Below are 55,843 nucleotides of genomic sequence, written 5' to 3' on the forward strand. Positions count from 1 at the left end.
GAACAGGTCGGCAGATGGCGGCAGGAATTGCCGATGAAACCCGAAAGCGTGAGCTGGTAGAGCCGCACCAGCGCGGTGCCGAACAGCCGGCCCGGGGTTTTGCGCCAATGACCGGAAAAATTACGGCTGGTCATGGATCCCCCAAAACAGCAATCACCGATCTTCGCAACTCGGGTATGGCAGTGCATGCCGTCTTGTACAAAATGCCCAGATCGACCTGATCGTAGCCATGAACTAGCCTGTTGCGCATCGCATAGGCGTCAGCAAGCCTCATTTCTGGATTGTCGCGCACGAAATCCGGCCATTTACTGAGCAGCCGGCCCGCGAGTTCGCCCACCTGTTCGACAGCTTTGGAGACCGCAAGGTGCCGAATCTCATCTCTTTCAAATTCGTCGAACCCGCTGCCGGAAGCGATTGCCTCTGCTTTCCCGCACCACATTTCGAGGCTAGCAAGTAGCGCGTTGAGTTTCCTGTCGGCGCCTGAGATCATAAGGCAACAAGATCGTCGGCGAGAAGGCGCAGGTTCAGGTCCGAAAATTCTCCCTCGGTCCGGACATCCACCTTGACGCCCATCAGCGCGCTCAGGTCGCGTTCGAGCACTGCAAGATCGAAATAGGTGAGATCGCCGGTCCGTTTCACAAGAATGTCCAGGTCGCTTCGTTCCGTGTCGGCGTTGCGCGCGGCTGAGCCGAATATACGCGGATTTTCCAGCGGATAACGCGCTATGATTGCCTTTGCATCACTGCGATGCCTTTCAACAGCTTCAGATGGACGCATGGCAGTCCTCCTTCAGGCCGCCGCCTCGGCAGCCCGCCGCGCCTCGATCTGGTCAAGGCAATCAACGACCGCGTCAAAGGTCAGCAGCGTCGAGGCGTGCCGCGCCCGGTATTCGCGCACCGGTTCGAGGAATTTGAGATCGGCAAAGCGGCCTTCGGGGGCGGGACCGTTCTCCTTGAGCATCTTGCGCATGGTCTCGTGCACCTCGCGCAGTTCGGCAGCGGTTGCGCCGATGATGTTGCCGGCCATGATCGAGGACGATGCCTGACCCAGCGCGCAGGCCTTGACGTCATGGGCGAAGTCGGTGACCTGGTCGCCCTCCATCTTCAGCCAGACCTTGACCTTGGAGCCGCAGAGTTTCGAATGCGCCGAGGCTTCCGCATCCGCGTCCTCGAGCTTGCCGATGCGCGGAATGTTGCCGGCGAAATCCAGGATCCGGGCGTTGTAGACATCATCGATCATCAATTCGGACCTTTTCACATCATTCCGGTCCCGTGGTCCGGGTCCCGGCATCTGGGCCTTGGCAGTCATCCTGCGGCAAGAGGTGACGGTATCGCATCTCGACGCGCGCCTGAGAAACACTATATAGTGTGTTCAAGGCGTTCGGCAAAACCTGTTTGTCGCGCGCTGAGGGAAACCGTGCCGGAGGGGTTCTCCCCGAAAGCCCCGGAGCCCGCCGGACATGCAGGCACTGTCCTGCAATCGTGTCTGTCCGCGTGGTCCGATAAAATGCGAGCAACGTAAAGGGATGCAGATCCCCCGCGGAGACCACGTCAATGGATGCCATCGTGAACAAAATGTCCGACAAGGACAAGGACAACCGGCCCACCCAGGCCGAGGCCGAGGAAGCCGTGCGCACGCTGCTGCGCTGGACCGGCGACGACATCACCCGCGAGGGCCTGCTTGATACGCCCAAACGCGTGGTCAAGGCCTACAAGGAGCTGTTTTCGGGCTATGACCAGGATGCAGAGGAAGAGCTCGGCCGCACCTTCGAGGAAGTGGCCGGCTATGACGACATCGTCCTGATCAAGGACATTCCGTTCTTTTCCCATTGCGAACACCACATGGTGCCGATCATCGGCAAGGCGCATGTCGCCTATCTGCCTGACGGCAAGGTGCTTGGCCTGTCGAAGATTGCCCGGGTGGTGGAGATTTTCGGCCGCCGGCTGCAGACCCAGGAAACCATGACCGCCCAGGTCGCCCATTCCATTGATGAAACCCTGCAGCCACGCGGTGTTGCGGTGATGATCGAGGCCGAGCATATGTGCATGGCGATGCGCGGCATCCAGAAGCAAGGCTCGACAACCATAACCACGACCTTTACAGGCGCATTCAAACAGGACCCGCACGAACAGGTCCGATTTATCACTTTGATCCGGGGTTGAGGCTGAACTCCGTTGCAGGAGGTCCCCATGTCCGGAACGTCGAAAACCCCAACTGATGCGAAAACAGAGCTTGAGGAAGGCTCGGTGCTGGCGCCGCGCTTTGACGCCAACGGCCTGATCACTGCAGTGGTTGCCGACAGCCGCGACAATGCGGTGCTGATGCTGGCACATATGAATGACCAGGCCCTGAAGCTGACCATCGAAACCGGCATCGCTCATTACTGGAGCCGCTCGCGCCAAAACCTTTGGAAAAAGGGCGAGACCTCGGGCAATGTGCAGATGGTCGAGGAAATCCGCGTCGATTGCGACCAGGACGCGGTGCTGCTCAAGGTCCGTGTCGGCGGCGCCGACGCCACCTGCCACACCGGCCGCCGGTCGTGTTTTTACCGCAGAATCGTCACCGGCGATGGCGAGCCACAGCTTGAAACCGATTCCAGCCCGCTGTTTGATCCCTCGACCGTGTATAAGGATCAGTAGCAGGGGATCCCTGGAGGCCTCGGCGCCGGGACATGCTCAGGAAGGTTGAAGACACATGCCGATGGAGACCTATCTGATCTATCTCGCGGCTGTTGCGGTGTTCTTCGCCACGCCGCCCGACACGAGCCAGTTGCTGATCATCTCCAACAGCATTCGTCACGGATTGCGCAAGAGCGCCTATACGATTGCCGGTGACCTGACGGCAAACTGCCTGCAGATGAGCGGCGCTGCCTTTGGTCTTGCGGCCGTCATCGCAACCTCGGCAACCGCCTTTGTCTGGATCAAATGGCTCGGCGTCGCCTATCTCGTCTGGATCGGGGTCCAGCTTGTACTCGCGAAACCTCATGCCAGCGGGGTCGCGGCCAATGCGTCGGGCGAAAAATTCCGTCTGTTCCGGCAAGGTTTTGTCACCTCGATGGCCAATCCCTTCGCCGTTGTGTTCTTCGGCGCCCTGTTTCCGCAATTCATCGATCCGGCGTTTCCGGTGCTGCCGCAGCTGTTCATTCTGGGACTGACCTATATTGCGGTCGACGGCGCCATCCTGCTGCTGTGGGGATGGATGGGCCTGCGCGCAGCGACGGCACTGAAACGGCTTTCGTACGCAATGGTCAACAAGGTCTGCGGCGGCCTGATGATTGCCGCAGCAGCTCTGCTTGCCGGCAAGGATTTCCAGCCGCAGCGATAACGACATCGTCGTCACCAGGGCGGAGGTGTTCCAGTTCGGGGCAAATTTTGCTTTTCTTCACCAAATTGAAACCCAAAACTGATGTCATTCGTTTCAAACGCGGGGGAAATGTTCGGCCGAAAGGAAAGCAAGCATGCTGAACTGGAACATGAACAGACCCATCGAGCCACGCATGGCGGCTCCGCGCAGCACCATTGAGGTGACACCGCCCCTTATTCCAACGCTTGGCACTATGAAACACATCGGCCCTCAAAAACCTCGTATCGCCCTGGCCCTGGGGGGCGGCGCAGCCCGCGGATGGGCGCATATCGGCGTCCTGCGCGCGCTTGACGAGGCCGGCGTCGAGGTCTCGATGATCGCCGGAACCTCCATCGGCGCCCTGGTCGGCGGCTGCTATCTGGCCGGGCGGCTGGACGAGCTGGAAACCTTTGCCCGCAGCCTGACCATGCGCCGCATTGCCGGGCTTCTGGATTTCGCCATCGGCGGCGGCGGGCTGTTTGGCGGCATGCGGCTCAACGACCGGATGCAGGAGCACCTCGTCGGCATCAATATCGAGGATCTCGACCGCACCTTCGTCGCGGTCGCGGCCGAGCTCAACACCGGTCACGAGGTCTGGATCTCGAAGGGATCGCTGATCACCGGGATCCGCGCATCCTATGCGCTGCCGGGCATTTTCGAGCCGGTTCGCTGCAACAATCGCACCCTGCTTGACGGCGCTCTGGTCAATCCGGTGCCGGTCTCGGTCTGCCGCGCCCATGAACAGCCGCTGGTGGTCGCGGTCAACCTGCACTACGATCTCTATGGCCGTTCGGCCGTGGTCAAGCACACGGCCAGTGATCCGGTAAGCGAGGAGCCCGCCGGCAAACGGCAGAGAAAGCCGCGCGAAAGCCGGCTCGGCATGACCGCGGTAATGGTGCAGGCCTTCAACATCATTCAGGACCGGATCTCACGCGCCCGCCTGGCCGGAGATCCGCCGGACCTGTCGCTGCATCCCAGACTGGCCGACATCGGACTGTCCGAGTTTCACCGCGCCAGCGAAGCCATTGATCGCGGCTATCAGGAAACCGTCAACAAGCTCGGCGAAATCACCCGCATGCAGGCAACGCTGACGCCGCTCTGAGCAGCCAGACGCAAGTCGGCCTGGCTCAACCGGCGATATAGGCCTTGATGTCCTCGGCCTCGCGCTCGACATCCTCGATTCGCCGCCGGACGACGTCGCCGATCGAAATGATGCCGATCAGCTTGCCGTCTTCCTCGACCGGCATGTGCCGGAACCGGCCATTGGTCATCAATTCCATCACCTGGTTGATCGAATGGGATTCGCCGCAGGTCGTGACCTTTGCGGTCATGATCGCCGAAATCGGCGCACTGAGTGCACCGGCACCCTTGCTCGCAACCGCACGGACAATATCGCGTTCGGACAGGATCCCGGCGATCTTGCCGTCCGGATCGGTCACGACAACCGCGCCGATCTTGTTGTCGGACAGGAACCGGACCGCCTCTTCCGTTCCCATCGACGGATCGACGGAGACCACGTTGCGGCCCTTCTGGTCAAGTATCTGTTTAACAGTCATGCAGTCCTCCTCCGCAGGATTGTCCAGTGCGCGCGCCCCGCATCGGGCGGCACGAGCAGACTGCATGGTGCGCCGGAACCCCCCTGTTTGCAACCCTCTGGATCGCCCCTGAACCCGCCGCAATCCCGGACCGCGACCAATGTCCCGGTCCGGCACAGGAGTCAGCCGCGCTGCATCGGATCAAACAGCGCAAAGGTAAGAAATCCGAACAGAAAACCGCCCAGATGCGCTTCCCAGGCGATCGCCGCATCGGCCATGTCAAAGGAAAATCCGACCGCCGCCAGCAGGTTGATGCCGAACCACACCACCAGGAATCCGACAACCATGCGGTTGCTCAGCGACTGGGCGATGCTCAACCGCCGATTGAGATGGGCCTGGTCGCGCCGAAACCCGCCGCTGCCGCCAAAGGCGAAGCGCGATGCGGCCCCCATCAGTGCCGAGACCACGCCGGAGGCGCCGACCATGATGTTCTGATCACCCCAGTGAAACGCCAGGAACAAAGCTGCCGACGACAGCGCGGCCAGCACCCAGAACACCACAAACCGCACCCAGCCGATGCGGCGGGCAACCACCGAGCCGAAGGCCGCCAGCCAGAACGAATTGAGCGCAAGATGGGCGTAGCCGCCATGCAGCAGCGAATAGGTGACCGGCGACCAGAAATAGGCGCCGCCCTGCCCCGCCGGACTTTCGGCATAGCGCTGCGAAATGAAGGCGCCCTGCAGATAGATCTCGAGCACGGCCGCGCGCGGCAGCAGCGTTTCCATCGCCACCTGAAGCGCCACCATGATCAGCAACATGGCCAGCACCACATTGGGAATGTTGAAAATCGGCTCATGGCCGGGATGCCCGGGCTCGGTCATGTCAGGGTCGTGGGTCATGGCGCAGGCGCTTCCTCGTGGCAGTGATCCGTGATCACTGACGAGTAGAGCGCGCGCCGCGGGGTGGCAACCGCCGGGAAGGCAAAAAAACCGCCCGCCAGAAGCGGACGGCCGGTCGAGTCCCCTCGTCCTGAATTGTGCTGAAGGACATTCCCTTCATGAAGTGATGATCCAAATTGTCACGTCGCCCCTGCAACCGCAATCGAAACCGAAAATTAACCTTAACGCTGCCGCCGTGGCATGGTTCTCGCTTGGATAACGACAAACCCGGATCACCGCGTGTGGTTGTGCCAAAACGGTGCAGCCTGATGCGGAACCGGAGCAACGGCCAAGCGGATGAAGTTGAAATGAGACACAAGAACACACTGGAATTCTTCGATTATTGGGCGAGCAAGCGCGGCGACCGGCCGGCGCCCAACCGCACCGACATCGAACCTGCGGATATCCGCCGTTTGCTGCCGCATGTTTTCATCTGCGACCTGACCGCCGGCGACGGGCTCGACTTCCGGCTTGCCGGCACTGCCCTGTGCGCGCTCTTTGGCCAGGAGCTCAAGGGATCGAGCTTTGGGTCGCTCTGGCTCGAGGACGGCGTGCGCAATGCCGGCAGGACCGGCGCCTCTGTCGTTACGCGGGCCACCCCGGCGGTGCTGACGCTGGATTGCCTGAGCACCGGCGCGCGGGTGATCAAGGCCGAGATGCTGCTACTGCCGCTCACCGGCCCCAGCGGCCAGCAGGACCGGCTGATCGGGCTGTTGTCCGTGTTTGATCCGCCCTACTGGATCGGTCATGATCCGCTGGCCGGCTTCTCCACCACCGGTATCCGATTCATTGATCCTTCGCGGGATCCGGTCTTCCTGGCCAACCGGCCGGAAATCGAGCTGCCGGCTGCCGCGGACGGCTTTCATGCCCGCATGACGGCGGCCAAGCAACGCAAGGTCGCGCACCTGGTGGTGCTCGATGGCGGTCGTCAGGATTGAAGCACAAGCCTGCCTGTACAGATGCGCTGGCACAAAGCTGTGCCCAAATGCTTACCTATTGTTAACAGTGGGCGGAATAGGATGAGCCAACAACCATAACTCCGGAATCGGCAAGGCTCCCAAATTGACCGTCAACTCCGCATTGCTCCACAAAGATCCCGAGGCTGCCGAGAGGCAGTTCAGCCGTGTCACCATTTCGGTGCAGGGCCGGTTCATGCGTGCTGATCATTCCGAACATGACTGCATCGTCGATATCATGTCACCGTTCGACGCCGTGATTTCCTCCGGCAACCGCCCGGAAGCCGGCGAACGCATTGTCGCCTATCTCGATTATATCGGACGCGTCGAAGGCAAGGTCAGCGAGACCGGCTTCCGCTCCTTCACCATCTCGATCAACGCCACCGACAGAAAACGCGACAAGCTGTCGGCGCAGCTGACCTGGCTTGCCAACAAGCATGAGCTGGGCCTGCCGGAAGACCGCCGGCACGAGCGCGTCGCGCCAAGCAATCCGATCGGCGAAATCAAGATGGATGACGGCCGCCGCTATCCGTGCCGCATCATCGACTTGTCGGTCTCGGGTGCCGCCATCGAGATCGATGTCCGTCCGGCATTCGGCACCTTGATCATCCTGGGCAATATGCGCGGCCGCGTCGTGCGCCATTTCCAGGAAGGGATCGCCATCGAGTTCGTCACGATCCAGCCTGAAGAGGTGATCAATCAGTTGTCCTGATTGGGAACAGACAGGGCGCAAGACGGAAACCGGCTTTTGACAGCCGGTTTTTTTGTGTCCTGACGCAAGGCGGGCTGCCCATAGCGGCCCGCCTGCCGCTTCATCGAAACCGCTTACCGCCAGTCCTCGGCATGCCGCCGTGGCTCGAAACTGCGTGAGCCGCCACGCTCAACCGCTGCGCAGCGCAGTTCCCTGTCGCGACATGGTTGCCAAATCCTCACCGACATGCCCGGCATTTTATACTTGTTTTAGTCTGAATTGTCGCGTGTTTTAATAGTATTAATCTCAATTAAGCTTTGATTGTTACTAGTATTATTTGCGCGATTTCAAATACCGAATGTCATTGTTGCCTCATAACGGGGAAGCAGAACAATGAACAGATATATTCAGTCTATCGGAAGTATTACCGCAGCATGCGGTCTCGCCGTCGCGTTTTCGACCGCCGCCTTTGCAACACCCACCAATCTGGTGCCGACAGGCAAGACTAATCCGCCGATCGGTCACTATGAATTCTGCAAGAGCTATCCGTCCGAATGCCGCTCGCTTGGCACGGATCGCGGCGCGATGACGCTGACGCGTGAACGCTGGGCCCAGATGCTCAAGGTCAATGCCAGCGTCAACCAGGGGATCCGGCCCGACACCGATCTCAACATCTATGGCGTCGATGAATTGTGGTCCTATCCGCGCACCGTGGGCGACTGCGAAGATTATGTGCTGCTCAAGCGGCACATGCTGATCGAAAAGGGATTCTCGCCGAGCGATCTCCTGATCACCGTGGTGCTGCAGCCCAATGGCGACGGTCATGCGGTGCTGACGGTCCGCACCGATTACGGCGACTACATTCTCGACAATATGCGCGGTGACGTCCGTCTCTGGTCGGAAACCGGCTACACCTTCGTCAAGCGCCAGTCCTCCGAACACGCCGCACGCTGGACCAAGCTTGGACCCGGCTCGGCAAGCAGTGTGGGCGCTGTCAACTACTGATACCGCGCTTCCGGACCTCATGCCGCGAGGCCTGTCCGGAACCGCCTGAATGCCGCCCGGGCGCTGATATGGCGTTCGGATACGGTGGGGCCCAGGTCGAGTCCCCTTGCTTCCCCGCAGCGACCCGGGCCTTGAGCCGATCCCAAAGTCCCCTGGGGTCGGCTCTTTCGTTTCAATCGATCCGTTTCAGTCCGGCGGCAAAACGCCTGGCATTTTCGACATAGTGGCTGGCCGACAGCTTCAGTCCCGCTTCGGCGCCGGCATCCAGTGTCCGGATCACCCGGGCGGGCGAGCCGACAACCAGGGAATTGTCCGGGATCACCTTGCCTTCCGTCACCAGCGCGCCGGCGCCGATCAGGCAGTTCCGGCCGATTCTCGCGCCGTTGAGAACGGTGGCGCCCATGCCCACCAGCGAGTTGTCGCCGATGGTGCAGCCATGCAGGATGGCGCTGTGACCGATGGTGCAGCCCTTGCCGATGGTGAGCGGAAAGCCCATATCGGTGTGCAGCACGCAGTTTTCCTGGATATTCGAGCCCTCGCCGACAATGATCGCTTCATTGTCCCCGCGCAGCACCGCGCCGAACCAGATCCCGGCCCCCTCTTCCAGGATGACATCGCCAATGACCTGGGCGCTGTCGGCGACGAAGTAAAATCCGTCCGGTCGCACCGGCGCCTTGCCGTCAAGACTGTAAATCGCCATCTCCGTAGTCTCCCTTGTCGCCACAACAGCCCCTCGCCAATTGCAGGGTCTCCCCGGTTTTGTAATGCCCTCGACGCGCAAAGGAAACACTTCCCGGAAGCGGTCGGGGTGTTTCACGCCTGTTGCAGAATTTGCAGCGCGGGAGTTCAGGCGAGAAAATAGCCGCTGGCAAAGGCCAGTTGCAGCACCACGACACCTGAACACATCGACCAGCCGCCGGCCACCAGCGCCAGAACCGTGTAAAGCGGCATGGTGACAAGGCCGCGGCGCCAGCTGCGGAAGCCGTTGACGATCAGCAGCCTCGGCCCGATCAGGGCCGCCAGCGCCAGTTCCAGACCGATCTCGCAGCGGATGTCCGGGGGCCACGCTTTCAGAGGGTTCGCGCCATCCGGCAAAGCGGACGAGCTCCAGTGCGATCCACGAGGTGGCAAAACCTGTCGCCATGGCGAAGACTGCGGTGAGGATATCGACGCTGTACATCATTGGTTAACCATCCGGGGGTCAGTATCAAAACTCGTCAGAGACCCTGCAAGGGCCGTGCCACGGCCTTGCGTTCCATTTTGGCACAAACCTGAAACCGGCTGGCAATGTCCGAATCCACAGACACTCTCGAGCACACGCCGCTGCTGTCGCCCCGATTCATCTGGAAACTGACCACGGTCGTGGCGGTCATGTGCCTGGTCACGCTTGCAATCGCCGTGACCGGTCAGCTCGTCGGCCGGCAGATTTCCCATGCCGGCAATACCGCCGACCGGACCATGCATGAAATCGTGATCGGCGACGACAGGCTGCGCCTGCCCGCCAATGTGATCCGCTACGAGAACCAGAGGGTGTCGGGCGTGCAATCAGCGATCGATACGTATTTTTCCTGGCCCGGCATGAATGGCTACAGTGAAGCCAGGCGCAACATCTTCAACCAGACCGACTCCGCCGACGGGCTTGTCTTCGCCCGCATTGCGCAGGCCACCATGTCGCGCGACATGTCCGGACGCTACACGCCGATTTACCGCAGGCTGACGGAAGGTGCACCGGTGGCCGGGCCCAACGGACTTGATTCCTACCGGCTGCGATCCGGTGCCGGTTACGCCAATGAGCTGATGTATGTCGAGCACGGCGCCAGCGAGCATCCCTACACCATACGCTGCCTGGTCGAGGAGACGGCGCCGGATCTGGACTTCACCACCAGGACCGGCTGCCAGCGCGACATCTCGCTTGGACAGGATCTGTCCGTGACCTACCGTTATTCGATAGATCTGCTGCCGCACTGGCGCGAGATCGAGCGTGATGTCCGTCAGAAGCTCGAGGCGGCGCTGGTCAGGTAATGCGGCGCCGGTCGGTCAGAGATCGACGTCGAGAATGGCCATCGAGAAATTATAGGACAATTCGCCGTCCTCGTCGTCGCGGAACATGATGCCGAGGAACTCGTCGCCGAGATAGACTTCCGCCGAATCGTCCTTCTTGTGCCGGGCCTTGATGGCAATCTTGTCATTGAAAATGCGCTTCAAATAGGCATCAAGCTTGGCAATTTCTTCCGGTTTCACGGCGCTCTCCTGGGCAATTGGATGTGTCGGGCTTTTGACATGGACGGCCGGCTAAATCAAACCCGCGCGCCGGGTTTTACGCTGACATCACCGGGTTATCTGTGAATGGCCGTGTCAGGATGTCGAATTGAGCATCTGGTCCATGGCGCGCGACGGTTCCTCGCAGCCGGCGGTGCCGACCACGCGGGCGGGAACGCCGGCCACGGTCGAATTCGGCGGCACCGGCTTGAGCACCACGGAACCCGCGGCCACCCGGCTGCAATGGCCGATCTCGATATTGCCGAGCACCTTGGCGCCGGCACCGACCAGCACGCCGTCTCCGATCTTGGGATGGCGGTCGCCGGTTTCCTTGCCGGTCCCACCCAGGGTGACACCCTGCAGGATCGAGACATTGTCGCCGATCGTCGCGGTCATACCGACCACCAGGCCGGTGGCGTGATCGAGGAACATGCCCTTGCCGACTTTCGCGGCGGGGTGAATATCGGTCTGGAAGATCTCCGACGACCGGCTTTGCAGATAGAGCGCCAGGTCGATCCGGCCGCGGTTCCACAGCCAATGCGCCAGACGGTGGGTCTGGATCGAATGGAAGCCCTTGAAATAGAGTACCGGCTGGATGAAGCGGGTGCAGGCCGGATCGCGGTCATAGACGGCCTGGATGTCGACGCGCAGCACCGACCCCCATTCCCGCCAGTCTTCGGCCATCTCCAGAAAGGTCTGCCGCAGCAGATTGGCCTGCAGGTCCTGGTGATCGAGACGCTCGCAGATCCGGTGAATCACCGCCGCTTCCAGTGACGGCTGGTTGAGCACGGTCGAATAGAGGAACGCCGCCAGCAGCGGATCCTGGGCGATCGAACGATCGGCCTCGATCCGGATCGAATCCCAGATCGGATCAATGGTCTTGAGCGACTCGCCTGCCCGTACACCTGTATTCGTTGCCATTGCCGCCTCCGGGCCTGTTGTTTCGACTGCGCCATCGGGTCTGTCAAACGCGCTGACAACGCGCTACCAGTCTCAATCCGTGCACAAACATCGCCATCCGGACCATCTCATTTGAACGCGACGTGCACCCAAAGATAAGACACAACGGCAAAAAAACAAATGGGCAGTTGAAATGGACGTGAATAATTCCTTTGCCGGCGGCACCATCACCACGGCAATCGGCGCCGACGGCATTGGCCGGCTGACGATCAATCGCCCGGAAAAACGCAATGCGCTGACCGATGCGATGTGGCGCGCCCTGCCTGCCGCACTCGACCGGCTGGTGGCACAGGACCAGGCCCGCGTGGTGATCATCGCCGGTGCGGGCGGGACGGATTTTTCCGCCGGCGCCGATATTGGCGAGTTCGCGACCTTGCGCAAGGACGGCGATACCGCGCGACTCTACGAGGCCGGCAATTCGCAGGCATTCGCCGCGGTGCGGACATGCCCGGTGCCGGTGATTGCCGTCATTCGCGGGATCTGCTTTGGCGGCGGCTTCGGACTTGCCGCCGCCGCCGACATCCGGCTGGCCGACGAGACCGCCCGCTTCGCCATTCCCGCCGCCCGGCTGGGCCTGGCCTATCCGCTTGATGCAGTTCAGGATCTGCTGCGCGCGCTGGGCGACCAGAGAGCCCGCCATGCGCTGTATTCGGCTTGGGAGATGTCCGCCAGTGAGGCGCTTGGCTGCGGTTGCCTGCTGAGCCTCTATCGAAAGGACGAGCTGGAGGCGGAAGCATCGCGTCTGGCGTCCGACATCGCCGCGGCGGCACCGCTGTCGGTGCGCGCTTCCAAGGCAGCCATTCTGGCGCAGGGGTCGCGCTCTCAACAGGATCTGGAGACCGCCGCGGCCATCGCGACACTGACCTTTGACAGCCACGGCTACGCCGAGGGACATCGCGCCTTCATGGAAAAGCGCGCAGCGACATTCACCGGGAGATAAAACTCTCCACACGGCCTTCGAGCTGGTCGAGAAAGGCCATCACGGCATCGTTGAAGGCGTCATTGCGGTCGCCGGCCACCATGTGCCCTGCCCCCGAAACATCGACGTAACCGGCATGCGGAACCATCTTGCGAAACGCCACCACGGCCTCTTCGGTGACCAGTTCGGACTGCTGCCCGCGCACCAGCAGCACCGGGATCTTCAGTCCCTTCGCTGCCGCCACGAGGTGGTCCTGAACCGCCTCGCCACCGGCATTGATGGTACGCGGTCCGTCGATAAAGGCCGGGTCCCAATGCCAGCGATGCCGGCCGTCGCTGCCGATGCGCAGGTTCTTGGCGAGTCCCGCGAGCGACCGCGGCTGCGGACGGTGCGGCAGATAGGCGGCAATTGCGGCTGCGGCCTCTTCGAGCGTTGCAAAACCGTCGCGCATCCGCTCCGCCATAAAACCCTGGATGCGGCTGATGCCGTCGGGATCCATATGCGGGGTGACATCGACCAGAACCAGACCGGCAAGCAGGTCCGGATCGCCCTGCCCGGCAGCCAGCAGCCCGGACAACCCGCCAAGCGAGGCGCCGACCAGCACAGGCGGCTTGCCGGTCTGCGCGGTGATGGCACGGCAAAGCGCCACGGCATCAGCCGCGTAATCACTGACCGCATAGGCCTTGTCATCAAGCCAGGCGCTGTCGCCATGGCCGCGCTGATCCACGGTGAAGGCCGTGTGCCCGGCATCGGCAATGCGGCGGGCGGCACCGCCCCAGGCGTGCCGGGTCTGGCCGCCACCATGAAGCAGCAACACCGGATTGCCGTGGCCGGAGCCTTTCGGCTCGTGCCTGTCGGCGGCGAGCCTGTTGCCCGCGGCACCCTGAAATTCCACCAGCGTCTTGAGATTGCTCACTGAAATTCACCGGCCTCGACGTCGGCGAAGAAGGCAAGGGTTGCCGCCTTGAACACCTTGTCACCGACAGCGAGCATGTGATCGCGGTTGGGAATGTCGAGCGCGCGGGACCGGGGAATGAGCCGGGCAAGACCTTCGGCCGATCCGGCGATGTCGTCCCGGGTGCCGACCCCGACCAGTGCCGGCATCGGCAATTGCGCCAGATCATCGCCGCTGACCAGGGTCCGCGAGGTGCGGATGCAGGCTGCCAGCGCCAGCCGGTCGCTCTTGGTCTGATCGGCAAAGGCGCGGAACATCCTGCCGCGGGCATCGCTCACATCATCGATGGAGCCTGCCAGCAGTGCGTCGGCGATCGGGTCCCAGTCGCCGACCCCTTCGACCATACCCATGCCGAGACCGCCAAACACCACCGAACGGACCAGTTCGGGCCGGGCGATGGCCAGAAACGCCGAAATCCGCGCACCCATCGAATAGCCGATGACATGGGCCGACTCGATCTTCAGCGACTCAAGCAGGCCGGACGCATCAGCCGCCATGGTTTCGGGATGATAGGCTTCCGGCTCATGCGGCTTGTCCGATTCGCCATGGCCGCGATTGTCGAGCGCGATCACCCGGTAGCCGGCCTCGTCCAGCGTCTTGAACCAGCCGGGAAACACCCAGTTGACATGGGCGGTCGAGGCAAAGCCGTGAATCAGCAGCACCGGCGTTCCCTCGGGGTTGCCGGCCTCATACCATGTGATGTCGATGTCGCCGGAAGTGTAGCGGCCGGCTTGCAAGCGATCCAGATTCATATGATGCCCCTTTTCGCATCCTACCTAGCCCAATCGGTTGATCTTGCAAATATTGCCTGCCGATGATTTCCCGATGTTCGGGATCGAAGCGCCGGGGAGCCAAAAACCCGCTACACATTTGACAAGCCAACGTATATGGTCCGCCCAATTCAGTTTCGCCGCGACGGAGAGATGCATGGCAGACCACACAATTCCGCATTACCAGAATGATGCAGGCCACGTTGCGGTTGAAATCGGCGTGAAGGAATTCATGTGCGTGGGCGCAAACCCGCCTTTCGATCATCCGCATGTCTATCTCGACATGGGCGCCGACAGTGAAAAGGTCTGCCCCTATTGCTCCACCCTGTACCGCTACAATCCGGCACTGGCCGCGACCGAGACCGTGCCGGCGGGATGCGCGTGGGATCATCAACCTGCCTGAATTCGCCTTGACGCCAATCTGACCCGGAAGGTGCCATGACTGCCCAGAACATCATGATTGTCGGGGCGGGCATGGCCGGATTGACGACCGCCCCGGCATTCGCCCGCAAGGGGGTCGAGGTCGATATTGTCGAGCAGGCGCCGGAGTTGAGCGAAGTCGGCGCCGGTTTGCAGATTTCCCCCAATGCCAGCCGCATCCTGATTGCGCTGGGTCTGGGCGAGCGGCTGACCGAATTGATGACCTGTCCCAGCGACATCGTGCTGACATCGGGCAGTTCACTGCGCGAGATTGCCCATGTTCCCTGCGGGGACTTTGCCGCCAGCCGCTGGGGCGCGCCCTATGGCGTGATGCATCGCGCCGGCCTTCAGGCACTGCTTCTCGATGCCGTGCAGGCCGAGCCGCGCTGTCGCCTGCATCTGGGCCAGCGTGCCGATACCACTGCAGTGGGCACCTTGCATGACCGCATCGGTCAACCACGGCCCGGCCTGATCATCGGCGCCGACGGGGTCTGGTCGCAAATCCGCAGCCTGGTTCCCGGCGCCAAGCCCCCCGATTTTCCGGCCAGGTGGCCTGGCGCTTCACCATGCCGGCCGAGGCCACGCAGGCAATCCTCAATCCGAAAAACGTCACCGCCTTTCTCGGCCCGCAGACCCATCTGGTGACCTATCCGCTGGACCATGGCGCGGCGATCAACATGGTGGCCATCACCGGGGGCACGGATCCGGGACCCGACTGGGCCAGCCGCGAAACTTCGGCAGACCGCAGCGGATTGCTGCAGGCCTTTGCGCAATGGCATCCCGACATTGTGTCGATCCTGAAGACGGCGCCGCAAATGACCCGCTGGCCGCTGTTTGAAGTGCCCGACGGCAGCTGGAGCAATGGCGCGGAGACGGTGCTGATCGGCGACGCCGCCCACGCCATGACGCCCTTTGCAGCGCAGGGAGCAGCCATGGCGATGGAAGACGGTTTCGAACTGGCGGAAACCTGCGCGGGCCTGCCGCAAGCCGCCACAGCACGGGCGATCGCCGATTTTGAGACCCGGCGGCGGCTGCGCATCGGCCGGGCCCGGCAGCGCGCCGCGTTCAACAGGTTCGCCTACCACGCCAAGGGACCGGTCCGGCTGGCGCGCGACGCCGTGCTGGCGCTGAAAAAGCCCGAAAGCCTCGCCGCCGATCTCGACTGGCTCTACGGCTATCGCGCCATCGGCTCGTAATCCGCTGCGACGGCAATGAGCATTCTCGATTAGGAACGGCATGAAAAGGCCCCGGAACCGGAGTTCCGAGGCCTTGTCTGTCGCGTTAATCCGGCGTCCCGGCTTAAGAGCCGGACCACAAGACCGCTAGTGCAGGATCTGGCTGAGGAACAGCTTGGTCCGCTCGTGCTGCGGATTGTCGAAGAACTCGCCTGGCTCGTTCTGTTCGACGATCTGGCCCTGGTCCATGAAGATCACCCGGTTGGCGACCTGACGTGCAAAACCCATTTCGTGAGTGACGCACAGCATGGTCATGCCTTCCTCGGCGAGACCCACCATGGTGTCGAGCACTTCCTTGATCATTTCCGGGTCGAGCGCCGATGTCGGCTCGTCAAACAGCATGATGCGCGGGTTCATGCACAGCGAGCGGGCAATGGCCACGCGCTGCTGCTGACCGCCGGACAACTGACCGGGATATTTGTTGGCCTGTTCGGGGATCTTGACCCGCTCGAGGAAATGCATGGCGACTTCCTCGGCCTTTTTCTTCGGCATCTTGCGCACCCAGATCGGCGCCAGGGTGCAGTTTTCAAGAATGGTCAGATGCGGGAACAGGTTGAAGTGCTGGAACACCATTCCGACTTCGCGCCGGACTTCATCGATCTTCTTGAGATCGTTGGTCAGTTCGATGCCATCGACGATGATCTTGCCCTTCTGGTGTTCTTCCAGACGGTTGATGCAGCGGATCATCGTCGACTTGCCCGAGCCCGAAGGCCCGGCAATGACGATGCGCTCGCCGCGCATGACCTTCAGGTTGATGTCGCGCAGAACGTGAAAATCGCCGTACCACTTGTTCATGCCGATGAGCTCGATGGCGACATCGGTGTCCGACACCGTCATGTTCGACGGGCCGGTGCCCTCTTTGACCGCTGCATTGTTGTCAGCCATGGTTGTGTTCCTTTTTATCGTTTGTGGCCAGTGTCGAGACGCCGTTCCATATAGGCGGAATAGCGCGACATGCTGAAGCAGAAGATGAAGAAGACAAACCCGGCGAAGACAAAGCCTGTCGCCGGCGTCGCAGGTGAAATCCAGTTCTGGTCGTTCATGTTCTGCTGGACGATGCCCAGCAGGTCGAACAGGCCGATGATCAGCACCAGGCTGGTGTCCTTGAACAGCCCGATGAAGGTGTTGACGATGCCTGGAATGACCAGCGTCAGCGCCTGCGGCATGATCACCAGCCGGATGCCCTGCCAGAAGGTCAGGGCCATGGCATTGGCGGCCTCATACTGGCCCTTCGGAATGGCTTGCAGGCCACCGCGGATCACTTCCGCCATATAGGCCGACGAGAACAGCGCCACGCCGATCAGCGCCCTGAGCAGCTTGTCGAAGGACACGCCGTCGGGAAGGAACAGCGGCAGCATCACCGAAGACATGAACAGCACGGTGATCAACGGAACCCCGCGCCAGAACTCGATGAAGATGACGCTGAACATCTTGACGATCGGCATTTCCGACCGCCGCCCCAGCGCCAGCAGGATGCCCAGCGGGAACGACACCACGATGCCGACAATGGCAACCACCAGGGTGACCAGAAGGCCGCCCCAGAGCGCGGTCTCGACCGGTTCGAGGCCGAACTGGCCGGTGAGCAGGATGAAGGCCAGGATCGGAAACACCACCAGAAGGTAGAGCGCATTCTCGCGCTTGTAAGGCACCGAGGGAATGGCGATCGGCACCAGGCCCGCGATCAGCAGCAGCCCGGAAAGATTGACCCGCCAGCGCTCCTCGATCGGGTAACGGCCATAGATGAACTGGCCGAATTTTGCCTCGACAAAGGCCCAGCAGGCGCCGGTTCCCGGCGCGATGCAGGCTTCGCGGCTGTCTCCGGTCCACACCGCACTGATAAAGGCCCAGTCGATGATCGGTGGAATCAGCCACAGCAGGAACAGCAGGGTCAGGATCGACAGAACCGTGTCACGCGGCGTGGCGAACAGGTTTTCCTTGAGCCAGCCGACCACGCCGCCGGTGGCAACCGGTGGCGCCATTGTCGGGCTTTCCTGGGTGCGGACATAGGCGATTTTGTTAGTAGTGTTGTCCATGGTTCAGCGCTCCACCAGTGCGACACTGGAGTTAAACCAGTTCATGAATGCCGATGTCAGCAGCGACAGTGTCAGATAGACCAGCATGGTGATCGAGATCACCTCCACCGCCTGTCCGGTCTGGTTGAGCACCGTTCCGCCGAAGATCGACACAAGGTCGGGATAGCCGATGGCCACCGCAAGTGACGAGTTTTTGGTCAGGTTCAGATACTGACTGGTCAGCGGCGGAATGATCACCCGCATGGCCTGCGGCACCACCACCAGACGGCTGGTCAGGTTTGGCCTGAGCCCGAGCGCGAAGGCGGCCTCGGATTGCCCGTGAGAGACCGCGAGGATCCCTGCCCTGACAATCTCGGCAATGAAGGAGGCCGTGTAGAGCGACAGGCCGAGAAGCAGCGCCATGAATTCGGGCTGGATCACCCAGCCATCGACCATGTTGAAGCCCTGAAGGCTTGCATATTCGAGCGACAACGGCATGCCCGTGACCAGATAGGTCAGCAAGGGCAGCACGATGAACAGACCCAGTCCGGTCAGGAAAACCGGAAACTGCTGTCCCGTGGCCATTTGCCGTTTCTTGGCCCAGCGGCCGATCAGGACCCAGGCGATGATGGCGATGATCACGGCATAGAGAATGAGCGACGACCCTGCCTCGGGCACGATCCGCGGCATGTACAGCCCGCGATTGTTGAGGCTGAAAACCACCTCGACGCCGGGCTCGAGACCGACCTGCCGTGGCGACGGCAGGATCGACAGCACCGCCTTGTACCAGAACAGCAGCTGCAGCAGCACCGGGATGTTTCTCAGTGTCTCGACATAGACGGTGGCGAATTTCTGCACCAGATAGTTCTTCGACAACCTGGCGAGGCCGACAATGAAACCGATGATCGTGGCGAAGAAGATACCGATAACGCCGACCACCATCGTGTTCAGCAGACCAACGAAAAACGCCTGCAGATAGGTGCTGTCATTGGTGTATGGAATAAATGACTGGCCGATATCGAAGCCGGCGCGTTCACTGAAGAACCCGAAGCCCGACGCGATCCCGGCCCGTGCCAGGTTGTTGCCGGCATTCGTGACGCCGGAATAGACCAGAAAAATGACGGCAATGATCAACAATGCCTGGAATACAAGGCCGCGCACCTTGGGATCGTTCATCAGCGAAACGCGACCGGAATCACCGGCGTCTGATGTGACGCCTGCTTGATCAGCCATACCTGTCCCCAACTTGATTCGTCCGGACCTTGTGGCCGGATCGTTTGGTTCAACCTGTCGTCGTTGCGCCAGGCTTGACGGCCTTTCTCACGAGGCCGGAGAAGGCGGGCTTCCGAGGAAGCCCGCCTGGTATTCGTCAGTGCTTAGCGCAGCGGCGGTGCATACTGCAGGCCACCCTTCGACCACAGCGCATTGACGCCACGGCCGATTGCAAGCGGGGTCGAGGCGCCGACGTTGCGCTCAAACACTTCGCCGTAATTGCCGACCTGCTTGATCACATTGTAGGCCCAGTCGTTGCTGACGCCGATGGAATCGCCGAATGTGCCTTCCTTGCCGAGCAGACGCATCACGTTCGGGTCGGTGGACTCGAGCATTTCGTCGGCATTGGCCGAAGTCACGCCCATTTCTTCGGCGTTGATCATCGCAAAGTGAACCCACTTGACGATCGAGAACCACTGGTCGTCGCCCTGGCGAACCACGGGGCCGAGCGGCTCCTTGGAGATCACTTCGGGAAGAACCATGTGATCGTCAGGAGCCGTCAGGCCGAGGCGGATCGAATACAGGCCCGACTGGTCGGTGGTGTAGACATCGCAACGGTTGGCATCATAGGCCGCGTTCACTTCTTCGAGCTTTTCGAACACGACCGGATTGTAGGTCATGCCATTGGCCTTGAAGTAGTCGGTCAGGTTCAGCTCGGTGGTGGTGCCGGTCTGCACGCAGACCGAAGCGCCCGAAAGCTGCAGCGCAGAATTCACGCCGAGCGACTTGCGAACCATGAAGCCCTGGCCGTCATAGTAGTTGACGCCGGCGAAGTTGAGACCAAGCTGAGTGTCACGGCTCATGGTCCAGGTGGTGTTGCGCGACAGCACGTCGATTTCACCGGACTGGAGCGCGGTGAAACGTTCCTTGGCGGACAGCGGGCTGAACTTGACAGCCGTCGCATCGCCGAAGACCGCAGCGGCGACGCCGCGGCACAGGTCCACATCGAGACCGGACCAGTCGCCGGCATCATTCGGAGCGGAGAAACCGGCGAGGCCGGTCGATACGCCGCACTGGACGAACCCCTTTGCCTTCACGTCATCGAGCGTTGCAGCGGATGCCGCGGAGGCTCCCATGCCAACAACGGCCACGCCGCCAACGACAGCGGCAAAAATCTTCTTGTTCATTTGATACAACCCTTTTTTATCTGTTGCCTTGTTCTGGGTGCGTCAAAACGATCAGGGGCCAAAATTGTCTACCTCTACCCCCGCCATTTTGCACTCCAACATACCATGCCGAAATCATTTGGGGGTCAAGCCTCCAAAGCCCGAAAACTGACAAGTCCCCCGAATTGAGGAGATCGCGCGCCGCAAATTGATCCCGGCAAAAATGAGCGGCACCGAAAAACCGGCGCGGATGGTCTGCTGTACGCCAAAGGTCCTGCCCGCGCCGATCCTTGTGGATCAGGACAACTCGCGATATGGCTTCGGACCTATCGAAACGAGCCCGTGCGCAGTCAGCAAATTGGATCCCAGATGAGCAAGAAGCAGAATCCCGACCACACCGGAATCAACACCCGTCTCGCCCATTCCGGCAACAATCCGCGGGATTTCTTCGGCTTCGTGAACCCGCCCGTGGTGCATGCCTCGACCGTGCTTTTCCCTAATGCGGCAACAATGGTCTCCCGCGACCAGAAATACACCTATGGCACCCATGGGACGCCGACCACCGATGCGCTGAACGAGGCGATGAACCAGCTCGAAGGCTCGGTGGGCACGATTGCGGTGCCATCGGGACTTGCGGCGGTCACCGTGCCGTTCCTGTCCGCCCTGCGCGCCGGCGACCATCTGCTGGTGGTTGATTCGATCTACGGCCCGACGCGCCGATTCTGCGATGACATGCTGGCAAAATTCGGCGTCGAGACAACCTATTACGACCCGATGATCGGCGCCGACATCGAAAGCCTGATGCGCCCAAACACAAAGCTGGTCCACACCGAGGCACCCGGCTCCAACACCTTTGAAATGCAGGATATTCCGGCCATTGCCGAAGTTGCCCACGCCCATGGCGCACTGGTCTCGATGGACAACACCTGGGCAACGCCGCTCTATTTCAAGCCGCTCGACCATGGCGTCGACCTTTCGATCCATGCCGCCACGAAATATCCCGCCGGCCATTCCGATGTGCTGATCGGCACGGTCTCGGCCAACGAGACCGCCTGGCCGGCCCTGACCAGCACCTTCACCATGCTCGGGATCTGCGCCGCCCCCGATGATGCCTATATGACGCTGCGCGGATTGCGCACCATGGGCGTGCGCATGACGCGCCACCAGGAAAGCACGCTGGCGATTGCCCGCGCGCTCGAATCGATGCCCGGCGTCGCGAAAGTGCTGCACCCGGCACTGGAGAGCTTTCCCGGCCACGCTTTGTGGAAGCGCGATTTCTGCGGATCCAGCGGCATTTTCTCGATCGTACTCGATGTTGCCGATCCGACGCATCACCAGCGCAAGGCGCATGCCTTCCTCGATGCGCTGACGATCTTCGGGCTGGGCTATTCCTGGGGCGGCTACGAGAGCCTGGCCGTGCACGCCAACCTGTCCGACCGGACCATTGCCATGCCGCCCAAGCAGGGCCCGGTCATCCGCCTGCAGATCGGCCTCGAAGATGTCGAAGATCTGATGGCCGATATCGAGCGCGGACTGGCTGCGGCAAAATCGGCCTGAGTCATTTTGTGATTCTCAGTCAAGGCGGCAGAGAGCGGAGGCGGAACCTATTGTGCGGCCGCTGCGCTCTCGCCGGCCGGATTGCGGCCATTGGGCAAGGTGATGACAAACCGCGTGCCGCCGGTGAAATCAGGATCAATGACAATGCTGCCGCCATGGCTTTCGGCGATCCTGCGGCACAGCGACAGGCCGATGCCTGAACCGGAATATTGCCGTTCATCCCGGTGCAGGCGCTGAAACACGCCGAAGACATGTTCCGCATATTTTGGATCGATGCCGATCCCGTTGTCTTCCACCGCAATGGATGTGTTTGACTGGCCGTTCGTCACCGCGACGCGGATTTCCGGCGCCGCGGCTTCATCGCGGTACTTCATCGAATTGGCGAACAGGTTCTGGAACAGCTGGATCAGGAGATTGAGGTCGGCATGGACCTCGGCATCGACATCGCCGCTGAGTCTGGCGCCGGTCTCGATGGCATTGATGGCCAGATTGTTCCATGCCGAGCCGATGGCTTCCGACAGTTTGAAAGTCTTCGGCTTGATCGCCTGGTAGGCCAGCTGCGAATATTCGAGAAGGCTGGAAATCATCTGTTCCATGGCCCTGCCGCGTTCGGAAATATGCGCGGAATATTCCGCCAGCTCGTCGGTCTTTCCGTCGGCCACATCTTCCGCCATCATCTCGGAAAACAACCGTATCTGCCGCAACGGCGCCTTCAGGTCGTGGGAGACGATCCCGGCAAATTGCTCCAGCGCATCGTTGCGTTTGGCCAGTTCGCGGGTCTGGCGGGCGATCCGTTCCTTGGCCTTGTAACTCTCGGTGATGTCGCGGCCGACCGAAACCAGCTCCACCGGCTCGCCGTCGCGGAACATCATCTGGTTGGTCCAGATGAACCAGTGCCGACGCCCCTTGTGGTCCCGCATCGCCCGCTCGTAGGAATCCATCGGCTTTTCCGGCGTCAGCGCCGAAAGATGCGACCATACATTCTGGCGTATTTCCTCGGGAATGAACTCGATGAACTTGCGGCCCACCATCTCCTCGGGCTTGAAGCCGACAAAGCCGGCATAATGCTCGTTGACATATCTCAGTGTCGTGTCGGGGGCCGAGCGGGTGATCATGTCGGGCAGGCTGCGGACCAGGGCTTCGAATTCGTGCCGCTTGCGCTGCATCTCCTGCTCGAGTTCCAGACGTTCGGTGATGTCCTCGCCGAAGGCCAGGATCACCGGAGACGGACCGGAATCCATCAGTTCCAGGCGAACCCGGCACATATAGGTGCTTCCGTCCTTGCGCTGATGCAGCCAGTCCGAATCGACGAACTTGGTCTGCCCCGCGAGCATCTGCGAGATCACATCCTCGAGTTCCTTTTCAGACAGCGACTTGTTGATGTCGCGCGCGCTCATCCGGCGCAGCTCTTCGGTACTGTATTGCAGATTGTCTCTGGCCGATTTGTTGACGCTGAGAAACGTGCCGCTGTTGACGTCGAACAGATAGACTTCCTGGCCGACGCCCTCGATGACCAGTCCCAACTGCTCGGCTTCAGACTTGATGCGGGTGAGCGCGCTCACATCGGTGCGGACCCCCACCCGGTAATTCTCCTCGGTGACGATTTCATCGATCTGCAGCCATTTGTCGGGCGCGATCTGCTGGATGAATTGAGATGCCGGTCGAAAATGTCGTTCCAGCCGAGCCTTGAGCCAGGCCTCTTGCGATTCTTCGGTGTCACCGGCTTCCGGGTATTGTCCGTGCTTGAGCCCGTACCGAACAATGGTTTCGAATGTCGCTCCCACCTGCATGGCGGGTGCGGCAAGCGGATAGAGCTCGCGATAGGCGTCATTGCACAGGATCAGGCGATCCTGCTCGTCGTAAACCACAAAGCCTTCCGGGATCGACGCCAGCGCTGTCTTGAGGATCTTTTCGGCCCGCAGCCGCTCTTCCTGCGCCGCCAGGATCTCGGTGAGGTCACGGATGATGCCCACCATGCCCACCGGCCGGCCATCTTCGGCAAGAACCTGGCTGAAGGACAATTCACCGGCAAAGATGCTGCCATCCTTGCGCCGGAAATTCACCCGCTGGTGCACCCGTCCGGACTCTTTCGTCAGCGGATACATTTCCTTGCCGACATTTTCGAAGTCCTCGGTGGAGGCGTAGAAATCGGAGGGATTCATCTGCAGGATTTCGTCGACCGTGTAGCCGAAGGTCTTCGCCGCAGCCGCATTGGCTGCAATTATCTTCCTGTTGCTGTCACCAATGATCACCGGATCCGCCAGGGAATCATACATCGCCCTCAGCAGGTTCTCTGTCGAGATCGCCATTCAGCTCACCAGCCCATCAAGCAATCGGTCAAATGCCTCACAGGAAGTCTTCGGCGCAATTTTCCGACAGCTGATCGCGGGTATATTCAGCGATGATGAATGAAATTGCCGTTCCGTCGATTTCATCCTTGCCGATCCGGAAATCCACACCGAATTCCTGAAAACGCTCGAAATAGCTGCCGCTGAGATCAGACGAGATAATGCCGATCGGACCGACATAGCCGACACCGCGCAATTGGGGCGCGGTTTCACGAAAATCATTGTTGGGAATCAGGCGGTTGTCGAGAAACACCATGTCGACGCCCCCGGCCTTGACGCAGTCGACCGCTTCGGCGATTCCGGCAACGTAATCGAGTTGAATCTCCGCGCCTTCAGCCCTTGCGAGCTTACGTTTCAGCAAGGTGTATTCTGCCGGATCGTCGTCGATCAGCAATATCCTGAGTTTCGGGCTTGTCTTCTCCGGAATCATCGGCGGCTTTCTCCCATTGAGTTAGCTGATCAGGCCGCTTCGCAATGCGGATGCTACCATCTGTGCACGGTTGACCACATGCAACTTTCGCATGACCGTGGCAATGTAGGAATTGATGGTGTGTTCGGACAGTCCGAGGATGATCGCGATCTCCACCGAAGTCTTGCCCTCGGATGTCCAGGACACGATCTGGATCTCCCGGTCGTTCAGTCCACTGACGGAATCGAGCGACAGGATCACTTCGTAATAGCGCTGGAAGATCAGGCTGGCGTCGAGCGCCATCAAGGCGAGTTTCTCGCTCTTCGGCTGCTCCATGCCCCCCAGCATCGCCAGTCCGTAGCGCTTGCCATTGGCCGTGTGCAGCGGAATGATGATTGCGGCTTCCGACCCGCTCAGTTCAGCCAGACCGGACGGATCCTGCCGCAGATCGAGCACGCTGGGCGCCGTCGAGCGCTTGAAATGCCCAATGACGGGATCGCAGCATTCCAGCGTCTTGCCGGCCAGCGACTTGCCGGCTGGTTTGTCGAACCAGGATTCGGGAAAATTGTGCAGGGCATGGCTGTGTTGAAGATTGACGGGCTGATCATCCACCGGGATTTCGGCGAGGCCGAAATATTCGCAACCGTATTTGCTGGCCACATATTTGAACAGTCTGAAAAAATCCATCCGGTTGACGGCAAGTTCCAGATCAGGACCAAGATGAATGGCGGCATCCAGCATCAACATATAGTCACTCTCGAATCAGCAGCAATTTGTAGACATAACACTTGATCGCACCGGATTTCCACCCGGCACAACATTTCAGCATCATTGCCGGCCAGTCGAAAACCGGCAATGATTACCAATAACATGGTATGATATATATCGGAGATGTTTTATCAGGCGTTTACGCAGACTGCGTTTGGCCCGAGAAAATGATGGCGACCCCTGCAGGATTCGAACCTGCGACCGTCGGCTTAGAAGGCCGGTGCTCTATCCAGCTGAGCTAAGGGGCCTGGCGCGCGCATCCGGTTTCGGAAATGCGCGGCAAAAAAGTCAGTGCGTCCAGGGTATGCGGCGGTCGTAGCGGAAATTGTCGGCATAGGCGATCTGGCGGCGCTTGCTTTCCTTGGGCTCGATGACCCGGAACGGAATGCCGTTGCGGACAGCATAGGCGACAGCCATCTCGCGGGTCTCGAAGGACATGCGGATCTGGCTGTTCATGTCGCCGCTAGAGGTGTAGCCCATCATCGGGTCGATCCAGCGCGGCGTTTCGGGTTCGAACTCCAGAACCCAATCCTGGGTCTTGGCCGTACCCGATTGCATGGCCGTCTTCGCAGGACGATAGATTTTTGCAGTCATGCCCCAGTTCCTTTCCCGCACAGGACCGCCTGACAGCGGTTTGCGGTGCCTCGATGTGGTGCGTCCAGACCGGTGGACACCAAAACAATGCCTGGTGACAACAGCCCCACCGTGTCGAGGTTTTCGCCACTCCTGTCCATTGCCTGACTAACATTGCCGCGCAATGGAACAGCCGGAGAGATGCCCGGATGGACCTTTCAAGTCAAGCGCCATTTTGGGTTCGGTTCGGCCCGTTCCGGCCGTTTCATGCAGAAGCCCCGCTGTTGCACCGGCGCGTTGTGAAGCAGGATCGGGTGCCTGCCTCGGGCACTGAATTCAAATATCAGGAGCTGACCGACAATGGCGTGATGTCTTCCCAGTCGCCGGCAGGCCAGGGAAAACCAAAACCGGCAATCCGTCAATCGGGTGGACAAAGGTCGCAAACCATCCAGTAATTCGGCAAAATCCGCCCTGCAATCTGCCGAGCCGCAAAGGTAATCTTCATTCAGACAGATGGAGGAAGCAGGCAGTGGTCGACTGGAACGATCTGGACGAAACCGAGCAGACTGCGCTGAAGCGGCTGAACCGGGGTCCCTGCCCCGCCCTGCCCCCGGCGTTGGCCGAGCGGCTGATTGCACTGGGCCTGGCCGAACGCCGGCCCCGGGGCGTCGGCATCAACCGAGCCGGACGCGAACTGGTGATCGGCGTGTTGCTGAACCAGCGCAGGGATTGAAGCGCCCGGCATGATCCGGCACTCGGGATTCTGAGCCGATCGGGTCGCAGCCCGGATCATGTCAGCCATACCAGATGGCCGTGATGGTCGCGCCGCTGCCCAATATGGAGGTGACCTCAAGAGAACCGCCGATGCTGATCATTCTCTCTTCCATGATCTGCAGCCCGAAATTGTCAGGCCCGGCAGTGTGGCGGGCAAAGCCGTCCCCGTCATCGCTGACCGTCAGCAGCGCCTGGTCTTGGGTGTTTTCGAAACGCACGGCGATCGAGCGGGCATTTGCATGTTTGGCCGCATTGACCAGGCTTTCCTGGGCAACCCGGTAGAAGGCAAGCAGCACTTCATTGGGCAAAAGCGCGCTGCCGTCGATCTCCAGCGACACCGAGACCGGATGATTTTGCTCGATGTTTGCCTTGATGTGCTGCAACAGCTGCCCGAAGCGCGGTCCCGAGAGTTGCTCCGGGCGCAGCTCCAGCAGCAATTGCCGCATTTCAACCAGCGCGTCCTTGTTCAGACGCCTGATCTCGCTTGCTGCCGCTTCCGCTTTTTCCGGATCAGCCTTCGACAGTTCTGGCAGGGTGTCGGCGATCAGGTTGGCGGCAAACAGCGTCTGGCTGACGGCGTCGTGCAACTCCTGCGACAGATGGTTGCGCTCTTCGAGCCGGGCATTCCGCGCCGCGATTTGCGTGGCCTCCCGGGTCCGCTCCGCCACCTCGCTTTCCAGCCCGTGAATGAGCTTGCTCTGGGCTTTAGCCATCTCGTTGAAGGATGTCGCCAGATAGCCGATTTCATCGCGATAGGTCGGCTCGATGGTGACGGCGAGCTTGCCGTCGAGGATCTGCCGGACGCCGTTGAGCAATTGTTGCAGCGGCCTATCCAGATTGGTGAAAAAGAACCTTGGAAAGACCAGCAGCACCAGCAGGCAGGACGCCAGGATGAAGAAGGCAACCGGCACGTAGATCCGGTTCAGATAGGTCAGGAAATCTATGTACCAGAGTTGCACGAGCCCCTGCTGCGGCAGCCCGGTGAACGGAAACCCGTTATCCATGTGCAAGGCGGCCACCTGCCGCCCCGGCAAGGACGGCACGATGCCTGTCATCATCGGAATTGTCTCGGGCCGGAACATGTCCGGAACCGGGTCATCTGGCATGTCTTCAAACGCCATCTCCAGCGCACCTTCCGGGTACAGAACCAGCTGGAAGCTGTAGCCCACATCCGGCTGGGAGGCGGAAACAAGCCGGTTCCAGGTGATGACGACACGATCGCTTTCGCGCTTGATGAAAAGCCCCGACCGGCCGGCAGCCGTCGTGCCGGTATCGGCTGGTGCTTCGGTCATCTCGGTGGTGACCAGAAAGATCGCCGGCTGGGGACCGAACCGGTGCTGGACATCACGCCACAGCGGCGGCGTGTCAAAGCCGACCATGCCGGTGAGATCCGGAAACAGCGCGGTATAGCTCCGGTCGTAAAACCGGAACGCGAATGGCAGCGATTGCGGCCGCGCCCGGTCTTCGATTTTCTCGCCGAATTCCGTATCGAACCGATAGGCGGCCCGGTAGACGCGATACCCGCCCGCTCCGGTGGGTTCGAAGCGCAGCGCGGTCCTGTCCGCCAGCGTGGTGGCGCTGGCATAGGCATCGACATAGACGCTGCCGATCGACCAGGAAATTCCCGACAGGATCAACAGGACCGTGGTGAGCGTGACGCCGACCAGCTTAACCCTGAAGGAGGATTGTTCGGGCACATAATTGATGAATGCGAGGGCGAAACCGGCGACCGAGAGCAGGAACAACCAGCATCCGACGAGCAAGGCTGTACCCCAGTCGAAAAACCCCATGCCTCTGAGCGACGAAATGATGCCGAGCGAGAACGGCATCAGAGAGACATAGAGAAAGGCCCGCGTTGCCGCAGCATCACGGTTCAGTCTTTTCGGCGGCCACAGGACGGCTTGCACTGTCTGCGCCAACGCGCCCGAGCCATCTCCGGCAGCCAAGGCACGGTACAGATGTCCGGCCAAAAATACCGGCGCGGCCATGAACCCGACCGCCACGGGCACGCCGAGCCACGCGTCGCGATATTCGACAATACCCGATGACAACAGCGAATGCCGGAACGCAGCGATGCCCAGTTCGACCCCGATCACGGCAGCATAGGCAAGGATCAGCAGATATTCCGGCAGTCTGCCGGCCGTCGGCGACCGCTGAAAATAGAATGCGAACAGCACGAATCCGGCCATGGATGTCGCACCGGCCGGGCTGACCCAGGGCAGGACATATGAGGCGACATCGGGATGCAGGGAGACAGAGAGGAATTGCAGGAGCATGCAGATGGCGGCCGCAAAAAAGGTGACAAACAGCAGTACGGCCAGCCGACGCTGTTCGGGCCACTCCCAGGTCGCCACAATCCGGAACAGGAAATAGCTGGCAAGGATGGAAACCAGAACCAGATCAACAAGGTAGGTAATCGACAGCGGGTTCAGGAACAGGGTGGGCATGACAGCTTTTCGCTTGGAGCGGCGAAAATGAGGGATAATCCCGGGCCACCTGCACAAACTTTATGAACTATGATGGCGTTGCGCAAGCATGAGCGAAGGGGCGCGTCGGCCCGTCGCCACCAGCCAGGAGAACCGCCGGATGCTCGCGGCATGGACCGGCACACGCCCGCATCCTCGGCGCTCAGAAATCGTCGGCGTCAATCAATCCGGTGCGGATCGCCAGGGCCACCGCTTCCGACCGGTTGGACACATCGAGCTTTTGCAGGATGGCGCTGACGTGATAGCGCGCTGTCGGCTGCGACATGCCCAGATAGCTTGCGATTTCGGGGTTGGTGAACCCCTTGGTCATCAGCGCCAGTACCTTGTGCTGCTGCTCGCCCATCTTCACCGAGGGTTCGCTCCTGTCGTGGATCTGCGGCACCGCCGGGATCACTTCGGATTGGGTGCCAAGCTCGGGCAGCGGTAGCGTCTCTCCCTTGTGGATCAGCCGGACCGAGTGGACCAGTTCGGTTGCAGAGACATCCTTGAGCAGATATCCATGCGCGCCGGCGGCCAGCATGTCGGCGGCGACATCCTTGCTGGCAAAGGTGCTCAACCCGATGATCCGGGTCGCCGGATGATGGCGGGCGATCAGCCGCGTGGCCTCGATGCCGCCGACGCCCTCCATCTTGACATCCATGATGACGACATCAGGCTTCAGCTTCTGGCACAGATACAGCGCCTCCTCGCCGTTTTCGGCTTCGGCGACAACGCTGAAGCCATCGACCGTATCCAGCACATGCAGCAGGCCCTTGCGCACCACCATATGGTCATCGACGAGCAGGATCCGGATGTCTTCACCGGGCGGCATTGTCAAACCACACCACGCTCACCAGTTTGGCGCCGGTCTCAAGCCCCGGCACCGCACCTGTCTCCTCCACGCCTTTGCGCATAATCTGCAACCCCATGTGCCTTGACGGCATCCTTGTCCCCCCAAAAAACCCTGGCCGCCATCGGTTGTCCGATACCCGGCCCGGGCCTGCAATCCATCAAAACGGATCGCAACTTCATCAGCATTGGCGTGTTTATCGATGGTTTTCAAGCATTTCGAAGCAATTCCGCAGAATAAGACCAATTTTGTCCGGAATCCTCGATCAAGCTTTTACGTCCTGTTGATCTGGCGGACCATCGCAAACCGAATGGACCATGCACCGGCCTAATCCGACCCATCGCTCCGGCGTGGCTGGCGGGCGTTATACCGATTGCGCGCAACGCACCTGACCGGACAATCAACAGATGCCATGGAAAAAATGGACAGATCCGGCGTTTTTTTGCGGTTCGAAGGCCGACAGGGGCAGCGACCCAGGGTCAAGTTTCCATCCGCCAGCGGTGTTGCCGCTATCGGCGTAGTGCAACCGGACGCACCAGTTTTACTGCCGAGTCGCCAGCATCATCCCGTCAAGGCGCAGATTTGCAACTGTACAACCGTACAGTTTGCCCTAGCGGGACGTTCAGTTCCGATCCCGCAGGAATCAGAACCTCATGAACAGGTCTGCTTACTTGATCGCGTATGGCAGCAGTGATCGGTATGTAGGGGGGATACATATGTTCAAGACAATTTCCGAAAATTTGCGCCTGGCACGCAAACCGGGACAGGCTGCCGTGGTGGCCGCGGGACCCGCAACCGTCGGCGATCCGAAAGTCGCCCAGCAAGTTGCCGAGTTCGAGGAGGCGCTTGGCGCGATCGTCAGGGTGCCGGAACTGTTCGGCAAACTTGTTCCCAATGTCGCCAGTCTCAACACCAGACTGAAGGAGTCCCGAGAGCGCTATTTCCTCTTCGAGGAGCTCTATAAGGAAGAGCAGAACAAGAACAATATCCGCAATTCCGAATACTCCACCCTCAAGGCCGATTTCGAGCGGCTCGACTACAGTTTCCAGCGCGAAAAATCGGCCCATTCCGCCCTGCGGCAAAAATCCATCGAGCAGGAAAGCGCGCTGTCCGAGCTGCACCTCACCAATGCCGATCTCAATTCCCGGCTGGGCCGTCTCGAGCCGATGGTTCGGGAGCTGAAAATCACCAAGGACACCCTTCTGGCGCAACTGGAAAAGCACCAGGAGCAGAAGGAGATTGCGGACAAGACCGCCTCTGAATACAAAAGCGAACAGACCAGGCTCAAGGAGCAACTGGCCAAGCTGCTGGAGGTCAACAACAACCTGGCCTCCGGCAAGCAAAATCTCTCCGACCGGGTCAACGAGACCACCAAGGACCTCTCGGCGCGGGACGCCACCATCGCCGGACTTCGTGAGCAGATTGCCGCGCTGACGGCAAAGCTGAAACGCGAGACCAGTGTTTCCAATTCGCTTCGCACCGACAATGAACAGCTGATCAAGGACCGTGAAGACGCCAAGGCGCAGAACGAGAGCCAGCTAGAGGCCGCCCGCGGGCGTTACCGGGTCATCGAGCGGCTGCTGGAGGAATCGCGGGTCCGCTATCAGTCTGAATCGCAGATGCTCAACGCCATTCGACGCGAGAAGAACCAGCGCGACTATGACATCGTGCAACTGGGCGCGACCATCACCGCGGCCAAGGAAGATGTCGCCGATCTTCGCCGGCAATTGATGTCCAGTGCCGAGATGAGCAGCGAACTCCGCACCAGGCTGACAAGCGAGGTGGAAAAACGCCGCAGGATCGAAATCCAGCTCGAAGTTGCCAATGAGGAAAACGGCAAGCTCGACCAGGCCAGCAAATCCTCGACCGCATTGTTGGAAAATGATCGCCTGGAATTCGAGACCGTGATCGCTGAATTGCGCGGTTCCATCGAGACCCTGACCGACGAGAACGAGCGGATGCGTTCCGAGCTGACCGACTATCGATTCACCCACCGCGACGCCGACCAGGCCGCTGAAACGACGCCGGAGTCCGGCGGCACGGTTGTGAGCATCACCCGCACCTGATCTGTTTCGACGGGTGATAGCCGCACGTCCTGCCGCGTTCCTCCCTGACCCCGCCTGACCTATTATGGCGGGTGGGGCCGCCACTTTCCCCTGCCATCAGACACCGGACCGTCACGAAATGCCTGCCAGAGCGATACCCGTCGCGGCGCTTTGGATCCACACTCCCAAACCAGCGACAAAATTGTTTCGAAACATTTAGAATCTTTCGAAAACATATTGCTTTGTAAAAAAACTGAACTATGCTTTGTCAGTGGGAACTGAAACCGGCGTGGATATCGGCTATGAGTATGCAGCCTGACATGGATGATATGGTCTATGCGCAGCTCCGCGCCGGGCTGATTTCCGGCCGTTGGGTCTCGGGCGAAAAGCTCAAGCCGCAGCATCTCAAGGAACCTTTGGGCTGCACCACGGCCGCGGTGCGCGAAGCGCTGTTGCGGCTGTCGGGCGAAGGTTTTGTCACCGCCGTCAAGCATCAGGGTTTCAGCGTCGTCGAGCACAATGAGCAGACATTCCGCGAGGCGGCCCATCTGCGGCTCATCCTGGAATGCGAAGCGGCGGAACTTGCCGTCAGCCGCGGTGATTTCGACTGGGAAATGCGGCTCAACTCCGCCTATCATCAGCTCCGCTACCTTGAACAGCAGATGGCCGGTTCCGATGACCTGACGCCCTTTCTCGAACGCTGGTCGCAGCAGGATTCGGATTTTCACAGGATCCTGCTCGAGGCCTGCGGCTCGTCGCTGCTGATGCAGAACTACCGCACCGTCTATGACACCTTCCGCATGTATGCGGTGTCGCAGATCGGCCGTTTCGGCTTCGACAGTGAAACCAATCTCGAAGAACATGCCGCGATCTACAATGCCGCCATCAGCCGCGATGCCCCGGCGCTGGTCGCGGCCTTGAAAGCACATCTGACACTTTACGCAGACGGCAACCGCAACGCCGAACCGATCCAATCATCCAAGATCGAGCGTCTTGCTCGTTTCAGGCAGGATTCAGTCGATGACTGACTTCTAGGGCCCAGCGGCGGCAGCAGATTTTCTGGCGCCAGACACCATCACACCAAATCAGTGCTGATCAGAACGCCGGTTTTGCGACCGCGCTCTCCAGTCATAACCCAATGGGAGGAAACCAGATGACACAGCGTGTGCGAGTTTGTTCGACCAAGGATGTCGAAGAGGAAGATGTCTATCGCTTCGACCATGCGGATCGAACCTTTGCGATCTATCACGGCCCGGACGGGTCGTTTTACGCCACTGACGGCTATTGCACCCATGAGAAGGCGCATCTGGCGGAAGGCATCGTCGACGAGTTCGAAATCGAATGCCCGCTCCATTTCGGCGCGTTCGATTACCGCACCGGCGACCCCACCGTCGCCCCGGTCTGCATTGCGCTCAAGACCTATCCGGTCGAGGTCGCAGACAGCGACGTGTTCATCCTGATCTGACGCCCGAGCCTTAAACCGGGATCAACGGCAAGGCCCGCCAGTCATCCCGGCGGGCCTTGCTGTATGCACTCACAATGGTCGTCTTTGCCGGGATGCTGCCTAGCCCATACGGTCGGATGCATAGCCGCCGGGGCTGGCCGGGAACACCACGGTCTTGTTGCCGTTCAAAAACACCCGGTGGTGAATATGAGCGTGGATGGCGCGCGCAAAGACTTGCGCCTCGACATCGCGCCCGAGCGCAACATAGTCGGCGGCACTTTGCGCATGGGTGACGCGGATGATGTCCTGTTCGATGATCGGACCCTCGTCGAGATCGGCGGTGACATAATGGGCGGTGGCGCCGATCAGCTTCACGCCGCGCACATAGGCCTGTTTGTAGGGATTGGCGCCCTTGAAGCCGGGCAGGAAGGAATGGTGGATATTGATGATCCGGCCCGACATTTTCCGGCACATCTCGTCACTCAGGATCTGCATGTAGCGGGCCAGCACGATCAGTTCCGCCTCGGTGTCGCTGACCACTTTGAGGATCTGCGCCTCGGCCTGCGGCTTGTTCTCCGGCGTCACATTGATGTGGTGAAACGGGATACCGTGGCTTTCGACCACGCCTTGGTAGTCGGTGTGGTTGGAGATGACCGCGACGATCTCGATCGGCAACGCGCCGATGCGGTACCGGTACAAGATGTCGTTCAGGCAATGGCCGAAGCGTGAGACCATGATGATGATCTTCATCTTCGCCGCCTCGTCGTGAAACGCCCAGCTCATTCCGAATCTGGCTACGATCTCTGAGAACTGGGTTTCCAGGGACGCAACATCGGTGCCCTCGGGAGCGGTGAAGCTGATCCGGATGAAGAATTTTCCGGTGTTGGTGTCATCGAACTGGGCGCTGTCGGTGATGTTGCAGCCATTCGAGGCCAGAAAGGTCGAAATCGCGGCGACGATTCCGATCCGGGAGACACAGGAGACAGTGAGGGCGAGTTTGATCATTTCGGGTTTTCCTGATTGGGCTTGCCTGACGAGAGGAGCCGCCCCGGCAAACAGGGCGAGCTTTTTGCGATGGGATGATGATTGCGGCCCGGCAGCGGGTCGCGGGGCGTGAAGCGGGTTCGACAGCCGCGCAGACGGGAGCGTCAGGCGATCCGCATCTGCCAAACGTTGAAGCCGGCGTTGCGGTGGAAGCACCAAACCGCAACGCCGTCTCCAGAGGCGTCGTTCAGCCGATTTTTGCGAGTTCGTTCAGCAAGATGTCGAGCTCTTCAGGCTTCATGCCGGTGGTTTCGAACTTCGCCGGAAAGCTGCCTTCCAGCGACGCAGCCTTGAAGGCGTTGAGCGCATCGATGCGTGCGGCGTGCACGGCGTCATGCATGTCGGCCAGGGCGCCGAAAGCCCGGGCATGACGCGGTGCGCTGCGGGTCTCGCCACACAGGTCATTCATGAACAGGAACGAGACGTCGCCGCCGCTTCCCGAGCCGAGCGACACGCAGATCAGGCTGGTGCGCTTAGCGATCTCGGCCATGGCCGGAGCCGCAATGACTTCCGATTCGGCGGAAAACGCACCCGCATCCTCCAGGCGCTTGTAATCGCGGTACAACTCGAGGCTTTCGGCCGCAGTCTTGCCTACCGCCCGCAGGCCGCCAATTGCGACGCTCTTGCGCGGCACGAGACCCAGATGCCCCATGACCGGGATGCCTTCGCGCGCGAGTTTTTCGACAACCTTGAAGCTGCGCGGCGTGATGATGGCATCAATGCCCAGATGCAGCAGCCGGAAGGATTCGCGCAGGATGTCCTTGTAGGTGGGGAACTCCGTCATCTTCACCGCAGCGGTGCAGAAGGTGGTGGCATTCGCCGCACGCACGATATGGGCGTTGGCGGCGTCACACACCATCATGTCGATGCCGGCTGCCTCGACGGCCCGGGCTTCCTCGGCGGTGTTGGCGGTCGTCTGGATCAGTTTCCGGCCGGCGGCCTTGGCCTCGCGCATGCAGGCAATCGTCACCGTGCGCTGCGCGGGCTGGGCCGCGAACGTGTAGATATTCTTCAATGGTCTGATCCTTCAGCCGCGGCCGATATAGGGCATCTTGGTGGCCATGACGGTCATGAACTGGACATTGGCCGACAGCGGCAGGCTCGCCATGTGCAGAAGCGAATCCGCGACATGCTGAACATCCATCACCGGCTCGGGCTTGATCGAGAGATCGGCCTGCGGCACCCCGCCTCCCATTTTCGCGGTCATCTCCGAGGCGGCATTGCCGATGTCGATCTGGCCGCAGGCAATGTCATAGGGCCGGCCGTCAAGCGAAATGGTCCGTGTCAAGCCGGTGATGGCATGTTTGGAAGAGGTGTAGGGCGTCGAGCCGGGACGTGGAACGGAGGCCGAAATCGAGCCATTGTTGATGATGCGGCCACCCTTCGGATCCTGCTTGCGCATCAGGTTGAAGGCGCCACGGGCGGCCAGAAACGCGCCATACAGATTGACATTGATCACCTTGAGGAAATCCTCGGGCGGGATATCGCCGATGGGGGCCGCGGCCACGTTGTTGCCGGCATTGTTGAACAGCACATCCAGCCGTCCGTGATCGGCCTCGACCTTCTGGTAGAGCCGGTCAACATCTTCGGGGCTGGTGATGTCGCAGGCAATGGCAGAGCCGCCCGACATCAGGCCGACGGTCTCTTCCAGCGCGTCAAGGCGCCGCCCGGTGACAATCACGTGGTAGCCGTTCTGCGACAGCGTGATTGCGCAGGCGCGTCCGATTCCGGAGCCACCGCCGGTGACCAATGCAATTTTCGTCATCTTTTTCTCTCCCAAATAGATAGTTGTTTCAGTGTTTTGGTTGATTTGTCTGAGGTAAAATATTACCCGAGCGAAACAGGTTCATGCGACGGTCGATCGCCGCAGATCTGCCGGCAGGATCGCGGTTGAGTGCCCCATTGTAAATATCGCGAGGCGCGCGTGGAGCTTTTCCGGCCATAACCGGTTCGGGAAATCTCAGCCACGGCAGCAATCGGAAGCCGACGAGCCTTTGCCCGGATCGAACCACGGCGGAGGGCTTTGCTGGGTAGTAAGGTCTGGTTCGTCATGTCCGGCGAAGCTCTTGAGCTGGTTTGACGCGACCTTACCGCAAAATGTATCGAACACAAGAATTTTCGATTTAATTCCACATATTCGATTAATAGACAAAGTTTCGAAAGTTATTGACTCGGTTTTGCGAACCGCTATTTTGGCGCCAGCAGAATCCCCAACCTCAGGAGACCCCCGTGGCCAAACCCAAAACCACTATTGACGAGCACGGACAGGTCCGCGACCGTCGCGGCGAATGGCGGTCCGGGCGCAAGGTCTCACTCGAACCGCTGTTCGACAGGCCCTGGGAGATCAAGGCGCTGCTGCGCTGGATGTTCGGCTTTCCCGGCATGCTCTATCCCTGGTTTGCAATCTACATGGCGGTGATCGGCGTCTCCTATGCCTATTTCACTCCGGAATTTGCGGTGATGCAGAGCTGGGACTGGCGCTGGGTCGCCGAGATCACCATCCGCAACATCGTCATCATCACGCTGTGGAACGGGGCCTTCCATCTCTGGTTCATCAAGTACCAGATGCAGGGCCGCAAGAAAAAATACAACGGCAGCTGGATGTCGAAGAACAATCCGACCTTCCTGTTCAGCGATCAGGTCTGGGACAATGTGTTCTGGTCCTATTCCGGCGTGTTGTTCTGGAGCGCCTATGAATGCGGCATGTGGTGGGCCTATGCCAATGACATGCTGCCCTTCATCAGCTTCCAGTCCAACCCGGTCTGGTTTGTGCTGGCCATGCTGCTGGTGCCGTTCTGGCGCAATTTCCATTTTTACTGGATTCACCGGCTGATCCACTGGAAGCCGCTCTATGACTATGTGCACTACCTGCACCACAAGAACGTCAATGTCGGCCCCTGGTCGGGCATGGCGATGCACCCGATCGAGCACCTGCTCTATTTCAGCTGCATCCTGATCCATGTCGTGGTGCCGTCGCATCCGCTGCACATGATGTTTAACGCCTTCCAGACAGGCCTCGGGCCCGCCGTCAGCCACTCCGGCTTTGACGAGATTGTCTTTGGCGACGAGATGGCGCTGCAGACCGATCGCTACATGCATTATCTGCATCACCGCTTTCACAATGTGAATTTCGGCGAGAGCAACATGCCCCTGGACAAGTGGTTCGGCAGCCTTCACGACGGCACGCCGGAGGCCGACGCGCATTTCCGGCAGGTGCATATCGAACGGGTCAAGACCCAGCAGGCAAAGGCCGAAGGCCAATGACCGCGCTGTCACTCGTGATCATCGGCGCCGGCCATACGGCCGTCCGGGCGGCTCTGTCAGCACGCGAAGCCGGACATGCCGGCGCGATCACCATGATCGCAGGCGAAGGCGTGGACGAGCCTTATGAGCGGCCGCCGCTGTCCAAATGGTCCGGTGACCCGGCCCCGCGGCCGATTGTGTCTGCCGAGCAGTTGGCGGCAGCCGAGATCGTACGGATCCCCGGCATGGTCACCGCGGTCAATGCGGAAGAGCGTGTCGTGACGCTCGAGGATGGCCGGACAATCGCCTATGACAAATTGCTTCTGGCCACGGGCGCCCGCGCCCGCCGGCTCGATCCCGCTGTCGCGGCTGGTGCGCCGGTCCACTATCTGCGCGATATGGCCGACGCTGCAGCCCTTCGGGCCGCAGCAGATTCGGCAAGCTCCGCGATCATCATCGGCGGCGGCTTTATCGGGCTGGAACTGGCCGCCAGTCTCCGCGCTATGGATATCGCTGTCGATGTGCTTGAGATGGAGCCGCGCCTGCTCTCGCGGGCGATTACCCCGGAAGTGGCGTGCATCGTCCAGGATCTGCATGTGGGAAACGGCGTCCAATTTCATTTCGGTGCACAGGTTTCCCATATCACTGCCAACACTGTTGTGTTGGAAAATGGCTCCGAACTCAGCGCCGATCTTCTGATTGCCGGCGTGGGGTCGATTCCCGACACGGCGCTGGCCCAGAGCGCCGGTTTGACGGTCGACAATGGCATTGTTGTCGATGCGCATCTGCGCACCAGTGATCCGAACATCTTTGCCGCAGGCGACTGCTGCTCGTTTCCGCTCTATGGCGACACCAGCCGCATGACACGGCTTGAATCCTGGCAGACCGCCGGCGATCAGGGCGCGCTTGCCGGGCGCAACATGGCAGGCGATGCGCCGGAGGCATTCGGTTCGGTGCCGTGGTTCTGGTCCAATCAATATGACCATGTGTTGCAGGTTGCGGGTCTTGCGGCACCCGAGGCCGGGATCATCTCGCGTTCCTACGCAGCCGACCACCATGTCAGTTTCAGCTGCAATCCGGACGGCACGCTGGCCTGTGCCTGCGGGATCGCGCCGGGCGCAAAAATCGCCAAGGACATCCGCTTTTCATCCAAGCTGATCGAGGCCGGCGCGCGAGTCGACGGCGCCAGCCTTGGCGATCCGCAGATTGCGCTGAAATCACTTTTGCAACGCTGACCAACAGGTATCTTGATGACCAAACCCTATTTGCTGACTTTCGAGACCTATGATGACTGGGACGTCGAGCCGATGCAGGCCGGCTACACCGTCGTCCGGATGCCGGCCAGCGGCAAAATTGCAGACCTGCCGGCCGATGTGACGCCGCAGATCACCGCGATTGCCTTTCGCGGCCATTCCAGACTCGGGCCGGACATCATCGATGCCCTGCCCAATCTCGGCCTCATTGCCAATTATGGCGTCGGTTACGACACCATCGATGTTGCCCATGCGAGTGCCAAAGGCATCAAGGTCACCAACACGCCGGATGTCTTGACCGATGATGTCGCCGATCTGTCGGTCGGCATGATCATTGCCCAGTCGCGCGGCATGCTGGGGGCATCAGAGTGGATCCGATCCGGCAACTGGGCCGCCAATGGCCCCTACGCGCTGCAAACCAAGGTGTCTGGAAAGAAGGTCGGCGTCGTCGGTCTTGGCCGCGTCGGCCAGGCGATTGCCGAGCGGCTTCAACCCTTCAAGGTCGAACTGCATTATTACGAACTCTCCCCCGGGACACGCCCGGCTGGACCCGGCATGACGATCTGGTGGACATGGCAAACGCCGTCGAAATCCTGGTTGTCTGCCTCTCCGGCGGTCCTGCGACCTCCGGCTTGATCAACCGCCAGGTCATTGAGGCGCTCGGGCCCAACGGACTTCTGGTCAACACCTCGCGCGGCACCAATGTCGATGAAGCAGCCCTGCTGACCGCACTCGAAAGCGGCGCACTCGGGGCGGCGGCCCTTGATGTGTTTCTCAACGAGCCCAACATCGATCCGCGCTTTCTCGCGCTCGACAATGTACTTGTGCAGCCGCACCAGTCCTCGGGCACGGTGGAAACCCGCAAGACGATGGGTCAATTGCAGCGCGCCAATCCGGCGGCCTATTTTGCCGGAGAGCCGCTGGTCACACCGGTCAACTAGAGACGTCCATCTTCCGTTCGAAAATGAACGGGGCTAGGTGGTGTTTCCCTGGATGAAGTCGAGCTCGACATTGTAGCTTTTCGGCTCGCCGCTGTCTTCGATCAGGTTCAGCAAGGCGCCTGCCGCCGCCTCGCCGATGAAACGGCGGGGCGCGTTGATCGTGGTCAGCCGGGTGCGGATGGTCTGCAAGGTTGCGGTGCCGTTGAAGCCGGCAGCCGCCACCTGTCCGGGAACATCGATCGAGTTGTCATAGAGCCAGGACAGACCGCCGATCGCCATGGCATCATTGAGATACTGGATGGCGTCGGTGTCGGGCCATTTCGCCAGAAGCGTTTCGGTCAGTGTCCGTCCGCTCGGCGTCTGCCGTGGCGCAGTGGCGGAAATTTCGGTGCGTACGCTTCTACCCGCAGCCGCAAGCGTGTCGCGAAAACCCTCAAATCTCTGCCGCGCACAGACATCGAGCTCGAGTTCGGATCCGACATAGGCAATGTTCGAAAACCCCTTTGCCAGGAAATGCTCGGCCATCATCTGACCGGCCAGGCGATGGGAAAGCCCGACGGTGCAGTCGCCGACCTGACTCTCGGAATCCCAGATCGAGATCATCGGACAGCGCCGCCGCTCGAGCAGCGTCCTTGTCTTGTCGAGCCGGTTCATCCCGCCGCTGACGATCAGGCCGGCGGGCTGCATCTGCATGATGGTCGACAGGATTTCATATTCGACCTGCGGATCGAACAGGGTTTCTCCGATCAGCGTGCTCAGCCCCTTCGGCCTGATGACGCTGTTGGTGCCGCTCAGGACTTCGGCAAAAACGCTGTCGGATGCGGACGGAATCACGATGCCGATGATCTCGCTTCGTTGCGAACTCAGCGACCCGGCGAGCGAGTTCTTGACGTAACCGAGTTCTTCGACGGCGCCGAGGATCTTGGCGCGGGTGTCGGCGGAAATGCTGCCGGTGTTACGCAGCGCCTTGGAAACCGTCATACGGCTCACACCCGCCCGCGCGGCGACTTCCGCCAGTGTTACATTGGACCGTTTCGTCGGTTTGCTCATCTGTGGATTCAGTCCCGTAAATGTCTCGGTTCAAAGCTATAGCAGCTTGCATTGCGCTCGCAACACGAATAGGTTATCGATAACCTTAGTATGGTCCTCGGGAGGAGGAATTGCAATGGCGCTGCAAACAGTCAAACGGCTGCTCAATCTGCTTTGGCGCTTCATCGACATCGTCATGGCGGTGTTGATGGGCCTGATGATCTGTCTCGTTTTCACCAATGTCGTGCTGCGCTATGGCTTCTCCTCGGGCCTGCGTCCGTCCGTCGAGCTGTCGCGCCTGGGCTTCGTCTGGATCGTCATGCTCGGATCGGTCGTCGTGCTCAGACGGGGCGAGCACCTGGCGATTTCCGATGTCGCCGAGGGCCTCTTCCCCCGCCTGGTTCCTGTCCTTCAGAAAATCTCCTGGGCCGTCATCCTGCTGTCTGTGAGCCTGCTGTTCTGGGGCGCCACCAAACAGGCGCTGGCCAATTGGAACAACATGTCGCAACTGACCGGCCTGCCCAAGGGCCTGCTCTATGTCCCGGGCGGCATTGCAGGCTTTCTGATGATGTTCATCGCGCTCAAGCACATATTCTTTCCCAACCTGTTCAAGGAAGATGAGCAACAACCATGACACTCGCCATCTTTCTGGGGGTTCTCCTCTTTGGCATCATGATCGGCATCCCGGTCGCTTTCTCGCTGCTTCTGAGCGCGATGGTGCTGATGATCCACATGGATATTTTCAGCGCCGGCATCGTCGCCCAGGCGATGATCAATGGCGTTGACAGTTTTCCGCTCCTGGCCATCCCGTTTTTCATGGTCGCCGGCGAGGTAATGTCCTCGGGCGGCCTGGCCAAGCGGATTGTCCGTCTGGCCACCGCACTGCTCGGCCACCGCAAGGGCGGCCTGGGATATGTCGTCATCTTCACCTCGGTGCTGCTGGCGGGCCTGTCAGGCTCCGCCGTCGCCGATGCAGCAGCGCTTTCGGCGATGCTGTTTCCGATGATGGCCAAGGCCAATTATCCGGCCGGACGGTCTGCCGGACTGCTGGCGTCGGGCGGCATCATCGCGCCAGTCATTCCGCCATCGCTGCCGCTGATCCTGATCGGTGTCGCCGGCAATATCTCGATCGCCAAGCTGTTCATGGCCGGCATCGTTCCGGGCCTGATGATGGGCGCCGTGCTGGTTCTGGTCTGGAACTTCCTGGTCAGGAATGAAGACCTGGAAACGCAGGAACCGGCCAGCCGTGCCGAACGCTGGGACGCGTTTCGCGGCGCCTTCTTTGCCCTGCTGCTGCCGGTCATCATCATTGGCGGCATCCGCTTCGGCATCTTCACGCCAACCGAGGCCGCCGTCGTCGCTGCCGTCTATGCCATCGCCATTTCCATGCTGGTCTATCGCGAGGTGACCTGGATCGGGCTCTATCACATCCTCGTGGTGTCGGCGCGCTCAACCGCCATGGTCATGTTCCTTGTCGGATGCGCCATGGTCGCGGCCTGGGTGATCACGCTTGCGCAACTGCCGCAGCAGCTTGTCACGCTGCTGGGACCGATCGTCGAAAATCCCCGCATGCTGATGGCGACAATCATGGTGATTGTCTTCCTGGTCGGCATGGTCATGGATCTCGGACCCTCGGTGCTGATCCTTGCGCCGCTGTTCATGCCGGTCATCAAGGAGGCCGGGATCGACCCGGTCTATTTTGGCGTCATGTTCATCATCAACGCGTCGATCGGCCTGATCACGCCCCCCGTCGGCAATGTGCTCAATGTTGTCTGCGGCGTCTCGCGCGTGCCGATGACATCGGCGATCGCCGGCGTCTGGCCGTTCGTCATTGCCTACATCTTGTTGCTCGCGGTCTTCGTCATATTCCCGAGCATCATCATCGTGCCGATGCAGATTTTCATCGGATAACCTGGAGGAGAATACCCCTTATGAAGAAGAACCTTGTTTCCATCCTGTCGGTCGCAGCGCTCGCGCTTGCAACCACTGCTGCCGCCGCCGAAACCCGGCTGAAATTCGGCCACCCGGCACCCGACACCGACCTGTCCCACGTCATGATCGAGCGCTTTGCCGAAGCCGTCAAAGCAGGCACTGACGGTTCCGTCGTCATCGACATCTTCCCCAATGGTCAGCTTGGCACAGACGACCAGATGATCGACGGCGTGACCTCGGGCATCCTCGACTTCACATTGTCCGGCCTGAACAACTTCACCGGCATGGTTCCCGAAGCCGGCGCGTTCACCCTGCCCTTCATGTTCCCCAACCGCGAAACCGCCTACAAAGTTCTCGACGGCGCACCCGGCAAGGGTGTTCTGGCCAATCTCGAAGAATTCGGCATCAAGGGCCTGGGCTTTGCCGAAAACGGCTACCGCAACATCACCAACAACCGCGGACCGATCCGCACCCCGGTCGATCTCTCCGGTCTGGTGATGCGCGTCAACAACTCCAAGGCGCTCAACGACCTGTTCCTGGCGCTTGACGCCAACCCGCAGCAGATCCCTGTTGCAGAACTCTACACCGCGCTCGAAACCGGTGTTGTCAACGCCCAGGATCACCCGATCTGGGTTGTCGAGGCGTTCAAGTTCTACGAAGTCCAGAAATATCTCAGCCTGTCGCAGCACGCCTATTCGGCGCTGACGATTGCGATGAATCTCGAAAAGTTCAACGGCCTGACCGCCGAAGAGCAGGCAACCATCGAATCCGCAGCGGCTGAAGCGGTGGCATTCCAGCGCACCGCCAGCCAGGCTGCCGAGGAAGAAAAGATCAAGTTCCTTGAAGGCGAAGGCATGGTCGTCAACCGCGACGTCGATGGCGCAGCCTTCCAGGAAGCTGCCAAGCCGGTCTGGACCAGCTTCATCGAAGAAAACGGCGACACGCTGATCAACGAGATCCTGGCTGCGTCGAAGTAATCAAGACATGTGCCGGGCTGCCATCGCGGCCCGGCACTCTCTCCAAACATTCGCGACAACAACCGATTATCGACAGACCGGCCGATAGCCGGAACAGCCTGACCGCCGGATCGTCCCGGCAGGCACGGCTTGCAGCCGACCAGGCGCGAACAGCTCGCCCTGACCGCCCGGCTCAGCCGCACACCACCCGGATCTTTCAGAACTGATACGACAGACCGCCTGCAGCGCCTGCGGCAACACGATCGGCCTTGGCGTGCAAATCGCCGATATAGGTTTCGCACTGCGCCAGCACATTCTCCAGCGGCAGCGAGATATCAATGCGCCTGCCCTGCTCCTGATCCGCCAACGGCGCAAGGTCGGCAAACTGGCTGTCGAGCAATGAGGCCGGCATGAAGTGGCCCGGCCGGTGGGCCACACGCGCGACGAGAACCTCTTTGGGTGCATCCAGATGCAGAAAATGCACCGATTCGGTCAACTGGGCCCGGATGAGGTCGCGATAGGCCAGCTTCAGCGCCGAACAACCAATCACCACCGGACCTTCAACCGCGGCAAGCCTGCGGCCGACCTCGACCAGCCACGGCGCCCGGTCGGCGTCATCGAGCGGCTGCCCGCGCGACATCTTCTCGATATTGGTTTGCGGATGCAGCGCATCACCGTCGATGAAGGTCATGCCGAATGTCTTCGACAGGGCTTCACCAACGGTGGTCTTGCCGCATCCCGACACGCCCATCAGAACGAAACAGCGCATCAGAGAGACGCCGTGATGCCGCCATCCACATAGAGCGTATGGCCATTGACGAAGCTCGAGGCTGCCGAGGACAGGAAGATGCAGGCCCCGACAAGTTCTTCGACATTGCCCCAGCGTCCGGCCGGCGTACGCTTTTCAAGCCAGGAGGAAAACTCCGGATCAGCCACCAGTGCGGCGTTCAGCGGCGTGTCGAAATAGCCCGGCGCAATCGCGTTGCACTGCAGCCCGTGTCTGGCCCAGTCGGTCGCCATGCCCTTGGTGAGGTTGCCCACCGCGCCCTTGGTGGCGGTGTAGGGCGCGATTCCCGGGCGCGCCAGCGCGGTCTGCACCGAGGCGATGTTGATGATCTTTCCCGCACCACGGCCGATCATGTGCCGGGCGACGGCCTGGCCGACATTGAACACCGAGCTGACATTGGTGCGCAGCAACTGCTCGAAGGCATCGGCTGGAAAATCCTCCAGCGGCGCACGGTGCTGCATGCCGGCATTGTTGACCAGAATGTCGATGGCGCCGATCTCGGCTTCAAATCCATCGACCGCTGCCCGCACGCTGTCATGATCGGTCGCATCAAAGGCCAGCGTGCGCACGCCGCCGAGCTCAGCCGCGGCGGCATCGAGCTTATCCTGCGAGCGTCCATTGAGCACCACCTCGGCCCCTGCCTCGATCAGACCCTTCGCCAGGGCAAAACCGATTCCCTGGGAGGATCCGGTGATCAGGGCGCGTCGACCGGAGAGCGAAAACAGATTAGACATGGGGACGGCATCCTGTGCTGTGGCCTTGACGGGCATGTAAGTTGAGATTATCAGGTTATCGATAACCTTATGCCGGATCAAGAGCCTGCAGCGGGAGTTTTTCATCCTGTCACGATGTCTCTTGCCGGATAATGACCCGGACATGGATGATCGTCATGTCGTTGTTTGACCCGGCGGCAATCTCGCGACCCGCCTTTTGCCAGTGCTTTCCGGTGGCGGATTGCCTGGCCCTGCAAACCCCAATGAGGATCGAATGAAAACTCTTGTAGCCCATGCCGCCAAAGACCTTCGCCTCGAAGAGCGCGATGCCCCCGCACCCGGCCCGGGTCAGGTCCTGATCCGCATGGAAGCCGGCGGCATCTGCGGATCGGATCTGCATTATTACAATCACGGCGGCTTCGGCGCAGTGCGGCTGAAGGAGCCGATGATCCTCGGCCACGAGATCGCCGGGCGCATCGAACAGCTCGGAGACGGCGTCATCGATCTGGTCATCGGACAGCGCGTCGCGGTGTCGCCGTCGCGGCCCTGCCTTTCCTGCGAATATTGTCTCGAGGGCAAGCACAATCATTGCCTCAACATGCGGTTTTACGGCTCGGCCATGCCTTTCCCGCATATCCAGGGCGGATTTCGTGAATTGCTCGTCGCCGATGCCATTAAATGCGCGCCAGCCGACGGCTTGACCGCAGGCGAAGCGGCCATGGCCGAACCATTGTCCGTGGTGCTTCATGCCGCCAAACAGGCCGGCGATCTGCTCGGCAAACGCGTGCTGGTTACCGGCTGCGGGCCGATCGGCCTGCTCGCCGTCATCGTCGCGCGCGCCGCGGGCGCAGCGGAGATCGTGGCAACAGACATTACCCCCTTCACCATCGGCGTGGCGCAGAAGGTCGGCGCCGACACCGCCCATGACGTGGCGAAGGATCCCGATGCGCTTTCACGCTATACCGGCGGCAAGGGCCATTTCGACGTCCTGTTCGAATGCACCGGTGTCGGGCCGGTTGTGGCTTCGGCAATCCCTGCCCTGCGTCCGGGCGCGACGCTGGTTCAACTGGGGCTCGGCGGCGACATGACGCTTCCGGTCCAGGCCATGACAGCCAAGGAAATCCTGTTCAGGGGATCGTTCCGGTTTCACGCGGAATTCTTCACCGCCGTTTCGATGATGCAGTCGGGCCGTCTCGACGTGCGTCCGCTGATCACGCACACCCAACCGCTTGGCGACTTCAAGCAAGCCTTCGAACTCGCATCCGACCGCAGCCAGGCGATCAAGGTCCATCTCGACTTCGGATCTGTCTCGGCGTAACGAGAACGGCGGGCCGTGCTCATGCCGCAGAGCCCGTCGTTCCGGACGATGACCAGCCCGTCCGGCTTCGATGGCCGCGCTGATGTAATGCACCGGCGCCTTCTCCATTTTCCCCAGGTTCCGCGCCCGAAACATTGATTCCGGTCAAGGCCCGTCCATATCTATGGCCCTAGGATCCAGATTGACCGGTCGGGTGGTCCGGCTGTCGACTGGAAAGCTGTCGGGAGAAACCAATGCCAAAACAACCAGTTGCCCCCTTGCCGGAACTTGCCATTGCGGCCGAGCAGGTCTGCTTCATCGTCGTCAAGGCGCGCGAGTTCGATGCCAAGGACCTGCAGACGATCCCGGATACGGGGTCAAATGCCTCAGATGACCAGATGTATTCGGTTCTCGAAGACAATCCCGATGATCCGGTCGTAGAGGAACTGACCGCCTTCATCGACGCGCTCAATGTCGATGAGCAGATCGATCTTGTCGCCCTTGCCTGGCTGGGACGTGGCGACGGCAAGATGTCCGACTGGGACGAGATCCGCGCCGAAGCGGCACGCGACCACAGTGACAATACGGCCAGCTATGTTCTTGGCATGCCCTTGCTGCCCGACTATCTCGAGGAAGCACTGTCGCTGTTCGACATGTCCTGCATGGATTTCGAGGCCGGCCGTCTCTAGCCAGGAGAACGCTCAACGGGAACGGCTCGGGTTATCGGCCTGCCAGCCGCGGCAGGTTGGCCTGCCACATGCATTGCGCATCACTCAGGGAGGCCGGAATGGCATTTGTTGATCGCAGGGATGCCGGAAACCGGCTCGCCCATGCGCTCTCGCAGTATCGTGGCAAGGACGTCGTGGTGCTGGCGCTGCCACGCGGCGGTGTCGATGTGGCGTTGCCGATTGCACGCACTCTCGAGGCGCCTCTCGATCTGTTGCTGGTGCGCAAGATCGGGGTGCCGGGCCAGCCCGAAGTGGCCATGGGCGCGATTGTCGATGGCCACCCCCTGTCACGGTGCGCAACGAGGATGTCATCTGCCACGCGCGCGTTTCGGACACGCGATTTGCTGCGGAAGCACGGCGCGAATGTGCCGAGATCGAACGGCGCAGAAAGATCTATTCGGCAAGCCGCCCTGCCCTGGCGATTGCCGGACGCACGGTCATTGTCGTCGATGACGGGATTGCAACCGGCGCCACGCTGCGCGCCGCGCTCAAGGGCCTGCAAGCCATGAAGCCGCAACGGATCGTCGTCGCCGTGCCGGTCGCACCCGCAGGCATCGCGGACGAGCTTCAATCCGGTGTCGATGAGGTCATCGTGCTGGAACCGCTCGGCGATCGCGGCGCCGTCAGCCTGCATTACCAGCACTTCCCGCAGCTTGCCGACAGCGATGTCATCGCAGCCCTTGATGCCGCGTCCGGGCTGCACTGAGTCCCATTCCCGGCATTTACGAAACTGCAGTCCGCAGGATCGCCCTGACCTTGCGAATTTTGCCCGCGCCCGGAAACGGGATCGGGGCCCGCGACTTGCGTAAACGTCCGTCAACAAACAGCTCCAGAGCGCCCTGGCCCAGCCGGTCCGGGTCTTCCACCGTCACCTCTATCGCGCCCTTTTCGGTGCGGATCGTCGCCGAAAACCCGCCCCAGCCATGCGGCAGGCACGGATCGATCGCCAGACGCGCCTTCGTGATCCGCAGACCGAGAATGGCCTCGACGCCAAGCTGCCAGCTCCAGCCGGCGGCACCTGTGTACCAGGACCAGCCGCCAAGCCCGAGATTCTGCCCCGGACCATAAACGTCGCCGGGCAACACATAGGGCTCGCGCTCATAATGGAGTGCACCGCTTTTGCTCTGCGTGCGACGAACGGGATTGATGATATCGAACACCTGCCAGGCGCCATCGCCGTCGCCGAGCCCGGCCAAAGCATGGCCGAACCACGCCGCCGAATGGGTATATTGGCCGCCGTTTTCGCGGATTCCAGGCGGATAGGCCCGGATGTAACCGGGATCGCGCGGGGTGACATGAAATGGCGGATCGAGCAGTTGCACCAGCCGGAGATCCTGATGCAGCAGCCGCGACCTGGCGGACGCCATTGCAGTCCGCGCCCGATCTTTTGACGCCGCACCCGAGATCACCGACCAGGATTGAGCGATCGAATCGATCTGGCATTCGTCGTTCTCATGCGAGCCCCAGGGAATGCCTTCATCATCAAAGGCGCGAACATACCAGTTGCCGTCCCACGCGCTGGCTTCAACCGCTTTGGCAAGGCCATCGGCATAGGCATTCAGCTCGGCGGCGTGGCGCTGGTCGCCATGTTGTTCCAGCAGCGGCACGAAACGCTTGATTGCCGCGATCTGGAACCATGCCAGCCAGACGCTTTCGCCGCGGCCCTCGTCGCCGACCCGGTCCATGCCATCGTTCCAGTCACCGGTGCCGATAAGCGGCAATCCATGCGAACCGGTGCGCCGCATCCTGTCGAGCGCGCGCTTGCAATGCTCGAGCAGCGTCGCCGTCTCCCCGGCATCAAACAGCGCGTAGCGGTCCTGCTCGTCCGGCTTCAGCGGCTCCGCCCTGAGGAACGGCACCGCCTCGCTCAGGATCGCATCGTCACCGGTCACCTCAATATAACGGGCGGTGACGAAGGCGAGCCAGATGAAGTCATCTGAACAATGCGTGCGCACACCGCGCCCCAAGGGCGGATGCCACCAGTGCTGGGCGTCTCCATCCTCGAACTGATGCGCGGCGGCATGCAGGATCTGCGCGCGGGCCCGCTCCGGCTCACTCACCAGAACTGCCAACACATCCTGAAGCTGGTCGCGATAGCCAAAGGCACCACCGGCCTGATAGAAACCGGCCCGCGCCAAGAGCCGCGAAGCAATTGTCTGGTAGAGCAGCCAGCGGTTGACCATCAGGTCGAACGCCGCATCGGGCGTATTGACCTGCACCGCGTTGAGGCGCTTGTCCCACAGCGCTTCTACATCGGCAAAGGCCTCACTGGCTTGCTCTGGCACACGCCATTTTTTCACGAGCTCAAGCGTCTCCGCGTGGCTCGCGCCCTGCCCCAGCACGAAGCTGACTTCGCTGCTCGCGCCGGGTTCGATATCCAGATGCACCTGATAGGCCGCACAGGCATCGCCGCCCGGCGCGAAGCGCCCGCCGAGATCCCAATGCCGCAGTCCCGCCGGGTCAGCGGCATCCCCCTCACTGCCAAGAAAATCATGGCGGCTACCGGTGACGCTATGCGCCGGCAGACTGGCCGTCAGAAATGCCACCCGGCCGGCAAATTCCGGGTTCCAGCCATTATCGGCCAGGATTGCATGGCTTTCGGTGTCATAGACACAGGTGGTGAAGGGCTTGGCCCGGCTCGCCATCGCACCCAGCAGCCATTCGGCATAATAGGTCGCCGTGATCCGCCGGACTGAATTGGTGCGGTTGACCAGTTTCACGGTGACGATCTTTACCGGGTCATCAGTCGGCACGAATGTCCGGACAGTCTGCTCGAGGCCGCAGCTGTTGCGCTTCCATTGTGTCCAGCCCGCGCCGTGGCGGATCTGGCAGGCGTTGTCGTTGCCCAGCGGCGCCGGCGTTGGCGTCCACACTGCACCATCCTGTTCGTCGCGCAGATAGAGAACTTCTCCGGACGTGTCTCTGACCGGGTCATTTGTCCAGGGCGTCACCCGGTTTTCGCCGCTGTTGAGCGCCCAGGTGAAGCCAAGCCCGGCTTCGCTCACGATGGTGCCGAAGGTGTCGTTGGCAATCACATTGCACCAGGGCGCCGGCGTTGTCTCGCCCGCGCCGAGATGGATGACGTAGTCACCGCTTTCCGGGTCGAAACCGCCGATGTCATTGTCGAAGATCAGATCGTCCGGCCGGGAGATTTGCGGAATCTCGGGATAGCTGACGGCGTCGCCCGGCATGAACTGCGCCGGCGCGGCGCGGCGCTCGAGAACCTGGTCGAGCTTGGTCGCGAGTGCGACCTCGTCATCGTTGAGGATCAGCGCTGCCGCAGCGGTCAGGCGCCCAAGCGTTGCCGGTGTCATCGAGGCCGTGCTGAGCAAGTGAATACCACCAGCAGCGCCCAGATTGGCGTAGGTCCCGGTGTCGCGCAGGATCGCCATGATCCGCTCGCGCAGCGGCGCTTCATAGCCCGCCGGCTCGCTGCGCAGCACCACCAGATCGCACCGCATGGCGCTTCGCCGCCACAGGCTTTGCGCCTTGACCAGCAGTTCAAGCAGTTGCGAGGGCGTTTCGCCGGTGATGCGCACCAGCAGAATCGGATGGTCGCCGGAAATGCCGAACTGCCACAAATCCGGCTGGCGCGCATCATTGCCGCCGATGTCGGCAGGTGTTTCGCGGAAATTCGGATGCGGCGCCTGCAACAGCGAGGCAAGCACCTGCAGTTCCGGCAGGCGCTCGGGCGCGATGCCGAGACGGTCAACCTCGCGTGCCATCGCCCGGCCGGCGTCGCGCCTGACCTGATCGAGGGTCCCCATTCCATGACGCTGGGCGATGTCGAGCACCTCGCCGCGCGCGGTTCCGGCGATGGTGACAAAGGCAAAGCGTCTGGTTTCCCCCGGCTTGAGGGTAAGCCTTGTCTGCAGGCTCATCACCGGGTCGAGCGTGGAGCCCACCGTTCCGCTCAATCCCGCCTCCAGTCCCGCCGGATGACGCAGGTTGCCCAGTCGGCCGATGAAGCGCGCCCGGTCAGTTTCATGACCGGTAATGACGATGCCCGGGCCGTCGCTGACCAGCGTGTGCAGCAGAACCGGCGGCTTCATTTCCGGCCGCCGCGGGCGGCGGGTGAACAACAGGCCGCGCTGCGGGCCGAGATATTCACTCGCGACAAAGAGCTTGCTGAAGGCGGGGTGACGCTCATCATCGAGCGGCGGCGCCAGAACCACTTCCGCGTAGCTTGTGAATGCAACCACGCGCGGCCTCTCGGTCTCGTTGGTGACCGATATTTCGCGAATATCGGCATCATCAGCGGGCGATACCGATACCTCCACGCGCACGGCAATGCCGTTGGTCCGCTGGAAGAACTCGATCATGTGCTGATGGAAGATGACCGTCGAGTCCGGGCTGCTCACGCCGGTAGGCAACCGACCTGCCGACCAGAGATCGCCGCTCTCGGTGTCATGGATATAGATCCAGTAGCCGCAGCCGTCACTGGTGGCATCCGGCCGCCAGCGGGTCAGGCTGGTGTCGGCCAGCCTCAGACCGCCAGCGCCCGACGCCGTGATCCACGACGCCATCCGCCCGTTGCCGAGCATTTGCATCTGCGGCACCATGGCCCGGCGGGACGGCACCCAGGAGGGCAGCGCCTGCACCACGTGTTCCTTCGTCGCCGCAAGCCGCTCTTCATCGAGCCGTCCCTTTTCCACCGGCGCATCCCAGGGCACACGTTCAAGCAGCAGCTGTTCGACCGTCTGCATCCGCCGTCCCGACAATGCCCTGTGCACAAAGACATCGCCGCAAAGCGCATTGCCGATCGCGGCCATGGTCATGCCGTGATGGTGCGCCATGTAGTTGCCGACAATGCTGAACCGCCGACCCTCCGCCACCCGGCTTGGCGTATAGTCGATGGCATCGTGGAAACCATAGAGGCCGACGGCGCCGAGGTCCTGCAGTTGCCGCATGTTCTCAACCGCCGCCCCAGGCCAGCAGCACAGGGCCAGTGCGCTGGCATAGGGCGCGATCACCAAATCATCGGTCAGACCACGGCGCAACCCGAGCCCCGGAACACCAAAGGCGCGATACTGGTAATTGCCTGCCGAATCCGTGGTGGCGAAAGCCGATTCCGATATCCCCCACGGCACGCCGCGCTCGCGTGAATAGGCGCGCTGGAAGGCCACGGCCGCGATTTCGCTTTCACCCAGCAGCGTGTCGCGTTGCCCGGGCAGGAATATCGGCGGCATCAGATATTCGAACATCGAGCCGTTCCAGGAGAGCACCGCCGGACGGTTCTTGAGCCGCGTGACGGGCCGTCCGAGCGCGAACCAGTGTTCGATCGGCACGTCGTGCTTGGCGATGGCGAAATAGCTGGCAAGGCGGGCTTCGGTGGCCAGAAGATCATAGTGATTGGCATCAAGTTGGCCGGTGCTGACATTGTAGCCGATCCGGAACAACCGCGCTTCGCCATCGTAGAGGAAGGTGAAGTCCATGCGATAGGCCATGCCCTCGCAGCGCGAGGCAAGGTCCAGCAGATCGGCGCGAAGCGCCTGCTGCGCTTCAATTCCGCTCTCGATCGCGAGGCGTGCCCGTTCCAGCCAGTCGCGCTGTGGTTCGCTCAACGATTGGTCCGTGTCGGCTTTTTCAAGAATCAAGAAGGCCCGCTGCCTGTGCTGTGCAAGCTCAGTCATCGGCATCAACGGCGACAGTACGGCAAGCAGGTCCCGGCCGACGGTTTCCATGCCGTGCGGGGCCTCTGCCACCGCGGAACACCAGGGCAGGAGCGTTTCAACCTCGCGCGTCAGTGCCCGGATATGATGGTGGGCGCGCTCAAGCCAGGCATGAACCTCGCCAAGCCGCCTGTCGGTTGCATCAGGCGAAGCAGCAATGCAGTCCGCGACCGACTTTGCAAGATCAGGCCAGTGTGTATCGGTCAGCTGCTTGAGAGAGCTGTGCCAGTTCGTGTCCAGACCTCGTGCACGATCCAGCTCGCGCTCAATATCTGCTTCGCACCGGTCGATGGGATTCAGATCGGATGCCGGCAGGGCCCTCACCGCGTCGAAGAGCAGTTCGAATGTGCATTTCAACCCATCCCACACCACTGTGTGGACCGCCGGCGCATCTGCCGCTTCGTAACAACCCTTGTGCAACGCGATCAGGCTGACAGCGAGATTGCCGCTGTCGACGGTCGAGACATAGCGCGGTTCCAGCGGCGCCAGGCTGCGTGTATCAAACCAGTTGAGGATATGGCCGCGATAGGTTTCCAGCCGCTCGGTCGTCGCAAGCGCGTTGCGCACACGAATCGCGAAATCGGAACTGCCGACGAAACCGAAATCAAGCGCGGCATTTGCCGAGATGAGATAGAGACCGATATTGGTCGGCGAGGTCCGGTGCGCGATTTCGCTCTTGGGTGTTTCCTGGAAATTGTCCGGCGGCAGCCAGTTGTCCTCCGGGCCTGCAAAAGTCTCGAAAAACAACCAGGTGCGACGGGCGATGTGCCTGAGAAAGGTACGGTCACGGTCGTCCAGGCTTTCCTGACGCAACATGCGCGGCTTGCCGATCCAGATCGCGATCTCCGGCGCGAGCATCCACAACAGCAGGATCGGCGCCGCCGGAAGCAGCGCGGATACTTTATAGACTGCCAGATCCACGGCAAGAAACACGGCAAAAGCGGTCGATGGCCACATCATTCGCCAGGTATTGGCCCGCAAACTTCCATTGCCGAGAAGAGACCTTGCATGCGCAGCCGAGACGCCACTCCAGCAAGTGGCGGCGTTTCACAATCAGCCGCCAGAGTGTCCGCCCGATCGCATCGAGCGAAGTCAGCGTGTCGCTGACCAGAAAGACGATTGCGAGAAACCAGCGGCCGAAGCGTTCACCGAACCGGAAGGCGAGATCGCCCAGAATTCCCCGCCGCGGGTCCCCCATGATGATCGACGGTACCTGGCCGATGAGATAGGCGCCCGGCGCAAGTGTCGCCAGCGCCGTCCACAGCCAGGCACTGCCCGGCAGCAGCAACCAGCCGGCAATGAAGAAAACAAACAGCGCCGGCGGCACCAGGCTGCGGCGAAGATTGTCGATGATCTTCCAGCGGTCGAGACGGGAGAGGACATTGGCACCCCTCCGTCCATCCGCACCCGGCACCTTGCGCCCGAGCCAGGGCAAAAGCTGCCAGTCGCCACGGATCCAGCGATGCTGGCGCACAGCATACTCGGTATAGGTCGCCGGAAATTCCTCATAGAGGACGATGTTGGTGGCCAGTGCCGAACGGCCATACAGCCCTTCGAAGAGATCGTGACTGAGCACCGCGTTTTCCGGCACGCGGCCGGCAAGGCTTTTTCTGAACGCCCCGACATCATATATGCCCTTGCCGACGAAGATCCCGGTGCCGAAAAGATCCTGATAGACGTCCGAAACGGCCCGTGAATAGATGTCGATTGCCGTGTCACCGGCAAAAAGACGGCAGAACAGCGTCGCCGGTCCCTTGATCGGCAGGATCTCGATTCTCGGCTGCACAATGGCGTGCCCGGAGACAACCTTGCCCGTATGGGGATCGATCACGGCCTGGTTCAGCGGATGCGCGAGCGTGCCGATCAGCCTGGCTGCGGAGCCCGGAGGCAGGGTGGTGTCCGCATCGAGCGTGATCACGAAACGCGTGTCTTGCAGCCGGCTGATCTCACCTTCCTGGCATTCGAACGCATCGGCCTTCCCGTCGAGAAGGAAGGCATTGAACTGCTCCAGCTTGCCGCGCTTTCGCTCCCATCCCATCCAGCATTTTTCCGACGGATTGAACTGGCGGGACCGGTGCAGCAGGAAGAATGGATCGCCACTTTCATCAGCGTAGCGCCCATTCAGCGTTCGGATCGCGTCGATCAACGCCGTTCGGATGGTTTCGTCCTGCGGCAGGTGCTCGCTCGGCGCGTCGGCATAATCGGACAGCAGCACAAAGTGCAGTTGCGGATCGCGGTTTGAAAGATACCGGATTTCGAGCTGCTCGACGATATCGGGAATCTCTTCCGCCCGCCCGATGATCACCGGCACCACCACACAGGTCAGACAATTTTCGGGGATTTCCTTGCTGAAATCCATCATCGGCAAAAGCCGAGGCTGGGTGATGCGGGTAATGAGCCAGTGCAGGACTGTCACGCTGAGCAATGTTGCCGGCAGCAACGACAACAGCACGCCGCCCGCGAGCGCCGGCAGACCGCCATCCGGGCCGGCGATGAGCAGCACAGGCCACACCAATGCCAGCAGCACGAAGATCACAAGTGCGGTCGCGTAGATTGTGCCGGCATGGCGCAAGGCAAAACGGCGCAAGGATTCACCTGAGGGAACCCGATAACCGAGCTTGCGTTCGAGCTCCGGACGGC

General features: G+C 61.0%; 56 protein-coding genes, 1 tRNA gene and 1 pseudogene (2 of these 58 cut by a window edge). 26 read left to right on the forward strand and 32 right to left on the reverse strand.

Going from position 1 to position 55,843, the window contains the following annotated elements:
• The 4 genes in view from yidD to OEG82_RS13840 are tightly spaced (at most 12 nt apart) and all read right to left on the reverse strand, a layout consistent with a single transcriptional unit that may run on beyond the window.
• A protein-coding gene (gene yidD / locus OEG82_RS13825) for a membrane protein insertion efficiency factor YidD (RefSeq protein ID WP_267612995.1) crosses the window boundary here: on the reverse strand, positions 1–134 show its beginning. 190 nt of this gene lie to the left of the window's left edge; 134 of the gene's 324 nt are visible here — the first part of the coding sequence; its start codon is at positions 132–134; its stop codon lies beyond the left edge, outside the window.
• Positions 131–490, reverse strand: coding sequence for a HepT-like ribonuclease domain-containing protein (locus tag OEG82_RS13830; protein WP_267612996.1), 360 nt, complete (start codon positions 488–490; stop codon positions 131–133). The genes yidD and OEG82_RS13830 overlap by 4 nt, the downstream gene beginning before the upstream one ends.
• Complete coding sequence (locus tag OEG82_RS13835) at positions 487–777, reverse strand: nucleotidyltransferase family protein (RefSeq protein ID WP_267612997.1); 291 nt, start codon at positions 775–777, stop codon at positions 487–489. The genes OEG82_RS13830 and OEG82_RS13835 overlap by 4 nt, the downstream gene beginning before the upstream one ends.
• A gap of 12 nt (positions 778–789) precedes the next feature.
• The gene (locus tag OEG82_RS13840; RefSeq protein ID WP_267612998.1) at positions 790–1,239 is read right to left on the reverse strand and encodes an iron-sulfur cluster assembly scaffold protein; all 450 of its coding nucleotides are present in this window, start codon (positions 1,237–1,239) and stop codon (positions 790–792) included.
• 314 nt (positions 1,240–1,553) lie between these two features.
• On the opposite strand from OEG82_RS13840, the gene folE reads away from it, so the two are divergent.
• The 4 genes from folE to OEG82_RS13860 all read left to right on the forward strand — a co-directional run bounded on the left by folE (position 1,554) and on the right by OEG82_RS13860 (position 4,444).
• The gene (gene folE / locus OEG82_RS13845) at positions 1,554–2,162 is read left to right on the forward strand and encodes a GTP cyclohydrolase I FolE (RefSeq protein WP_267612999.1); all 609 of its coding nucleotides are present in this window, start codon (positions 1,554–1,556) and stop codon (positions 2,160–2,162) included.
• Positions 2,163–2,189: 27 nt separating this feature from the next.
• On the forward strand, positions 2,190–2,639 hold the full coding sequence (gene hisI / locus OEG82_RS13850) for a phosphoribosyl-AMP cyclohydrolase (protein WP_267613000.1): 450 nt from the start codon (positions 2,190–2,192) through the stop codon (positions 2,637–2,639).
• A 55-nt stretch (positions 2,640–2,694) separates the two neighbouring features.
• Positions 2,695–3,324 carry a LysE family translocator gene (locus tag OEG82_RS13855; RefSeq protein WP_267613001.1) on the forward strand — a complete coding sequence of 210 codons (630 nt, stop codon included), beginning with the start codon at positions 2,695–2,697 and terminating at the stop codon, positions 3,322–3,324.
• A gap of 133 nt (positions 3,325–3,457) precedes the next feature.
• Complete coding sequence (locus tag OEG82_RS13860) at positions 3,458–4,444, forward strand: patatin-like phospholipase family protein (RefSeq protein ID WP_267613002.1); 987 nt, start codon at positions 3,458–3,460, stop codon at positions 4,442–4,444.
• 25 nt (positions 4,445–4,469) lie between these two features.
• Here OEG82_RS13860 and OEG82_RS13865 read toward each other — a convergent pair whose 3' ends face one another.
• Together OEG82_RS13865 and OEG82_RS13870 are read right to left on the reverse strand one after the other, a co-directional pair.
• Entirely contained in the window at positions 4,470–4,898 is a 429-nt protein-coding gene (locus OEG82_RS13865) for a CBS domain-containing protein (protein WP_267613003.1), read from the reverse strand.
• 161 nt (positions 4,899–5,059) lie between these two features.
• Positions 5,060–5,776, reverse strand: coding sequence for a rhomboid family intramembrane serine protease (locus OEG82_RS13870; protein WP_267613004.1), 717 nt, complete (start codon positions 5,774–5,776; stop codon positions 5,060–5,062).
• A 347-nt stretch (positions 5,777–6,123) separates the two neighbouring features.
• Between OEG82_RS13870 and OEG82_RS13875 the strand changes: the two genes are divergently transcribed.
• The 3 genes from OEG82_RS13875 (at position 6,124) to OEG82_RS13885 (ending at position 8,467) form a co-directional block, all read left to right on the forward strand.
• A complete protein-coding gene (locus tag OEG82_RS13875; RefSeq protein WP_267613005.1) occupies positions 6,124–6,753 on the forward strand; it encodes a PAS domain-containing protein in 630 nt (209 codons plus the stop codon).
• Between the two features lie 214 nt (positions 6,754–6,967).
• The gene (locus OEG82_RS13880) at positions 6,968–7,483 is read left to right on the forward strand and encodes a PilZ domain-containing protein (protein WP_267614956.1); all 516 of its coding nucleotides are present in this window, start codon (positions 6,968–6,970) and stop codon (positions 7,481–7,483) included.
• 372 nt (positions 7,484–7,855) lie between these two features.
• Positions 7,856–8,467, forward strand: coding sequence for a transglutaminase-like cysteine peptidase (locus OEG82_RS13885; RefSeq protein WP_425497588.1), 612 nt, complete (start codon positions 7,856–7,858; stop codon positions 8,465–8,467).
• Positions 8,468–8,639: 172 nt separating this feature from the next.
• Here OEG82_RS13885 and OEG82_RS13890 read toward each other — a convergent pair whose 3' ends face one another.
• On the reverse strand, positions 8,640–9,167 hold the full coding sequence (locus OEG82_RS13890) for a gamma carbonic anhydrase family protein (RefSeq protein ID WP_267613006.1): 528 nt from the start codon (positions 9,165–9,167) through the stop codon (positions 8,640–8,642).
• 146 nt (positions 9,168–9,313) lie between these two features.
• Positions 9,314–9,562, reverse strand: coding sequence for a DUF6949 family protein (locus tag OEG82_RS13895; RefSeq protein WP_267613007.1), 249 nt, complete (start codon positions 9,560–9,562; stop codon positions 9,314–9,316).
• A gap of 192 nt (positions 9,563–9,754) precedes the next feature.
• On the opposite strand from OEG82_RS13895, the gene OEG82_RS13900 reads away from it, so the two are divergent.
• Complete coding sequence (locus OEG82_RS13900) at positions 9,755–10,489, forward strand: hypothetical protein (RefSeq protein ID WP_267613008.1); 735 nt, start codon at positions 9,755–9,757, stop codon at positions 10,487–10,489.
• Between the two features lie 15 nt (positions 10,490–10,504).
• Here OEG82_RS13900 and OEG82_RS13905 read toward each other — a convergent pair whose 3' ends face one another.
• Together OEG82_RS13905 and cysE are read right to left on the reverse strand one after the other, a co-directional pair.
• Positions 10,505–10,708 carry a DUF3126 family protein gene (locus OEG82_RS13905; protein ID WP_267613009.1) on the reverse strand — a complete coding sequence of 68 codons (204 nt, stop codon included), beginning with the start codon at positions 10,706–10,708 and terminating at the stop codon, positions 10,505–10,507.
• A 114-nt stretch (positions 10,709–10,822) separates the two neighbouring features.
• Positions 10,823–11,647 (reverse strand): serine O-acetyltransferase, encoded by an 825-nt coding sequence (cysE, locus tag OEG82_RS13910; protein ID WP_267613010.1) that lies wholly within the window; start codon positions 11,645–11,647, stop codon positions 10,823–10,825.
• A gap of 172 nt (positions 11,648–11,819) precedes the next feature.
• Between cysE and OEG82_RS13915 the strand changes: the two genes are divergently transcribed.
• On the forward strand, positions 11,820–12,626 hold the full coding sequence (locus tag OEG82_RS13915) for an enoyl-CoA hydratase-related protein (protein WP_267613011.1): 807 nt from the start codon (positions 11,820–11,822) through the stop codon (positions 12,624–12,626).
• Here OEG82_RS13915 and OEG82_RS13920 read toward each other — a convergent pair.
• Positions 12,613–13,521 (reverse strand): alpha/beta fold hydrolase, encoded by a 909-nt coding sequence (locus OEG82_RS13920; protein WP_267613012.1) that lies wholly within the window; start codon positions 13,519–13,521, stop codon positions 12,613–12,615. The genes OEG82_RS13915 and OEG82_RS13920 overlap by 14 nt on opposite strands.
• Complete coding sequence (locus OEG82_RS13925; RefSeq protein WP_267613013.1) at positions 13,518–14,312, reverse strand: alpha/beta fold hydrolase; 795 nt, start codon at positions 14,310–14,312, stop codon at positions 13,518–13,520. Before OEG82_RS13925 ends, OEG82_RS13920 begins: the two co-directional genes overlap by 4 nt.
• Positions 14,313–14,487: 175 nt before the next feature.
• Here OEG82_RS13925 and OEG82_RS13930 point away from each other — a divergent pair, with 175 nt between their 5' ends.
• Positions 14,488–14,733 carry a zinc-finger domain-containing protein gene (locus OEG82_RS13930; RefSeq protein WP_267613014.1) on the forward strand — a complete coding sequence of 82 codons (246 nt, stop codon included), beginning with the start codon at positions 14,488–14,490 and terminating at the stop codon, positions 14,731–14,733.
• Positions 14,734–14,768: 35 nt separating this feature from the next.
• Positions 14,769–15,946, forward strand: a pseudogene (locus OEG82_RS13935) (FAD-dependent monooxygenase).
• A gap of 126 nt (positions 15,947–16,072) precedes the next feature.
• Here the strand turns inward: OEG82_RS13935 and OEG82_RS13940 are convergent.
• From OEG82_RS13940 to OEG82_RS13955, 4 genes are all read right to left on the reverse strand, one after another.
• On the reverse strand, positions 16,073–16,870 hold the full coding sequence (locus OEG82_RS13940) for an amino acid ABC transporter ATP-binding protein (protein WP_425497589.1): 798 nt from the start codon (positions 16,868–16,870) through the stop codon (positions 16,073–16,075).
• A gap of 14 nt (positions 16,871–16,884) precedes the next feature.
• A complete protein-coding gene (locus tag OEG82_RS13945; RefSeq protein ID WP_267613015.1) occupies positions 16,885–18,018 on the reverse strand; it encodes an amino acid ABC transporter permease in 1,134 nt (377 codons plus the stop codon).
• Positions 18,019–18,021: 3 nt separating this feature from the next.
• The gene (locus OEG82_RS13950; RefSeq protein ID WP_267613016.1) at positions 18,022–19,230 is read right to left on the reverse strand and encodes an amino acid ABC transporter permease; all 1,209 of its coding nucleotides are present in this window, start codon (positions 19,228–19,230) and stop codon (positions 18,022–18,024) included.
• Positions 19,231–19,373: 143 nt separating this feature from the next.
• Positions 19,374–20,396: an amino acid ABC transporter substrate-binding protein gene (locus OEG82_RS13955; protein ID WP_267613017.1), complete on the reverse strand. Its 1,023-nt coding sequence runs from the start codon at positions 20,394–20,396 to the stop codon at positions 19,374–19,376.
• Between the two features lie 348 nt (positions 20,397–20,744).
• On the opposite strand from OEG82_RS13955, the gene OEG82_RS13960 reads away from it, so the two are divergent.
• Positions 20,745–21,932, forward strand: coding sequence for a cystathionine beta-lyase (locus OEG82_RS13960; protein ID WP_267613018.1), 1,188 nt, complete (start codon positions 20,745–20,747; stop codon positions 21,930–21,932).
• A gap of 47 nt (positions 21,933–21,979) precedes the next feature.
• Here OEG82_RS13960 and OEG82_RS13965 read toward each other — a convergent pair whose 3' ends face one another.
• The 5 genes from OEG82_RS13965 to OEG82_RS13985 all read right to left on the reverse strand — a co-directional run bounded on the left by OEG82_RS13965 (position 21,980) and on the right by OEG82_RS13985 (position 26,051).
• Positions 21,980–24,241, reverse strand: coding sequence for a PAS domain S-box protein (locus OEG82_RS13965; RefSeq protein WP_267613019.1), 2,262 nt, complete (start codon positions 24,239–24,241; stop codon positions 21,980–21,982).
• 37 nt (positions 24,242–24,278) lie between these two features.
• Positions 24,279–24,710: a response regulator gene (locus tag OEG82_RS13970; protein WP_267613020.1), complete on the reverse strand. Its 432-nt coding sequence runs from the start codon at positions 24,708–24,710 to the stop codon at positions 24,279–24,281.
• A 21-nt stretch (positions 24,711–24,731) separates the two neighbouring features.
• Complete coding sequence (locus OEG82_RS13975; protein WP_267613021.1) at positions 24,732–25,436, reverse strand: helix-turn-helix transcriptional regulator; 705 nt, start codon at positions 25,434–25,436, stop codon at positions 24,732–24,734.
• 192 nt (positions 25,437–25,628) lie between these two features.
• Positions 25,629–25,705: transfer RNA gene (locus OEG82_RS13980), tRNA-Arg, on the reverse strand.
• Positions 25,706–25,745: 40 nt separating this feature from the next.
• Entirely contained in the window at positions 25,746–26,051 is a 306-nt protein-coding gene (locus OEG82_RS13985; protein WP_267613022.1) for an ETC complex I subunit, read from the reverse strand.
• A 508-nt stretch (positions 26,052–26,559) separates the two neighbouring features.
• Here OEG82_RS13985 and OEG82_RS13990 point away from each other — a divergent pair.
• Positions 26,560–26,763: a hypothetical protein gene (locus OEG82_RS13990; protein ID WP_267613023.1), complete on the forward strand. Its 204-nt coding sequence runs from the start codon at positions 26,560–26,562 to the stop codon at positions 26,761–26,763.
• A gap of 61 nt (positions 26,764–26,824) precedes the next feature.
• On the opposite strand, the gene OEG82_RS13995 is transcribed toward OEG82_RS13990, so the two are convergent.
• Both OEG82_RS13995 and OEG82_RS14000 read right to left on the reverse strand, forming a co-directional pair.
• Positions 26,825–29,251, reverse strand: a complete 2,427-nt coding sequence (locus tag OEG82_RS13995) for a HAMP domain-containing sensor histidine kinase (protein ID WP_267613024.1) — start codon at positions 29,249–29,251, stop codon at positions 26,825–26,827.
• 181 nt (positions 29,252–29,432) lie between these two features.
• Positions 29,433–30,101, reverse strand: a complete 669-nt coding sequence (locus tag OEG82_RS14000; RefSeq protein WP_267613025.1) for a response regulator — start codon at positions 30,099–30,101, stop codon at positions 29,433–29,435.
• A gap of 734 nt (positions 30,102–30,835) precedes the next feature.
• On the opposite strand from OEG82_RS14000, the gene OEG82_RS14005 reads away from it, so the two are divergent.
• From OEG82_RS14005 to OEG82_RS14015, 3 genes are all read left to right on the forward strand, one after another.
• Positions 30,836–32,185, forward strand: a complete 1,350-nt coding sequence (locus OEG82_RS14005) for a coiled-coil domain-containing protein (protein ID WP_267613026.1) — start codon at positions 30,836–30,838, stop codon at positions 32,183–32,185.
• Between the two features lie 281 nt (positions 32,186–32,466).
• Positions 32,467–33,192 carry a GntR family transcriptional regulator gene (locus OEG82_RS14010; RefSeq protein ID WP_267613027.1) on the forward strand — a complete coding sequence of 242 codons (726 nt, stop codon included), beginning with the start codon at positions 32,467–32,469 and terminating at the stop codon, positions 33,190–33,192.
• Positions 33,193–33,317: 125 nt separating this feature from the next.
• The gene (locus OEG82_RS14015) at positions 33,318–33,629 is read left to right on the forward strand and encodes a MocE family 2Fe-2S type ferredoxin (RefSeq protein ID WP_267613028.1); all 312 of its coding nucleotides are present in this window, start codon (positions 33,318–33,320) and stop codon (positions 33,627–33,629) included.
• 99 nt (positions 33,630–33,728) lie between these two features.
• On the opposite strand, the gene purU is transcribed toward OEG82_RS14015, so the two are convergent.
• The 3 genes from purU to OEG82_RS14030 form a co-directional block, all read right to left on the reverse strand.
• Positions 33,729–34,613, reverse strand: coding sequence for a formyltetrahydrofolate deformylase (gene purU / locus OEG82_RS14020; protein WP_267613029.1), 885 nt, complete (start codon positions 34,611–34,613; stop codon positions 33,729–33,731).
• Positions 34,614–34,839: 226 nt separating this feature from the next.
• Positions 34,840–35,667: a 3-methyl-2-oxobutanoate hydroxymethyltransferase gene (locus tag OEG82_RS14025; RefSeq protein WP_267613030.1), complete on the reverse strand. Its 828-nt coding sequence runs from the start codon at positions 35,665–35,667 to the stop codon at positions 34,840–34,842.
• A 12-nt stretch (positions 35,668–35,679) separates the two neighbouring features.
• The gene (locus OEG82_RS14030; RefSeq protein ID WP_267613031.1) at positions 35,680–36,417 is read right to left on the reverse strand and encodes an SDR family oxidoreductase; all 738 of its coding nucleotides are present in this window, start codon (positions 36,415–36,417) and stop codon (positions 35,680–35,682) included.
• A 464-nt stretch (positions 36,418–36,881) separates the two neighbouring features.
• On the opposite strand from OEG82_RS14030, the gene OEG82_RS14035 reads away from it, so the two are divergent.
• The 4 genes from OEG82_RS14035 to OEG82_RS14050 are packed head-to-tail and all read left to right on the forward strand — an operon-like array spanning position 36,882 to position 40,089.
• Positions 36,882–37,916 carry a sterol desaturase family protein gene (locus OEG82_RS14035; RefSeq protein WP_267613032.1) on the forward strand — a complete coding sequence of 345 codons (1,035 nt, stop codon included), beginning with the start codon at positions 36,882–36,884 and terminating at the stop codon, positions 37,914–37,916.
• Positions 37,913–39,130, forward strand: a complete 1,218-nt coding sequence (locus OEG82_RS14040; protein ID WP_267613033.1) for an NAD(P)/FAD-dependent oxidoreductase — start codon at positions 37,913–37,915, stop codon at positions 39,128–39,130. Before OEG82_RS14035 ends, OEG82_RS14040 begins: the two co-directional genes overlap by 4 nt.
• A 15-nt stretch (positions 39,131–39,145) precedes the next feature.
• Positions 39,146–39,784: an NAD(P)-dependent oxidoreductase gene (locus tag OEG82_RS14045; RefSeq protein WP_267613034.1), complete on the forward strand. Its 639-nt coding sequence runs from the start codon at positions 39,146–39,148 to the stop codon at positions 39,782–39,784.
• Positions 39,721–40,089, forward strand: a complete 369-nt coding sequence (locus OEG82_RS14050; RefSeq protein WP_267613035.1) for an NAD(P)-dependent oxidoreductase — start codon at positions 39,721–39,723, stop codon at positions 40,087–40,089. Before OEG82_RS14045 ends, OEG82_RS14050 begins: the two co-directional genes overlap by 64 nt.
• A gap of 33 nt (positions 40,090–40,122) precedes the next feature.
• Here OEG82_RS14050 and OEG82_RS14055 read toward each other — a convergent pair whose 3' ends face one another.
• Complete coding sequence (locus tag OEG82_RS14055; RefSeq protein WP_267613036.1) at positions 40,123–41,139, reverse strand: LacI family DNA-binding transcriptional regulator; 1,017 nt, start codon at positions 41,137–41,139, stop codon at positions 40,123–40,125.
• A gap of 115 nt (positions 41,140–41,254) precedes the next feature.
• Here OEG82_RS14055 and OEG82_RS14060 point away from each other — a divergent pair, with 115 nt between their 5' ends.
• The 3 genes from OEG82_RS14060 to OEG82_RS14070 are packed head-to-tail and all read left to right on the forward strand — an operon-like array spanning position 41,255 to position 44,027.
• Complete coding sequence (locus OEG82_RS14060; protein WP_267613037.1) at positions 41,255–41,752, forward strand: TRAP transporter small permease; 498 nt, start codon at positions 41,255–41,257, stop codon at positions 41,750–41,752.
• Positions 41,749–43,029, forward strand: a complete 1,281-nt coding sequence (locus OEG82_RS14065) for a TRAP transporter large permease subunit (protein WP_267613038.1) — start codon at positions 41,749–41,751, stop codon at positions 43,027–43,029. Before OEG82_RS14060 ends, OEG82_RS14065 begins: the two co-directional genes overlap by 4 nt.
• A gap of 20 nt (positions 43,030–43,049) precedes the next feature.
• On the forward strand, positions 43,050–44,027 hold the full coding sequence (locus OEG82_RS14070; protein WP_267613039.1) for a DctP family TRAP transporter solute-binding subunit: 978 nt from the start codon (positions 43,050–43,052) through the stop codon (positions 44,025–44,027).
• 196 nt (positions 44,028–44,223) lie between these two features.
• Here the strand turns inward: OEG82_RS14070 and OEG82_RS14075 are convergent, their stop codons facing one another.
• Both OEG82_RS14075 and OEG82_RS14080 read right to left on the reverse strand, forming a co-directional pair.
• Positions 44,224–44,775, reverse strand: a complete 552-nt coding sequence (locus tag OEG82_RS14075; RefSeq protein WP_267613040.1) for a gluconokinase — start codon at positions 44,773–44,775, stop codon at positions 44,224–44,226.
• Positions 44,775–45,527 carry an SDR family oxidoreductase gene (locus OEG82_RS14080; RefSeq protein ID WP_267613041.1) on the reverse strand — a complete coding sequence of 251 codons (753 nt, stop codon included), beginning with the start codon at positions 45,525–45,527 and terminating at the stop codon, positions 44,775–44,777. Before OEG82_RS14080 ends, OEG82_RS14075 begins: the two co-directional genes overlap by 1 nt.
• A gap of 253 nt (positions 45,528–45,780) precedes the next feature.
• Here OEG82_RS14080 and OEG82_RS14085 point away from each other — a divergent pair, with 253 nt between their 5' ends.
• Positions 45,781–46,824, forward strand: a complete 1,044-nt coding sequence (locus OEG82_RS14085) for an L-idonate 5-dehydrogenase (protein WP_267613042.1) — start codon at positions 45,781–45,783, stop codon at positions 46,822–46,824.
• Positions 46,825–47,057: 233 nt separating this feature from the next.
• Entirely contained in the window at positions 47,058–47,492 is a 435-nt protein-coding gene (locus OEG82_RS14090; protein WP_267613043.1) for a DUF3775 domain-containing protein, read from the forward strand.
• 80 nt (positions 47,493–47,572) lie between these two features.
• Here the strand turns inward: OEG82_RS14090 and OEG82_RS24220 are convergent, their stop codons facing one another.
• Positions 47,573–47,812 (reverse strand): hypothetical protein, encoded by a 240-nt coding sequence (locus tag OEG82_RS24220; protein ID WP_324288954.1) that lies wholly within the window; start codon positions 47,810–47,812, stop codon positions 47,573–47,575.
• Between the two features lie 11 nt (positions 47,813–47,823).
• Here OEG82_RS24220 and OEG82_RS24225 point away from each other — a divergent pair, with 11 nt between their 5' ends.
• The gene (locus OEG82_RS24225) at positions 47,824–48,237 is read left to right on the forward strand and encodes a phosphoribosyltransferase (RefSeq protein ID WP_324288955.1); all 414 of its coding nucleotides are present in this window, start codon (positions 47,824–47,826) and stop codon (positions 48,235–48,237) included.
• Between the two features lie 16 nt (positions 48,238–48,253).
• Here OEG82_RS24225 and OEG82_RS14100 read toward each other — a convergent pair whose 3' ends face one another.
• Both OEG82_RS14100 and OEG82_RS14105 read right to left on the reverse strand, forming a co-directional pair.
• Positions 48,254–54,163 (reverse strand): glycoside hydrolase family 94 protein, encoded by a 5,910-nt coding sequence (locus tag OEG82_RS14100; protein WP_267613044.1) that lies wholly within the window; start codon positions 54,161–54,163, stop codon positions 48,254–48,256.
• A protein-coding gene (locus tag OEG82_RS14105) for a glycosyltransferase family protein (RefSeq protein WP_267613045.1) crosses the window boundary here: on the reverse strand, positions 54,105–55,843 show its 3' portion. It continues 862 nt past the right edge of the window; 1,739 of the gene's 2,601 nt are visible here — the last part of the coding sequence; its start codon lies beyond the right edge, outside the window; the stop codon is at positions 54,105–54,107. Before OEG82_RS14105 ends, OEG82_RS14100 begins: the two co-directional genes overlap by 59 nt.

Origin of the sequence: Hoeflea ulvae, assembly GCF_026619435.1 — a bacterium.
GTDB lineage: Bacteria > Pseudomonadota > Alphaproteobacteria > Rhizobiales > Rhizobiaceae > Hoeflea > Hoeflea ulvae.

What these genes read in the sequence shown, in the direction of transcription:
- cysE (WP_267613010.1), bottom strand. Translation starts at nt 11,647, where the DNA reads ATGGCAACGAATACAGGTGTACGGGCAGGCGAGTCGCTCAAGACCATT.
- OEG82_RS13950 (WP_267613016.1), bottom strand. Translation starts at nt 19,230, where the DNA reads ATGGCTGATCAAGCAGGCGTCACATCAGACGCCGGTGATTCCGGTCGC.
- OEG82_RS13835 (WP_267612997.1), bottom strand. Translation starts at nt 777, where the DNA reads ATGCGTCCATCTGAAGCTGTTGAAAGGCATCGCAGTGATGCAAAGGCA.
- OEG82_RS13945 (WP_267613015.1), bottom strand. Translation starts at nt 18,018, where the DNA reads ATGGACAACACTACTAACAAAATCGCCTATGTCCGCACCCAGGAAAGC.
- OEG82_RS13940 (WP_425497589.1), bottom strand. Translation starts at nt 16,870, where the DNA reads ATGGCTGACAACAATGCAGCGGTCAAAGAGGGCACCGGCCCGTCGAAC.
- OEG82_RS13900 (WP_267613008.1), top strand. Translation starts at nt 9,755, where the DNA reads ATGTCCGAATCCACAGACACTCTCGAGCACACGCCGCTGCTGTCGCCC.
- hisI (WP_267613000.1), top strand. Translation starts at nt 2,190, where the DNA reads ATGTCCGGAACGTCGAAAACCCCAACTGATGCGAAAACAGAGCTTGAG.
- OEG82_RS13970 (WP_267613020.1), bottom strand. Translation starts at nt 24,710, where the DNA reads ATGATTCCGGAGAAGACAAGCCCGAAACTCAGGATATTGCTGATCGAC.
- OEG82_RS13885 (WP_425497588.1), top strand. Translation starts at nt 7,856, where the DNA reads ATGAACAGATATATTCAGTCTATCGGAAGTATTACCGCAGCATGCGGT.
- OEG82_RS13830 (WP_267612996.1), bottom strand. Translation starts at nt 490, where the DNA reads ATGATCTCAGGCGCCGACAGGAAACTCAACGCGCTACTTGCTAGCCTC.
- OEG82_RS14060 (WP_267613037.1), top strand. Translation starts at nt 41,255, where the DNA reads ATGGCGCTGCAAACAGTCAAACGGCTGCTCAATCTGCTTTGGCGCTTC.
- OEG82_RS13930 (WP_267613014.1), top strand. Translation starts at nt 14,488, where the DNA reads ATGGCAGACCACACAATTCCGCATTACCAGAATGATGCAGGCCACGTT.
- folE (WP_267612999.1), top strand. Translation starts at nt 1,554, where the DNA reads ATGGATGCCATCGTGAACAAAATGTCCGACAAGGACAAGGACAACCGG.
- OEG82_RS14000 (WP_267613025.1), bottom strand. Translation starts at nt 30,101, where the DNA reads ATGCCGCCCGGTGAAGACATCCGGATCCTGCTCGTCGATGACCATATG.
- OEG82_RS13960 (WP_267613018.1), top strand. Translation starts at nt 20,745, where the DNA reads ATGAGCAAGAAGCAGAATCCCGACCACACCGGAATCAACACCCGTCTC.
- OEG82_RS14070 (WP_267613039.1), top strand. Translation starts at nt 43,050, where the DNA reads ATGAAGAAGAACCTTGTTTCCATCCTGTCGGTCGCAGCGCTCGCGCTT.
- OEG82_RS13875 (WP_267613005.1), top strand. Translation starts at nt 6,124, where the DNA reads ATGAGACACAAGAACACACTGGAATTCTTCGATTATTGGGCGAGCAAG.
- OEG82_RS13965 (WP_267613019.1), bottom strand. Translation starts at nt 24,241, where the DNA reads ATGGCGATCTCGACAGAGAACCTGCTGAGGGCGATGTATGATTCCCTG.
- OEG82_RS13915 (WP_267613011.1), top strand. Translation starts at nt 11,820, where the DNA reads ATGGACGTGAATAATTCCTTTGCCGGCGGCACCATCACCACGGCAATC.
- OEG82_RS14040 (WP_267613033.1), top strand. Translation starts at nt 37,913, where the DNA reads ATGACCGCGCTGTCACTCGTGATCATCGGCGCCGGCCATACGGCCGTC.
- OEG82_RS13860 (WP_267613002.1), top strand. Translation starts at nt 3,458, where the DNA reads ATGCTGAACTGGAACATGAACAGACCCATCGAGCCACGCATGGCGGCT.
- OEG82_RS14030 (WP_267613031.1), bottom strand. Translation starts at nt 36,417, where the DNA reads ATGACGAAAATTGCATTGGTCACCGGCGGTGGCTCCGGAATCGGACGC.
- OEG82_RS14090 (WP_267613043.1), top strand. Translation starts at nt 47,058, where the DNA reads ATGCCAAAACAACCAGTTGCCCCCTTGCCGGAACTTGCCATTGCGGCC.
- OEG82_RS13870 (WP_267613004.1), bottom strand. Translation starts at nt 5,776, where the DNA reads ATGACCCACGACCCTGACATGACCGAGCCCGGGCATCCCGGCCATGAG.
- purU (WP_267613029.1), bottom strand. Translation starts at nt 34,613, where the DNA reads ATGATCAAACTCGCCCTCACTGTCTCCTGTGTCTCCCGGATCGGAATC.
- OEG82_RS14065 (WP_267613038.1), top strand. Translation starts at nt 41,749, where the DNA reads ATGACACTCGCCATCTTTCTGGGGGTTCTCCTCTTTGGCATCATGATC.
- OEG82_RS14055 (WP_267613036.1), bottom strand. Translation starts at nt 41,139, where the DNA reads ATGAGCAAACCGACGAAACGGTCCAATGTAACACTGGCGGAAGTCGCC.
- OEG82_RS13840 (WP_267612998.1), bottom strand. Translation starts at nt 1,239, where the DNA reads ATGATCGATGATGTCTACAACGCCCGGATCCTGGATTTCGCCGGCAAC.
- OEG82_RS14080 (WP_267613041.1), bottom strand. Translation starts at nt 45,527, where the DNA reads ATGTCTAATCTGTTTTCGCTCTCCGGTCGACGCGCCCTGATCACCGGA.
- OEG82_RS13995 (WP_267613024.1), bottom strand. Translation starts at nt 29,251, where the DNA reads ATGCCCACCCTGTTCCTGAACCCGCTGTCGATTACCTACCTTGTTGAT.
- OEG82_RS13975 (WP_267613021.1), bottom strand. Translation starts at nt 25,436, where the DNA reads ATGTTGATGCTGGATGCCGCCATTCATCTTGGTCCTGATCTGGAACTT.
- OEG82_RS14015 (WP_267613028.1), top strand. Translation starts at nt 33,318, where the DNA reads ATGACACAGCGTGTGCGAGTTTGTTCGACCAAGGATGTCGAAGAGGAA.
- OEG82_RS14005 (WP_267613026.1), top strand. Translation starts at nt 30,836, where the DNA reads ATGTTCAAGACAATTTCCGAAAATTTGCGCCTGGCACGCAAACCGGGA.
- OEG82_RS14100 (WP_267613044.1), bottom strand. Translation starts at nt 54,163, where the DNA reads ATGATGTGGCCATCGACCGCTTTTGCCGTGTTTCTTGCCGTGGATCTG.
- OEG82_RS14075 (WP_267613040.1), bottom strand. Translation starts at nt 44,775, where the DNA reads ATGCGCTGTTTCGTTCTGATGGGCGTGTCGGGATGCGGCAAGACCACC.
- OEG82_RS13890 (WP_267613006.1), bottom strand. Translation starts at nt 9,167, where the DNA reads ATGGCGATTTACAGTCTTGACGGCAAGGCGCCGGTGCGACCGGACGGA.
- OEG82_RS13925 (WP_267613013.1), bottom strand. Translation starts at nt 14,312, where the DNA reads ATGAATCTGGATCGCTTGCAAGCCGGCCGCTACACTTCCGGCGACATC.
- OEG82_RS13955 (WP_267613017.1), bottom strand. Translation starts at nt 20,396, where the DNA reads ATGAACAAGAAGATTTTTGCCGCTGTCGTTGGCGGCGTGGCCGTTGTT.
- OEG82_RS14010 (WP_267613027.1), top strand. Translation starts at nt 32,467, where the DNA reads ATGAGTATGCAGCCTGACATGGATGATATGGTCTATGCGCAGCTCCGC.
- OEG82_RS13865 (WP_267613003.1), bottom strand. Translation starts at nt 4,898, where the DNA reads ATGACTGTTAAACAGATACTTGACCAGAAGGGCCGCAACGTGGTCTCC.
- OEG82_RS13880 (WP_267614956.1), top strand. Translation starts at nt 6,968, where the DNA reads ATGCGTGCTGATCATTCCGAACATGACTGCATCGTCGATATCATGTCA.
- OEG82_RS13855 (WP_267613001.1), top strand. Translation starts at nt 2,695, where the DNA reads ATGCCGATGGAGACCTATCTGATCTATCTCGCGGCTGTTGCGGTGTTC.
- OEG82_RS14085 (WP_267613042.1), top strand. Translation starts at nt 45,781, where the DNA reads ATGAAAACTCTTGTAGCCCATGCCGCCAAAGACCTTCGCCTCGAAGAG.
- OEG82_RS14050 (WP_267613035.1), top strand. Translation starts at nt 39,721, where the DNA reads ATGGCAAACGCCGTCGAAATCCTGGTTGTCTGCCTCTCCGGCGGTCCT.
- OEG82_RS13985 (WP_267613022.1), bottom strand. Translation starts at nt 26,051, where the DNA reads ATGACTGCAAAAATCTATCGTCCTGCGAAGACGGCCATGCAATCGGGT.
- OEG82_RS14045 (WP_267613034.1), top strand. Translation starts at nt 39,146, where the DNA reads ATGACCAAACCCTATTTGCTGACTTTCGAGACCTATGATGACTGGGAC.